We start from the raw sequence: 57,671 nt of genomic DNA, 5'->3' as shown, positions 1-57,671 counted from the left end.
ACCGGAGAGCTGTTAGAAGGAAAAATCGCCATACTTGTTGATAATAGCCCTATTGCATTAATTGTTCCCATGACGTTCTGGACAGGACTTCAAGCGAGCGAAGATTATTATGTTCGCTGGCCCATCGCAACATTCGTGCGCTGGATCAGATTCTTGTTCCTCTTTATCGCTATTTTCGCGCCTTCCTTATACGTGGCGGTGACGACTTTCCATCAGGAGATGATTCCGACAAATCTGGTCCTGAGTATTGCGTCTTCCAGGGAAGCCGTTCCTTTCCCTGCTTTGTTCGAAGCGCTGTCGATGGAAATTGTCTTTGAAGCGCTTCGCGAGGCGGGAATACGACTGCCGAAGCAAATCGGTCAAGCGATCAGTATCGTAGGGGCTTTGGTCATCGGGCAGGCAGCCGTACAGGCTGGAATTATATCCGCCCCGGTCGTCATTATCGTGTCGATAACCGGTATTGCCACGTTTGCGATTCCGCGGTACAGCTTTGCAAGCGGCGTTAGGCTGCTGCGTTTTCCCATTTTATTTTTGGCGGGTACACTAGGTCTTTACGGCATCGTGCTTGGATTTCTGTGCATCGTGCTGCACGTTGCCTCTTTGCGGTCATTTGGGGTCCCCTATCTAACGCCGCTTGGCCCCGTTACGGTTACAAGTCTGAAGGATGTCCTGATACGCGTGCCCGTCTGGGCTAGAGGTAAACGTCCCGGGGCAGCGGGAACTTCCGATTCGGTCAGGGTACCGGCAGGGCAGAAACCGAGTCCTTTCCGGGAGGACAGAGAAAGGAACTGACATGAAACCATTCCTGCGCATCTGCTTAATCCTCTCCATCCTCTTGACCAGCGGTTGTTGGGACCGTACGGAAATCAACGATCTTGCGTTCATCACGGGTACGGCGTTTGATTTGACGGAGAAAGGCGAATATCTGTTGTCCCTGCAATTTGCCGTTCCAACCTCTTCGGATGGTGGAGGAACGGGAGAACCGCAGCAAAAGTTTTTCGTCTTGTCCGCTACGGGGAAGAATGCAAACGAAGCATTTGAAAAGATTCAGAAGAAGAACTCCCGCAAGCTGTTTACCGCCCATCGCAGCGTCATCCTTATCGGCGAATCGCTGGGCCGGCACGGGATAAACGATGTGCTGGACGTATTCTCGCATGATCCTCGTCAACGATTAAAGACATATATCATGGTTGTAAAAGGAGGAGAAGCCCAAGAGGTTTTGCAGACGCGCTATCCCTTTGACCAGGTACCGATGGAAGCCGTTAAAGAAATGGAAATTCAACGGGCCGAAATCGCTACTTCCTTGCGGGATTTTTTCCTCGCCGCTTCAAGCCCGGGCGTCTATCCGATGATGGGGGTGATTGAGGCAGTATCGGAAGGAAGCAATCCAAGCAACAAGACCAATATGTTCAAATTGTCGGGGGCTGCCGTATTTAAGGATTTAAAATTAGTTGGTCTATTGGATGGTTTTGAGGCGGATGGACTGAATTGGGCAAACAGTCACATGAAGGATGGAAGAATCAATGCCGAATTGCCGGAAGGCATAGGCAACGTCGGAATGGTTGTCGTTCGCGCTAGCCGCATGATCAAGTCAGATCTACGCGGGGATCGAATTCACTTTAAGATCATCTTGCATGGGAAAGGGACACTTATAGAAAACAATACCGACCTGGATGTAAGCGTGCCGAAGAATCTGACTCTGGTACAGCATGCCTTGGAGAAGTCTGCCGAGAAGCAAATACATAATGCTATACTCAAGCTTCAAAAGCAATTCAAAGCGGATGCGATCGGTTTAGGGCGAGAGCTATACAGAAATAAGCCGACTGAATGGAAGGCCGTACAAAAAGAGTGGGACCAGAAATTTGCCGAGGCGGAGGTTACCGTAGACGTGAAGCTGACAATCGGAGGCGCGGGGATGGCAGGCCCTCCATTACAGTTAAATGCAGAGGAGATTTTGAAATGATCGCGTACATCATGGGCTATGTGCTCATTGTGGTCCTTTGGATTACTTTTCGAATACGATCCTTGCTAGGTAATCAAAAAAATAAAGAAGCGATGGTGATCAGCGGGATTTTGGTTATCTCCTTGCTGATCGGTTCTTTGTTGATTGGGCGGGTTCGACTGCCTAGCTTTGTTCTTGTCATGCAAATCCTTCTCGAACCCGTTGGGAAATATTTGTTAAAGCAATGAGCGTTTGGTTTTTCTCTTTATCGAATCTATCACCAAAAGCAAAAAGGGGATAAAAGTGTGATTAAAAAATGCCAATAGCGGAAACGTAAAGGCAAGATAATGGAGCAGCTCCGCGCTATTCTTGAAAATCCATACCGATCCAACAAGGGATAGCAGAGTGAGCGGCGGTACAAGATCCCGATAGTTCCGAATTCCGAAAAGCTGGCTTACGCACAGACTCAGAATAAACACGGACACCGCAACTTTTACGAAGCAGCCGATTACCCACGTAGAAACGGCTATGGCCTCCAATCGCTCTAAAGACCCCTCGATCCCGATATATTGGACAACGCTTAAGAAGGAGTAGGTTAATTTGCTCGTCAACGGTCCAAAAATCATTATCGTAAGCATCACAATGCTGACCGTTAGAAAAGTGATGCCAATAAGCGCAATCATCGAAGCTTTGCGGGCTTTGCCAGGCTGGTTCAGGTAGGGCAAGAGCCAGCCCAAAATAAAGAGCTGATTCATAAATCCGCCCGCTGGGCTGAGAGCTCCTTGCAAAACCGGATATATTCCATCATCTAGAATGGGCTTGATTTGATTGGCATTAGCTTCCATAATCGACAGAATTAATAGAGGAACAAAACAAACGAGCAGGAGGAGCGTAAGAAACTCGCTGCTTCTGGCAATGACCTCAATTCCGAGACTGGCAGCTATTCCGCATAGGATCAAGAAGGTCAGACTCGTCACGATGGTAGGGCTTTTGGGCAGCAGAAGCGTATTAATAAACCCCGTATGCTGCATCGTAATCGTCGATATCGAAATAAGCCAATAATAAATGTAATTGACCGCAACTAAACTCCCTAACCATTTCCCGAGAATTGCTGAGCTGTACTCAATAATCGTCTGCCCGGGATAACGATTCGCAAGCGTAATCATGGTCCAGATACTAACAAGTCCCGTGACAGCGGCAAGCAGGGCGGATATCCATGCATCTTGCTTAGCGAACATGACCATAAAGGAGGGAACCGTCAATAAGTTCGTTGAAATAATAAAAGTAAATAATAACAAGCTCAATTGCTTACCGGTGATCTTTTCAATTGCTGCCTGCATTCCGAGTTCTCCATTTCCTAGCAAAGGTGTTCCAAGTATTGACGTCACGTTATCTATTTATACGATTCTCGGCTAGAACGAATAGCATTTACGGAGGGAGGAGTTCAGAATGGATCTGTCAGCTTGACTTTTTGTTTATAACGCAGTATTGTTAATTCGCAAACAGTTAATCAGTTAATCATTAAGGAGGTTATACGTATAGAGAAATGGGATCCGTTCAAACAAGCGATTCTTCCGATTGATGTGTTTCTCACGATTTACAAAACCAGTCACCATTTGGTTCAGAAGCTGGAGGAGAAGCTGGGGGGATTCGATTTAACGCTTGGCCGTTGGTGCTTATTGGTGGCCCTTAAGCAAGGCGGCAGGCCCATGCTCCCGTCCGAGCTCAGCGATGACCTCTCCGTGACAAGGGCAAACATAAGCAATTTATTAAATGCCTTGGAGAAGGCGGGAAGGATCCAAAGAGATTTCGACCCCGCTAACAGAAGAAGAATTCTTGTTCGTTTAACCGCGGAAGGCGATGAGCTGATTACCGCAGTATGGCCTGTATACGAACAAACCATTGCCGAGCATATCGGCGGTAAGCTTACACCTGAGAATCAAACGTTATTGAAACAATTGCTGAATCAATTATTCTAAATACTTCTTGGCCGCCTGGAAACAGGGCGGTTTCTGCCTAATAGTTAATCAATTAATTATTAGTAATTAAACAAACGAGACGGGAGACTAAACTCATGTTAAACAATAAGGTTGTCATTATTACAGGCGGGGGTTCCGGTATCGGACTCGCCGCCGCAAGGATGTTTGCGGCAAAAGGGGCTAACGTGCTCATTACGGGACGTCGGATGGAGGTTCTGGAAGAAATAACGGCAAATCATCCGTCCATTAAGGGCTTTGTCGCTGATGCAGGTAATCCGGAATCGGCAGCTCTTACCGTTGAAGCCGCAATGAAGCAATGGGGTCGAATCGATATCATCGTTAACAATGCGGGTGCCGGCGCCATCATGCCTCTCGAAGATGTGAATGCCCAGTCCATCTTGGATATCTTCACAGTAAATGTCACTGGCCCAACGCTGCTTGCCGCTGCTGCAATCCCTCATCTTGAGAAGACGAAGGGACTTATCATCAATATGTCGAGCACCTATGGCAGCAAGGCGGGGGCCAACCTCTCGCTCTATGGGTCGAGTAAAGCGGCAATCGAGTATATGACGCGCAGCTGGGCATTGGAGCTCGCTCCAAAAGGGATCCGCGTGAACGCCATTGCTTCCGGACCGGTTGAGACTGCCTTCCTTCGCGATCGCATGGGTCTAACTCCCGAGCAAATCGATGCCGTCAAGGAACATGAACGTCAAAGCATTCCGCTTGGCCGCCGCGGCGAACCAAACGATGTGGCGGCTTGGATGGTGAGCCTTGCTAACCCGGAGATGAGCTGGGTTACCGGCCAAGTGATTGGGGTCGATGGCGGGTTAATGGTTACCTAAAAATTTTTTCTGTAATCTATGTCACAAATAAAGATCGTCGATTGTCTTTATAGTGTCAAACAAAAACGAGGAGGAATTACAAATGACACAACGTTTAAATTATATGCAGCAATCGCCAGAGCTTTTCAAGAAAATGATGGAATTCAGCAACGCCGAGAAAGGCAGCTCCATTGAAGAGAAGATCCTTGATCTTGTTCATATCAGAGCTTCGCAAATGAATGGCTGCGGCTTCTGTCTGGATATGCATGTGAAGCAGGCAAAGATCAATGGAGAAACCGAGCTTCGTCTCTATCATACTTCGATTTGGAGAGAATCCACCCTGTTTGAACCGCGTGAACGCGCTGCGCTGGCTTGGACGGAGATTCTGACCAACCTGCCCGCGCATGGTGTGCCGGACGACGTTTATAACCGCGTTCGCGAATACTTCACGGAGAAAGAAATTTCCGACCTGACTTTCTCGGTTATGGCGATTAATGCTTGGAACCGAATCAATGTAGCCTTCAAACAGGTACCGGGCTCCGCTGATGCTGCTTTTGGATTGTCCAAAGCCGGTTTGAACTAATTCATACACCTTAGAAAATTCATTGAATCCTCCACCCGCAATCTCCTTGCTGCCGAAGAAGCGCGGGAGTGAAGCATCACGTTGCATTGTCGGTTGTCGGGACAGACGGTATGCTGGAGAGCGGATACTTTCGCGGATATTGCGGGGCCAGATAAATTGGGTCTCGATGAATTTGTTCGTCAATACCTTAGAGCAACTCAAGATACCCGTCAGGTAGTAACGGACGAGGCAGCTCCTTACTTCGGTGTTCATGTGAAGGAATCGTCCCTTGTCCCAATTGACGGCTCGGCACGCATCAGCGCGGCACGTTATGAGGACTGGCTCAAAAAAGTCGCCGTTCGAGTATAAGAATATCAAGGAGTCCCGATTTCTGTCGGGCTCCTTTTTTTATGCCAGAATATTAGTCATGGCGCTAGGGAATCCTCTGGAAAAAAGGGGGGAGTTCCGGATGGAGCAGCAAAACCAAAATATATCGCCACTCATTCGAAATAGACTGCACGATTCGCCTGATCTTGTCGTAAAGTCCTATATCGTTCAAGACCATGTCGAGCTAACCTGCATTTATTTGTGCACGATTACGGATCAGAAGCTCGTGGATGAATTGATCATATCCGGCATCATAACGCCACATACCCCTCTGGTGGACGGCATGAATCCCCTTCATTGGTTGATGTCGGCTTTTAAACAAGCGGAAGTCAAAGAAGTGATAGGGGTAGATTCATGCATTAAGGAGATATTAGAAGGGCAATGCCTTATTGTCCCTCCCGGTCAAAGCGCCGTATCCATTAATGTCCGCAAACAAGAGCAGCGCAACATAGCGGAGCCTGAAACAGAATCCGTCGTCCGAGGTCCGCGCGAAGGCTTTGTGGAGGACTGCCAACGTAATATTTCGCTTATCCGCAAACGCTTAAAGAGTGAGAAATTGGTCATTGAAGAAATGATTATCGGAACGGAGAGCAATACGTCCGTTAGCTTGTTGTTCATGAAGGGAATCGCGGATCCGGATTTGATAAACGAATTCCGCAATAGATTAAAAGCCATTGACACCGACAGCATTCTCGAGAGCGCGTATATTGAAGAATTTATCCAAGACAAGACTTTAACGCCTTTTCCCCAGTTCATGTCTTCGGAAAGACCGGATGCTATCGTTGCCAAATTGCTTGAAGGTCAAGCAGCTGTCATTACGGACGGTACGCCTAACGTATTGGCGGGTCCAATTACGTTTTTTCAATCGTTTTCTACGTCCGAGGACTATTACCAACGATCTGATATTGCTACGTTATTGCGCTGGCTTCGCATGCTGGCATTCTTGATTTCCGTATTTACTCCTTCCTTATACATATCCATTGCCAGCTATCATCAGGAGATGCTGCCGTCTTCCATGCTTGCAAACCTCGCTTCGCAGCGAGAAGGAGTACCCTTCCCGGGGGTAGTAGAAGCTTTCGGCATGATGGTTATTTTTGAGGTCCTTCGGGAAGCCGGACTGCGAATGCCGCGGATATCCGGTCAAGCCATATCCATTGTTGGAGCCTTGGTGCTGGGCCAAGCAGCGGTAGAAGCAGGGATTGTGTCGGCGGCCATGGTTATCGTCGTATCGTTGACCGCGATCGCTAATTTTGTCGCTCCGAATTACGGATTTGGCATTGCGCAACGTCTCATTCAATTTGTATTTATGTTATTAGCGGGCATATTAGGTTTTTTTGGCGTCATGTGCGGTGTGTTCGTGTTATTGATTCATTTGGTTTCGCTTCGCTCCATGGGTGTTCCTTTCTTCGCTCCGCTTGCGCCGCTAAGGCTTGCGAATTGGAGGGACACCTTTATCCGCATTAACCGGCCATTGATGAACCGGCAGCGAAATAAGGGTTAGGAGATTCGATATGATAAAGAAACTAACTTTTATTTTACTCATGTTGACGCTTTGCTCCGGGTGCTGGGACATGAAGGAAATTAACCAGCTGGCTATCGTCGACATGATCGCTGTAGATCGGGACGATAACGGGATGTTCCATGCCTATTATCAGGTTCTTAATCCGCCCAGCATTGAAGCCCGAAGGTCTGGCCCAACCAAAGCCGCGGTATATACGTTTGAGGTTAAATCGCCTTCCATGGGGCGCATGTTCGAACATACGGGCGCTGTTATGTCCAGAAATTTGTATACATCCCATCTGCAATGTTATGTCATATCGGAGCGCACGGCCAAAGCTGGCTTATTAAAAATGATCAATTATCTGGAAAATTATAAAGAGCGCCGAACGAATGTATATGCCGTTGTATCGGAGGATCCCGTTTCCCAGATCATCAATACTTTCACCTTAATAGACAGGGTTCCCGGCAGAAACATCCGCTTGTTGATGGATTGGCACGCTAGAAGATTCGGCATAAACAAACTGCCGACAAGAATTAAGGACATTGTAGAAGGAGTTCCATTCAGCAGACCAACCATTATACCCATGGTTCAATATATTGGCGAGGGTTCCGCATCCGTTTCGGATCGATTGGAAGATATAAATGCGACGAAGCAAAACCTGAAATTAACTGGGGGAGCCGTATTTATTCAAGCTAAGATGGTTGGGAAAGTAAACGATGAGATTAAAAACGGTTATTACGTCTTGAATGGATATGCCACGCGCAAGCAAGAATCGTTCAAGGTAAACGGCGAAACGGTTGATGTGGGAGTAAACGATATTAAAATCAAGCGGACTTGGGAAACAAAAGATACGCTGCGAATTCGAATGGACTCGAAATTGGGCATAATAAACAATGAGCAAAGCCGAAAATTAACGGTACAGAATATTGGAGAAATGGAACAAGCCTTCAACAGCACCTACAAAGAGAAGTGCGATGAATTGGTTAAATTCTCTTTGGAGAAGAACTGGGATTTGCTTGGAATCGGAGACATGAAGCAAGGCCGGAACAGATGGAAAGACATTAAGGTGAAATTTGAGATTCATTCAACGCTTAACCATATTGGAAACACGATTACGCCGTACGAATAGGAGAATTACGTTGGAACAAACTTCATTAAGCCCCTTCCAAATGTTTTGTGTCGTTACTTGTTTTATCGTGGGGACTACTTTTATCATGCTGCCAAATGCCACGATCTCAGATGCGAAGCAATATGGGTGGATTGTTCATCTTTGGAGTGCGTTTTTTGGAGTTCTCATTGGGTTGGTATGGATTTACATATCGAGGAAGCATCCGGGTCTGTCGCTTGTACAAATATTGGGCAAAGTATTTGGCAAATACGTAGGCGGAATCATTTCTGTCTGCTATATCGTCTTTTTTCTCCAAATAGCTGCTTGGGTGACGAGAAATATAAGCGATTATATGCACATTACGATGATGCCGAGAACGCCTCCGACTATTTTTCACCTTATGGCCCTTATGGTCTGCTCCTATGCGGCGGTGAAGGGGATCCGGTCGATAGCACTGGTCAGCATATTTATCGTACCTTATATCTTCATGTCCTTCTGGATTCCGTATACGGTCATGCTAAACGAATGGGATTGGAGAAACTTCCGTATTCCCGGCGATTTTCATGTTTGGCAGGCGATTGCGGATACCAAATACGCGCTTGGCTTTCCTTTCTTGGAGACGGTAGCCTGCATGATGATATTCCCATTAGTGCAAGCAAGGCTGAAGACAGCCGTTCTTAGCGGAACGGCGTTCGCGGGCATTCAAATTGCGCTGTCGGTTTTTTTTGCGATTGGAATTCTGGGGGTGTACAGATCGTCCCATCTCCTATATCCGGAGTATACGATTTTCCGTGAAATGGAGTTTTCAAGCTTTATAGAACATCTGGAATCCATTATTTCCATCAACATGCTGCTTGTTGTATTTGTCAAATTAAGCGCCATCTATTATTTTGCGGTAACGGCTATTTGCCAAGTATTCTCCATTCGAAGCCGTGCCGTTGTGGCTATCCCCCTGATATGGGTGATCTCCGCTTATTCCTTGCTGTTCTCCAATATCACGGAGAACGCGGAGTGGATCCATGATTATTTGTTTATTTATTACGTCCCCTTCGGGGTTGGTTTCCCTGTTCTACTACTTCTGTTCACTTGGTTTCGTAAAGAGAGGAGCGAAAGCGCCGCATGATTGCGCTCGTGGGCTTATTCATTGTCTTCCTGGCTGTTGGCTTCATAGTCATGCGACGTTTGCAAATGCACCGCAGAGAGGTATGGGCCTTTGCCGTTATCTCTTGTATGGGCTTCGTGTTATGGGCAAGTATCGTGATCGATCATCCGCTTGATCTAAACACTGCAATCAGCTGGATGATCGACAGCTTATTTTAGCTGGGTGATCTCACCGCTTGCAATTAAGGGCATATAAGACTAAAATGATTTTATTAACTTTGAGTATACATCCCAGTGGTATAAGTATGGAGGTAAAATAATGGCTATAGATATAAATATCCCTGCCGTATGCAATTGTACGAAGCTGAGACGCGCTCAACGCCATATTACTCGTCTGTATGATACCTGCCTGGCTGAATCAGGAGCGGGGCTGCGGGCAACTCAATTCTCCATCTTGGGGTATCTAAAAACCGAAGGTCCCAAAACGATGATGGAGCTTGCCGAATTAATGACCATGGACCGTGCTACAATTGGTCATAATCTGCGGCCGTTAGAGCGCGATAGTCTGGTTCGCATTGCGGTTAGCGAGACTGATCGGCGCGCCCGCATTGTTTCGATAACGGATGAAGGTCTTAGCAGGCTCGAGATCGGAAAACCCGGCTGGGCTAAGGCGCAGGCAGAGTTCGAAAGGCAATTCGGCGCCGAGAATGCGAAGTTAATGAGAGATATGATGGACGACGTGGCTGGTATATCTTTTTCTTTCCATTAACCCGGTTGGTAGGTTGAATGATCGATGGATGAAGATATGACATCATCGATTGTTTTGGTCAATACGGGCATATAAGACTATTTAGTCTGTTTGTTCTTTTAGCGGGGGATATACTAAGACAAAATAATGGTTAAAGGAGACAAATATGCGAAGAATGCTTCTGGTTGTGCTCATCATGTCTTGCGGTGCTACTTACGTTTCTTCCTTGTTCCCTATTTATGGGGAGCATTATAAACTCAGCAATCTGGAAATTACGATTTTATTTGCCGTGTATGCCGTATTTCTGCTGCCAACCTTATTAGTCGTGGGGGCGAGAGGGAGCAGCTGGGGATTAAAGAAAGTCCTTCGTTACAGTATTTGGATCTCTATCGCGTCAACGCTGTTATTCATCGTCAGCAGCAACGTTTGGATGCTTTATGCATCAAGGATATTGGAAGGTATTGCGTATGGCGCGTTCACAGGGACAGCAAGCGCCTTTCTGCTGAAACAAACGGCGAAAGATAAAGCGGGGAAGGCGCTTAAGTTATCCAGGGTAACCGTGAACATGGGTTTTGGCTTGGGACCGGCCATTTCCGGATTGATTGTACAGTACCTGCATGTGCAGCCGCTTCGCTTGCCGTTCTGGATGCTGCTTATCATGTTATTGATTTCCTTGATATTCTTGGAATGGCTGCCCAAGCAAGAAGAGCGGAATACCCCGAAGCATAAGATATCGCTTGGCATTCCAGAGCATATGAAGTCTCCTTTCTGGTCATTTATCGGCCTGCCGATCTTCACCGTGTTTACGTTAGGCGGAGTTGTGTTCTCGCTTATTCCATCCTTCGTTAAAAATGTCCTTCATTCCGGTAATCTGTCGATATCCGGACTATTGATTCTGCTGCTTCTGGGCGGCGGGGCGGTGCTGCAGTTTTTCCCATGGCCGCGTCATCCCGTTACCCGAATGCGTATTAGCATCCTAGCGCTTACCGCAGGATCCTGGTTCATCGTTATTTCCGGGGAAACATCGAGCTTGCTTCTGCTTTGGGCAGGCATATTCATTCAAGGCCTCGGAGCAGGATGGACGTTTCAAGCGGCTCTGACATTTGCAAGCCAGCTGCCGAAGCCGGAAGAAAGACCTCGTGTCATCTCCGCTTTTTATTTGTGCGCGTATTCCGGATTTATCGTACCTCCGGTTGCCGTAGGCTTGCTGACACAGTTTTTTGACTTGAATGTGTCGTTGGTCATTATCAATTTGTTTGCGGCATTAATAGTCATTTACATGTTGATCTATTCCGTTTCGTTCCAGCGCTTTTATGCGAAAAGAAATCAAAGGGGCTAATCAAACTATTTAATAGCATTAAACGACAAAAGGACATCTCAATAGGTGTCCTTTTGTCTTGCTTTCTTCCATCTTCTTCCGGATAATTTAAGTAGTAGGTTAGCCGGCAACGCGATCAGATCGTCATCCAGTTAAGGAGTAAGGGGGCATTATGATGGCAGAAACCATGAAGAGCTTGAGCAAATTGCTTCTAATCCTTACGATGGTCCTTATTTTCACTTTAGCCTGCAAGAAGGATAACCAGAACGTACACACAATTGCATATTCCGCATCAGGGGACATGTGGGAAGTATCATTAGCCAATAACTTAACCGAAAAAAATGGAGCTAGCTTTTATCATCTTACATTTATCTATAAGGGAGCCGTTAATGATCTCCATGAGATCGCTCATATTACCTTTGCACAAGGCAATGCCTTGGATACGCAAGTCGTGAATGTGTTCGATATATCCTATAAAGAAAAAAGGATCAGAGAGGGCAAATACAACGAAGAAGAGGCCACGCGTCTTGGTACTCTTTATTTGGATTTAAAGAAGAAAAACGATAAGGAGTTTAATATTGAATATAGAGCCAGCGTGGTAAACAATGAGGAACAAAATATCCTCAAAGCAATAGATACCGACCGGCTCTTTATCATTGTGCAGTGGAAGAATCCGCAAGGTGAACACAAGGAGATTTTAACGATAATCGATCGGAAAAAAGTTTAATACCGGCTTGTATAATATGGTTCCAGTTGGAGAAATTAATCCCAGCAACACATTTCACAACACATCAGGAGGGTTTACTAATGGCAAAGAATAGTACTTTACTGGTCCCACAGGCATCCCAGGCTTTAGATCAAATGAAATTCGAAGTTGCCTCACAACTGGGTATTCAGTTATCTCATGATGGATACAACGGTGATATCACAACTTATAATGCAGGCAAGATTGGTGGTTCCATCACTCGTCGTTTAGTTGAAATCGCTGAGCAAAGCCTCGGTGGCGGCAGCCAAAATTTCCGCCGTTAATTGAACATAAATACTTAACGAGTAAGCTGCCGTTCTTGAACGGCAGCTTTTTTATTTTTTACGGTCCTTCTTGCTATAAACAAAAAAGTCGTGGAGTCCACGACTTTTTTGTTTTGTTATGCAGTTGTGAATGGAGGTCATTGGAAAGACATTGACTTGGCAAGATCGGCTATGGTCTGACTTCTCAGATGGTCTTCCATTTTTTGCTCTGCCGAAAGGACCACCTGTTGAATCGGACAATCTGATCCGTGATTCAAGCTGCAATGAAACAAAGAAGCGGTTCCTTCTATGGCATGTATGATGTCTAAGAACGAAATCTTTTCCCAATTTCTCATTAATCTATATCCGCCATTTGCGCCTGACGCAGACTCAATCATTCCCGCTTTGGCCAGCTTCGTTAATATTTTGGATAGATAAGTAGGGGAGACGTCTTGCTTCTCCGCCAATACTTGCACTCCTACAGGCTTGTCCGGCGCAGCTGCTGCAAGAAAGAGCATGGTATGAAGAGCATAATTAGTGGCTTTCGAATACTTCATACAAATACTCACCTCATCGATTTTATTTATCCATAATAACTATGATCATTTATCCTTGTCAATAATGCGCGGCGCTGCTGATTAATCAGCATATTCTCCTGCAGTTGTTTCAGACGACGTATCCACATCTCCGCAAATTCCGAGCTCGCCTCTCCCAAATCTTCAACGATCAAGCTCACGCAAGGATTCTCCATCCGGCGGGCATATGCGGTTCGGAATGAAGCCGCCAGCTTAGCCGCCGATGACTCCCAGTCCACGAATCTGTCCCGCACTTGCGGATCGGTAAATCGCAGCCAAAACATATCTTCTGCTAAAGATCGGAGCATTCGGTCTGATCCCATTTGTTTACGAAGAGAAATGAAAATCGTAAGGTGAAATTGTCTATTCCCTCTGGTTGCGGGAGCTTGTTAATCGGGACACAATGAGGGGGAGATCAAGCGATGTATTCGTGATTATTCTGAGGGGGAATGGACGGTAATGACAAGCAGGAAACGCGGGAAGATTTCATTATGGCTATTTGCAGTTTGTTTAACGGTGACCATGATCGGCGGCGGAATTGGAAATGCCTTTGTTGCAAGCGCTTACGCTGGAAACACTTCAACTGCTATTACAAACGTGAGACTAAACACCGACAAACCGGCGCAGTTTGCAAAGCTCGAGGCAACCTTCAACTTGGGAACAACGTACTCGAATCCTTTTGATCCGGAAGAAGTGGATGCCGTAGCGGAAATCACGACGCCTTCGGGAATCATCGAGACTGTTCCGGCCTTCTACGCATCGCCTTCGTCACCAAGCTGGACGGTCCGTTATTCTCCCCGCCAGCAGGGCAAGCATGAGCTTATCATCGCGGTGAAAGACAAGAACGGCATTTCAAGGTCGGGGACAATCAAATTTAATGCGAAGAAGCCGGATGCCGGCCGCGGATTCATGAACGTGTCGGGCGACCGCTTCGTCGACAGCTACGGGAAGCAAATTACGCTGCTTGGCACGAATTACGCTTGGGGCAATCCGCCGGAAACATTAGCTGCCATGCCTGAATATAGGAATGCCGGCATGAATCTCATGCGGGTGTGGCTAACCGCTTGGTGGGCGAATTATTCGCCAGAATACGGACCGGTTACAACAACACAAAACGGAATCACGATGACGTATGACGGAATCGGCAAATACAATTTGGATAATATGACTCGTATGGATACGTTGATCGAAACGGCGAAGGATAATGATCTGTACATAATGCTCACCTTAAACAGCTTCGGGGATTTCTGGTACGACTGGGCCTATCATGCCTACAATCGCGATAATGGAGGCACCTCGCAGTGGAAAGAGAATCAGACGGACTTTTGGTATAACCCCGAGGCCATCGACTATCAGAAAAAATTGCTTCGTTACGTGTTCGCGCGTTGGGGCTACAGCACATCTCTTGGCATGCTCGAATACTGGAACGAATCGGATAACCGGGTAGACACAACGGCGGAAATCCGTGACAGCTGGCATGCAACGCTCGACGAGTATTGGAAGAGCTGGGATTTCTACAAGCATCCAACGACAACCAGCTTTGCATGGAAGGATCATGTTGAACAGCATGCGACCCAAGATTCTTGGGACGGACTTGAGAGCCTGGATGCCGTCAACATGCACTTGTATGCCGCGGACTCGGACATTACAGGCTTATGGGAGGCGAGTCTCAATGCGCTTAGGACGTTTGGCAATCGTCCAGTGTTTATAGGCGAAGCTGGAAAAACGGGCAATGACATCAGTACCGACGACAGCTTGCTAAACTATGTTCATGACGGCGTTTGGGGGCCGGTATTCCGGTCGGGTGCAGCCGGGGCAAATGTCTGGTGGATTTTCGAGAATGGATTCAATATGCCACCGGCTTACAAGGAGCAATACGCGAATTTGGCGCGCTTCATTCAGCCGGAAGAAGAAAATTTGGTTAACATGGGCTTTAAGGATTATGGCACTCAAAGCAATGGCACCAAGGTTGGCGCTTTCCAAGACCAAACGGGAGCAATCGGCTGGATTAATGATCCGGCATATACTTACGATGCGGAGAACGGAAGAGCCGTTTCGGGGATGCTATTTAGCGTAACAGGGCTGCAGGCGGGCAAATATCAGGTGTCCTTTTACAACACATATACGGGAACAACAATATCTACGACCTCGATAACGTCTGGCAGTCAAGGATTAACCATGGCCATTCCGTCGTTTTCCCGGGATATCGCTTTCAAAGCAGTATTGACCGAAAAATCCAAAAAGGATAAAACGGATCCATCGGCGCCTTCTCAGCTGGCAAGCACTGTAATAACCGAACATACGATCAAATTGACCTGGAATGCTTCTTCAGATAATGTAGCCGTCACCGGATACGATATTTATCGGAACGGGAAGAGAATTAGCGTTGTCAGCGGGTTAGCGAACTCGTATCGGGACGTCGCGCTGCAGCCGGGTACCCCTTATCAATATATGATTAAGGCGCATGACGCGGGAGGCAACGAATCTGGCGGAAGCACGATTGTGGCAGCTACGAATCCATCGGATACGTTCCAGCCGACTTCACCGCTAGATCTTGCGGTAACCGATACCGGGATCAATACGATTGATTTAGGCTGGTCTTCATCCTACGATAACACAGGCGTAACCGGCTATCTAATCTATAGAGACTCCGTACTGATCGGCAGGAGCACAGAAACAACCTTCCAGGATCGGGACCTGCGTCCGGGCACTGCCTATACGTATACAATAAAGGCTACGGACAAGGCGTTAAACGCATCTGCGGCTAGCGATGCGGTCATAGTGACGACGGAGAGCCCTACGATGACCGACAACCTGGTGCTTAACCCGGGCTTCGAGACCATTGCAAACGGCATGCCAATGGGCTGGACCTGCGAACAATCGCAGTACTGCGCAAGCGATACAACGGAGAAAAAATCCGGTGAAGCCTCGCTTAGAATCAGCGGGACTACGGGCGCTTGGTTTGGTGTTGTATCCGCTGCCGTTCCGGCCAGTGCGGGCAATACGTACCTGATGGACAGCTTCGCCAATATCTCGGTTAATAACGGTTCGACCGTTAAAGTCAGAATGCAGTTTATGAACGCGGCAGACAGCATTCTGGATGACAAAACGGTGAAAGTCTACAATGGCACAACAAGCGGATACGATAATATCTATGGATCCTTCACAGCTCCGTCAGGCACGGCAAAAGTTAGAGTTTATCTGTACATCGAAGGGTTAAACACAGTCATTAACTTGGATGACTTCTCAATTAAGGGCTATGGGGACGGAGTGGTGACCCCGGAAGAGCCATCGGCCAATCTGCTTCTCAATCCCGGCTTTGACGATCACAACGATTCTTGGAAAACGGCGATCTGGACATGCGAGAAAGAATGGCTCTGCCAATGGACCGATCAGGTAAAACGATCGGGAATGGCAGCGATGAGAGTAAATCCTTCTAATCCGGATTGGTTCAGCGTCTATCAGGATGCGCTTGTAACGCCCGGCCAATCGTATACACTCGATGGATTCGTCCAACTGAGCAAGCAAGGGACCGGCGGCAAGCTGCAGGTGAAATTGATCTTTTACAATGCGGCGGGCGAACAGCTTACGGAAGAGTGGCTGAAGGATTATGACGGGACTACAAGCGGATTTGAGAACGTTCATGGAACTAAAGCGGCTCCAGCTAACGCAGCCAAAGCGAGGGTGCAGCTGTACGTGAACGGTTTGGCAGGCGAGATGTACTTCGATGATTTTTCGTTAAGCGAAAGCTAAGCCGGTCTTGAGTGCAGGAAAGGGATGTTCCCTACAAGGAACATCCCCTTTTTGCATGAAAACGATGAATTAGTCCACCCTAATGATGAGTGTAAAATGATCTGCGCAGGAGGGGATCTGCTTTGTCAAACTCATCGGGATTATTGACTCCACCAGCACGCGATACCAAAGTATTCGTTCCCGAGCTCGTCTATTTCGAACCGGACGCGTTGAACTATCCGAAAGGCCAAAGAATACACGAATGGGCGAAAGAGCAGGGGCTTCCGATTCGGATGACGACCTCTCATAACCGAATAACGAACCTGCCGGGAGAGAGTGACCTCGAGAAATACAGGATTGCCAAAAGGACGCTTGTTGTTGGGATCCGCAAAACGTTAAAATTCGACCAATCCAAGCCGTCAGCGGAATATGCCATTCCCATCGCTACCGGTTGCATGGGGCATTGCCATTATTGTTATCTCCAGACGACGCTTGGAGCCAAGCCCTATATCCGCGTCTACGTGAACACCGGGGATATTTTGGAACAAGCCGAGAAGTATATCCAGGAACGCGCCCCGGAGATTACCCGCTTCGAAGCGGCCTGTACCTCTGATCCGGTAGGTCTTGAGCATATCTCCGGCTCGCTGAAGGAATATATTGAATTTATGGGGCGGCAGCCTCTGGGGCGGCTTCGGTTTGTGACGAAATACCATCATGTTGAACCGCTGCTGGATGCAAAGCATAACAAGCATACTCGGTTTCGCTTCAGCATTAACGCTGAGTACGTTATTAAGAACTTTGAACCGGGCACTTCGAGCTTCTACGAACGAATTACGGCTGCCGGCAAGGTTGCTCATGCAGGATATCCGCTTGGATTTATTATTGCTCCTATTATTTGGCATGAAGGCTGGGAAGACGGTTATTCCGAACTCATAAGTCAGTTGAAAAAAGCGTTGCCGCCAGAATCAAGATCCGATTTAACGTTCGAGTTGATTCAGCATCGATATACCAAGACGGCTAAAAACATTATCCAGCAGCGATATCCAAAGTCCAAGCTGGAAATGGATGAAGAGAAACGAAAATACAAATGGGGACGCTGGGGGCAAGGGAAATACGTCTATCCGGATGATCAGGCGAGCGCGCTTAAAGAATTTATTTACCAACAAATTCACGATCATTTCCCGGAAGCAAAGATTGAATATTTCACATGATAAAAACGCAACGGCAGTTGTACAACCAGTCAGCTGCCGTTTGTGTTGGGCAAATTCGCGACATCCGATTGCTAATAGGGAAACTTTAGGATAAATTGAAGCTAAAGCTTGCCTTATCGGATGCGGGAAGGAGTCGCTCATAGTGAAAGTAATTGATTTATCGTTACCTATTGCCGATGGAATGCCGGTATATCCCGGCGATCCGGTGGTCAAAGTCAAGATCGCGCATACATACGAGACCCATACCTGGGAATTACGGCAGCTTTCGATGGGCAGCCATACCGGAACCCATGTAGACGCGCCATCTCATATGCATTCCGGAGCCGCGACTTTGGATGATCTTCCATTGGAGCGTTTCTTCGGAAAATCGCGAGTCGTACGGATGAATGATTCTGCTTGGCCGGAAGGCCGCGGACTGTTCTTCGTCGAATCGGTTGGATTGGAAGCGTTAGACCGTCTCGCTTCGCTCCAGCCACCGTTCGTTGGCGGTGAGTTGTCAGATGATCTTGAGCGGGCGCTGCTCTCTATGGATATCGTGACGTATACGAAGCTGCAGGGATTGGAACGGCTTCCCGCCGGTACGGACTTTATGTTTTACGGATTTCCATTGCGGATCGCCTGCGGCGACGGATCACCGGTTCGGGCTGTAGCAGTGGTTGAGGCTGATTCGGCCGAATAAAGCTCCAAACATCGTGAAGGCATCCGGTCAATTGACCGGATGCCTCTTATTATATGTTCCATTTTATGGATTTGACTTGGAGTTTACTCCAACGGGTATGCTGATCGTGTAATAGAAAAACAAGCCAAGAATAAAGGAGGAAGCCGATTGTACGGTGTGGATAAAGACAGGACCTATAACATTGCCGACATTGCCGAGCAGACCGGTCTATCGCCGGATACCCTCCGGTATTATGAGAAAATCGGGCTCATAAAGCCGCCGGAACGCGGGTACAGCGGGCAGCGTAAGTACAGCAGCGCAGATTTGGGCAAGATCGTGTTTGTAACCCATTTGAGGAACACGCGCATGCCCCTGAAGAAGGTACAGGATTATATTGATGCTTACAACGAACAGGACGAAGAACAATGTTACTCCTTGCTGGACGAGCATCGGCAGTCGGTAGAAGCCGAAATCGCGGAATGGTCGGCCACACTGGATTTGATTAAATATAAGCTGGAGCATTTTCAAGAAGTGAAAGACGGCAAGTTATCGAAGGGAGAAGATCAATATGAACACGAATAATTACGTTATCACCCCGCAGGAGCTGCTCAACAGCGGCTTTGGTCCTCGGACTACCGCGGTTGAAGCACTCGGAGACGTCAATCTGGAAGGGAAAGTTGTAATCGTAACCGGCGGCTACTCCGGTCTTGGCCTTGAAACCACTCGGGTATTAGCCGGTGCCGGTGCACAGGTTATCGTACCCGCTCGCACGCCGGAGAAAGCAAAGGCCGCGCTAGCCTCCATCCCGGGGGTCGAGCTGGAAACGCTGGATTTGATGGATCCGGCATCGATTGACGCCTTTGCCGAGCGGTTTATCCGCTCCGGACGGCCGCTCCATATTCTTATCAACAGCGCAGGAGTCATGGCTTCGGGAGAAGCGTATGATCATAGAGGATACGAGCAGCAATTTGCCGTCAATCATCTGGGGCATTTCCAATTAATGGCCCGGCTGTGGCCGGCATTAAAAGCTGCCCAAGGCGCGCGGGTTGTATCTTTATCCTCCAAAGGCCATCGATTTAGCGGTATCGACTTTGACGATTTGTTCTTCAATAGCAAGCCTTACAGCAAGTGGCTGGCTTACGGGCAGGCCAAAACCGCAAACGCCTTGTTTGCCGTAGAATTGGACCGGAGAGGATATAGCGATGGCGTACGAGCTTTTTCCGTTCATCCCGGCAGTATCTTAACGGATTTGGCAAGGCATTTATCCGAGGAAGAACTTCAGGCGGCGGGTGCCATTGATGAGCAGGGTCAGCGCGGTTATACCACCTATAATGATGAGCAAAAGACCATTCCGGAGGGTGCTGCAACCATCGTCTGGTGCGCGGTAAGCCCCATGCTTAACGGCAAAGGCGGCGTTTATTGCGAAAATGTTGATATTGCCCGTCCGGTTGAGCCAGGCAATGAAGGCCAGCCGAATCAACCTGGAGTCTCGCCTTGGGCGTTTGATCCGGAAGCTGCCGCCAAGCTTTGGACCGTCAGCGAACAATTGACCGGAGTAGATTTTGATATCTAAGGAATTATCAATCGGATTTTGACTATTCATCCCACGGGAGCCGCGATATTCGCGGCTCTTATTCAATTAGAGTTGTACATAAATCTTCACGATTCATTCAAACAATATCCACATGGCAATCCCGGCTCAAGAGCGATTTGAGTGTATAATCAAAATTACCGTACAACGGGGATGGCGATGGAGGGGAAACGATGACAACTGTATTTAAGTCAAGCACAACATGGATGATTGCGGGAATTTTATTGATTTGCGGATTATTCTTTGCGTTCTTCTACAACCCGAATCATAATGAAGCGAAAGCGGAAAGCTCCGTAATCACGCAGCAAGACGGCTATCAAATCATTCATATAGAAATAACCAATGATGGCTTCCAGCCTTCCAATATTGAGCTTCGGGCAGGAGTTCCGACCAAGCTTAACTTTATTAAGCGAAATAGCTTTAACTGCATAACAAGCGTTGAATCTAAAGACCTGGACTTTAATCAATATTTGAACAAAGGGGATAACCTCATCACCTTAGAGGAATTAGCGCCCGGAACCTACAAATACAGCTGCGGCATGTTAATGTACCATGGGACGATTGCCGTGAAATAACTCGGCTGCAACGGCTTCGAATGAAAGTACGGCTAACCAATACCGAAAAACGCAAGTCTGCAGGGTGAACCTGCGGGCTTTTCGTTTTTGTACAGTCGTTTTGTATAGTCTATACAAAACGATTAATACAGTAATTAACGCGAATTACAGCCTCGTAGTGCTGCTATTCGAAAAATGAACAGTTTCTCCGGAACGCGGGATTGTGCACGATGTAAGAGCGGAGACGGGAAGGATCAATCCGCTCCCATTCCAAGCGCGAAGGAGAGATAACGGTGATGAAATCCAAACGGAAGGTGACCGGCTTATTCCTATCGCTCGTTTTGCTGTGCGCGGCATACCCAATGCCGGGAGCAGCGGCCGCGGCGCCGCCTGCCGGAGGAAATATGATCTCGGCGGCAGATTACGGCGCGAACGGTCAAGACGGGCTGGATGACAGAGCGGCGATTCAAGCGGCAGTTGATGCGGCTTCGGCAGGCGATACCGTTCTAATTCCAAAAGGCACGTATCAGTTGTCGGGCACGGTAACGGGCAAATCGGATGTTTCCATTAGAGGCGAGAAACGGGATAAGACGATCGTTCAGTTCACTTCCGCAGCGGATACATACATGTTTTACTTGCATAATGTAACGAACGCCTCGGTATCGGACTTAACCCTGGATGCAAGCGGAAGCCAGATCGCGATGTCGGCCGTGGTCTCCGAGGGCGGAAGCAAAAACAAAATGAGAAATCTCAGAGTGCAGAATTTTATAGCGACGGAAGGCTTCGGCCCGCATGCTTTGTACGTCGTAGGTTCAACTCACGTCAGCATTTCGGATAACATTGTCGCCAATATTGGAATCGCTTCCATTTGGGGTGCGGCCGTTCGGGCAGGCTGGGGATCGTCCGATGTGCTTGTCGAGAACAACGTAATCTCGAATACGGGCCGCGGCGGCATTCTTATCAACGACGACAGTCCAGGCGCCATCGTTCGCTCCAACAAAATTACAGGCTCGGGGCTGAAGGAGCATGGCTTGTCCATCGAGCTGCACACGAACGTGGATAATTCCATTATCGAAGACAACGTAGTGGATTTCTGGATCAGCGCGGTTCGCTCCGATACGGTAGCGGTTCGTAACAATATCGTGAAGCCGGCCGACGGCAGGGTTGGCAGCATCGGCCTTGAGGTGATGGCGGACAACGCGGTAACGACAGACAATATTGTGGACGGCGGACAACAGGTCGGCATCCAGCAATCGCCGGGCACGGGCTATCAGCTATGGGGTTACAACGTAGTCAAAAACATGGTCATGTGGGGAATGCAGCTGCAAGGAGAGGGCACGGGGCAAATCGAGCAGTTCCAATATTTCTACAGGAACAGCTTCATTAATACGCAGGAGGGCAATCCCGCCGCGGCTTATCCGGGTTATGACGGGAACGGCGTGCGCATTCACGGCAGCTCTCAAAACCTGACGTTCGACAGCAACTTAATCGCCGGCAACGGGCGTAAAGGCATCGAATTCACGGGAGCGGCGGGCGTCGACCGGCTGAGCTTCACAAATAACATCATTACGGGCAACAAAGGCGTCGCCGTCGATCCTTACCCTGCTTCGGCCGGACACCTGGAGTGGAAAGGGAATACCGTGCTCCGAAACGGCAGCAACGCGCAGCCGTCATCGCGCGGCTTCTCCAATCCGAAGCCAACGGCGGATTTCGAAGCGCCTGCCATTGTGCGCGTTGGAGAGCCGGTCACATTCGTGAACAAATCTAAGGACAACGGCTCGATCTCGCATCAGCTATGGGACTTTGGCGCCGGATTGCCGAGCGCAAGCGTAAAACCAACCTACGTGTACGACAGGCTAGGCGCTTATCGGGTGACGCTGGTCGTCTGGGATAACGAGGGACGATCCAGCCTCAAGGAACGACTTGTACTCGTGCGCCCAGGGAAACCGGATACGCAAGCACCATCGGCTCCAAGCGGTCTCGTCTCGCCACTGCAAACCGATGAATCAATCGCGCTGAGCTGGAATCCAGCAGAGGATAACGTAGGGGTGGTCAGCTACGATGTGTTCGTGGACGGAACGCTTGCCGGCTCTACCGCTCCGGGTGAAACGTCGTACCTCGTGACAGGACTGTCGCCGCTGACGACTTACGGCATTACGCTTCGCGCGAAAGATGCCGCGGGCAACGTTTCTGCACCAAGCGCGTCTCTTCGTGTTGCGACCGAAGCACCGGATGCTGAGCCTCCAGGCAAGCCAGCCGGTATGACCGCTGCAGTAAGCGGCGCTACTACTGCCAGCCTGACCTGGTCGGCATCGACGGACAATAAAGGAGTTACGGGCTATGAAGTATTTCGCGGCGGCATTCTGATCGGCACAACATCCGGAACGGCATATGAAGCAACGGGCTTGCTGCCGGGAACGCCGAATACGTTCACGGTGAAGGCAAAGGATGCCGCCGGCAACCGTTCAGAAGCCAGTGATCCGGCAACGGCCGTTCAATCCGCGCCTGAAGCCGACGTCTATTTGAGCGATTATGCATGGGACAGCGGATCGGCGGGCTGGGGCAGCATCATGCGCGACAAATCCTCCGATGGCAGGCCGATCACGCTTAACGGCGTTGAGTACGCCAAAGGACTGGGGACGCACGCAGCCTCGGAAATCGTCTATACGGTTGGCGGAGCTTACAGCCGTTTCCTCGCCGTGGTTGGGGTAGATGACGAAACATACGGCAATGGCGCGGTCAGCTTCGAGGTATGGCTGGACGGCGTGCTTGCTTACGACAGCGGCGTCATGACCGCGGATTCCGAGACAGCATCGATTGATCTGGATATCGGCGGCGCGCAGGTGCTGAAGCTGGTCGTGACTAACGGCGGCAACGGCACCGATTGGGATCATGCGGATTGGGGAAATGCCCGCATCGTATACGGAAGCGGAGAATAAAGACGTGTCGAACTAAAGACTCTTCGAACGATTTCAACGATATGGCTGGTCAAGGCGGCCGTGTCCTACCGGGGCGGCCCTTGATTCCTTGTTCATTTTTGAAAGGAGGTGAGGCATGGTCCATACCGGCAAGTGCCATGGAAAGGAACTTCTATGCGGGTAAGCCAGAATAGCAAGTCATCCATTATTCCAAGGAAGAAAGCGAGAGTGAACTCATGAAACTAGTGAAGTCATTAAGGACTTCCAAGACTAACAAAAAAATCGTAAGCATCTTATGCGCTACAGCCCTGCTGCTGCCCGTCATTCCTGCGATGCCTGCTTATGCGGCATCCTTGAACGTAACCTCGTACGGCGCGAACGGCACCGACACGGGCGATGACAGCGCAGCTTTCCAAGCGGCGGTTAATGCGGCGGCCAGCGGCGACACGGTATTTATTCCAAACGGTACGTATTATCTGGGAAGCGCGGTTAGCGGTAAGTCCGGCGTCAAAATTACGGGCCAAAGCCGGGACAACACGATTATCGAATACAATTCTTCAACAGCCAATACATTCTTCTCGCTCTATAACTTATCCGGCGCGGAAGTTTCCTCGATGACCCTTGACGCAAATAACAGCACGGTTCCGCAATCCGCGGTTGTCTCGGAGAACGGCAGCGGCAACAAAATGCTGAATCTCAAGGTCAAAGATTTCGGCATGTCCTCCGGCTTCGGCCCGTTCGCGTTATACGGGATTAACACGGATAATCTGACGATCAAAGACAACGTGGTTACGAACATTGGCGTCAATTCGGATTGGGGCGGCGGCGTGCGCGTAGGCTGGGGTTCGGATCATTCCCTGATCGAAAATAACTACGTCGCGGACACGGGACGCGGCGGCATCTTCGTCAATGACGACAGCCCTTACGCAATCGTCCGGGGCAACACGGTAACCGGCACCGGCCAGCAGATGGAGGGACTTGGCATCGAGCTACATACCAACGTGGACTATTCCCTGGTCGAGAACAATACGGTTGACCACTGGATCAGCACGGTGCGTTCCGCTTATATCGCAGTCCGCAACAACTATGTAGGTTCGAGCACAACCGTAGGCAATATGGGCCTCGAAGTGATGGTCGACCACGGCGTCACATCCGGAAATATGGTCGACGGCGGCCAGCAGGTCGGCATGCAGCAATCGCCGGGTACCGGATACCAGCTCTGGAACTATAACACCGTCCAGAACATGGTCATGTGGGGCATGCAGCTGCAAGGCGAGGGTACGGGACAGACGGAGCAGTTCCAATATTTCTACAAAAACACCATCAAAAACGGAGCCTCCGGCCATCCGGCTGCAGCCTATCCGGGCTATGACGGCAACGCGATCCGCATTCACGGCAATACGCAAAATATTACGTTCGACAGCAACACGATTACAAACAACGGACGCAAAGCGATCGAAATTACGACTGCCGGCGGAACCGATCGCCTCAGCTTCATCAATAACACGATCACAAATAACGGCGGTCCGTCAATCGACCAGTATCCGTCCTCCGCATCGCATCTGGAGTGGAGCAACAATACGGTCAGCGGCAACGGTACAAACACGCAGCTTACAAGCAGAGGCTTCAGCGATCCGAAGCCGGTCGCGAACTTCACGGCTCCGCTGACTGTACAACTGGGCCAATCCGTGACGTTTACGAACACATCGACGGATAACGGTACGATTGTCGAGAATCTGTGGGATCTCGGCGAAGGCTTGCCGGTTACGACAGCCAGCCCGACGTATACGTACCAGAAGCCGGGTACGTACCAGGTCATTCTCGGCGTATGGGATAACGGCGGCCGTGCCAGCGTGAAGGAGCAGACGATTACGGTTATCGCTGGCCCGCCGGATACGACGGCTCCGACGACACCAACGAATTTGACATCCCCATCGAAGACCGATACAAGCGTTACGCTGACTTGGTCTGCTTCTACGGACAATATCGGCATTGCCGGTTATGACGTCTACAAAGACGGCGTGCTTGCCGGTTCGACAGTAGGTTCGACGACAACTTCGTTTACGGTGAGCGGCTTGACCTCGAATACAGCTTACAGCTTCACCGTGAGAGCAAAGGACGCATCCGGCAACACATCGGCTCAGAGCAGCGCAATCAGCGTCACGACAAGCTCGATCCCAACGCCTGTATGGGTCCCTTGCGCTGGCGAGAACAACCAGTGCAGCTTCACGGGCACAAAGGAAGTTCGTTACGGCGCAGCTGGCCTTTACAATTATGGCACGTACACGAACGGAGTTATGTGCAGCAACAACACTTTTGGCGATCCGGCGCCGGGTCAATATAAAACTTGCGACGTGAACATGGCGGTTGGCGGCGGTGGTGGAGATACGCAAGCACCGACTGCTCCGGCAGGACTTACTTCGCCATCGAAAACGTCGACCAGCGTCAACCTGTCCTGGAGCCCTTCGACGGATAACGTCGGCGTGACGGGTTACGAGATTTACAATGGCGGTACGCTTGCCGGTTCGACTACAGGAGCGACTTCGTTCAACGTAACGGGGCTTTCCCCAAGCACGGCGTACAGCTTTACGGTGAAGGCGAAGGACGCGGCGGGCAACGCTTCGGCGGCCAGCTCCGCGCTGAGCGTAACGACTAATGCGGCAGCAGGGGATACACAGGCACCTACGGCTCCTACCGGACTTTCTTCGCCATCGAAGACATCGACCAGCGTTAACCTGTCCTGGACAGCTTCGACCGACAATGTTGGCGTAACCGGATATGAGGTGTATAACGGTTCAACTCTTGCCGGCACGACTACAGGAGCAACTACGCTAAACGTAACGGGTCTGTCTCCGAGCACGGCATATAGCTTTACGGTGAAGGCGAAGGATGCGGCGGGCAATGTTTCGGCGGCTAGTTCCGCGCTAAGCGTAACGACTAACGCGTCGAGCGGTCCAACGCCTACAGGATCTATTACGCGCGAGTATTGGACGAATATAACGGGCAGTACAATTGCCAGCATTCCGACAGGCACAGCTCCGACGGGCACCAGCTCGCTGACGAGCTTCCAGGCACCTTCGAACTGGGGCGACAATTACGGCACGCGGATCCGCGGCTATATCGTGCCTACAGTGTCGGGCACGTACCAATTCTCAATAGCGGGAGATAACAACAGCGTGCTGTACCTCAGCACGAACGATAATCCGGCGAACAAAGCACAAATCGGAGAAGTCGTCGATTGGGTGAACGAACTGAGCTGGACGCAAAATTCGGGCCAACAGTCCGGTCAAATCACGCTGACAGCCGGCCAGCGTTACTACGTCGAGGTGCTTCATAAGGAAGAGGGCGGCGGCGACCATGTCGCGGTTGGCTGGAAAACGCCTGGCAGCTCCTCCTATTCCGTGATCGGCGGGGCTAATCTGGCGCCGATTCAGTAAATAGATGTTTGTTTGGACCGCAAGCGGCGAGAGCCGCTTGCGGTTTTCTTTTTGTGCCGGCCCCGCAAGAAACATCGTTTAAGAAGTACGAACGGACAAAGCCTTGAGCGTTTGTGGGTAACGCTTCCTCTATGCATACAATAATATCCATATAACAGAAGCCGCATATATACGGCGGCTTCTTTATTTTTCTTATAATTTACATTTTTATGAAAATAAACAAAGCGAATTCGGTAGTTCCAGAGACTTATTTCATATGTTCATGGCATTGACTATAATGAGCATGCGGGTAGCTGGATAACGTTACCAGCAAAGCTAATATCGAAAGGGGTAATTTATGTTACTGAGAGAGCCGACAGTCAGAAATCTCAATGTGCATTATGATCTGCGATTTCTGGGTGAAACGGGACAGGATGAGCCTCTAATTCTAAGAGCAGGCGGCACATCGTATCCACTGGTAAGACATAATTTCGATTCTTTGAGCGAGAGCGGCTTTTTGTCCGAGCCGAAAGACTCTCATCCCACGCATTATTGCGTCTCCGTACCACACGACAGTTCCAAGGTTCAGTTCATTCGAGTCTTTGGTCCACCTGACCATCAAGGCATCCCCACGCTTAAGGCAGCCGCCATCTCCACATCCACCAGCGGGAAGGTGTTTTCTGCGGCCGATACGGCAAAATCCATCTTGTTTCTCAACCCAAGCATTACCGTGCTAACGCCAGATCACTCGGATACCGTATTGAAGCATATGGATAATTCCGACGAGCTTAGCCAAATGGTGTTCATTATCGAGCAGCTGAAGGACGGCTGGAATACGCCAACGGTCATAACGGATGACAATGGTCAGCCGGTTCTGGATAAGGAAGGAAAGCCATTCTACGCCTATGAGCTTCACCCCTTCTTGTTGAATCTTACCGCAGGTGCTTCGGCTAGCATCAAAAGCAAGATTTACAGCGATGCTACCTTGCGCGGCGTCCGTTGGAATGTGCAGCCGGGAATCAGCCACATTGCAACGAATCAGGGGAATACGGCTGTCTCGGCAGTTAGTCAGAGCGGATATCATTATAATCTGAAGGATGGCGGTCCTCAATACGGCGTTTCAGTAGCGGTTGAGAAGCTGACCGATTCATTCGAGCTTGATCTGAAGGTTACCAATTCATTCATCCGGCACATGTCTGTCTACGCGACTTTCTATAAGGGGGATGGCGTCACTCCCATTGAGATGAATGACGATGCTTTACTTGCGTTGCTGCGCGGAGAAAACCTTCTCGAAGTGAAGGAATGGATGGATGCATTAGGCGAGGCGGAGCAGCTTCTGCTTGGAACCAAGTCGCTCAAGTTCATAGGCAATGTCAGCGCAGAGGGGACTTTTCTCGGCATTCCTGTCACGGAAGCTTCTTCTTTGTTCTCATTCCAGCTGCCAACCGCTGATCCGATCGGCAAACTCCGTCTATCCATCGGAAGTCTCGGCAACGGCAACTCGCATTCCGATGCGGATCCGAACGCGGCTTGGATCGGTATTGGGGCGACTTCGCTGATGGAATTGGTCATCCCGACCGTGTCCTTGATTTTGACGGTTGGCACCGAGAGCAGCAAGATGTTCGACACGCTCTTCAAGAAAGTCAAATTTATCGCTCCTACGGTTTATTCCATCTATACAATCGTCAAGGATATCATCAACGACTCTAGCAATACCGGCAACGATGTAAAAAACATGATCGCCTCGCTTGCGGACAGGATTGTCTCCACGCTTCTCACAGGGTCCGAATTTGCAGCAGAGCTCGCTGCGATTTTGTCGGCAGAGGAAGTCGAAGAAGCTATTCCCGTCGTAGGCTGGGGACTGAAAGCTTTGGCGCTTGAAGGAACTGTCGCTCAATTAGCTCAAACCGTTGGCGAAGTTATAGCTTCTCCGCGAGTGGTTGATTTTGAATTGACCGTGACGATGGATGCAACAATCTCTCTGCTAGCGGCAGCAGACGACGGAGCGCAGCCCGAATTCGCGGCTACCGCGGCCTATTATATCGTAACGGCGCAATATAGCGACAATACAACTCGTACATACAGAGGCGATATTCAAGACTCGAAGGTAGCCAGTATCTCGTTCGAGCTTAAGGATGTTCCCGTCGGAGGAAAAGTTACTTTTCTGGCTGCCGTATACTCCAAGGAAGGATGGCTTGTCGGCGGGGGGAAAACGGAACAATTGGATAATTTGCTTACGCCAGGCAAAGGACAATTGCTTGCTTCCGTGAACGTAAAACAGATGCTGTATCCGCTTAATGAACAGATGACCTACCAGCATAGCCAGCTGCTGGTCCAGCAGAATGGCCAATATTCGTGGCAGCATACAGCCGAACCTCCATCAGAAACCGCCGAAAACCTCGGAACAGGAGGGAGCGGACATGTGCTTGAGAATCTTGCCGGGTTGACGCTAAATTCTAATATGGGGCTGCTAGGCTATGCTTGGCAAGCTTCCGGCATGAATATCCCGCCGGTCGACGGTGACAACGGAGACAATCTGCAGCTGTACGCTTTCAAGAATATCTCCTATGGCCCGAATCCGAACGCAGGCGTGATGAATACGCCCAAAGGCTATAATAAAGCCCCGCTGCTCGCTTATCCGCAGTTGGGAACGGAAAGCGGATCTGCCGAATATTTTTACTTGGACCCAACCGGAGATTCCGAGAATGGGTACCATCTCCGGCGAATTAAGCCGGTCAATGACCCTTCGGTTCCGCAGAATAGTCCGAGTCGGGAATTCAACTTAACCGAGAAAGAGAGCTGGGGACGTTTCAATCTGAACCCGGCATCGATGGCCTACCATTCGAATGGATACGTTATTGCTGTCAATCCCGCATATCCCGTCATGCAGATTTTGCAGATCCCTTCGAGCAGCCAATCGGAAGACCAAGCGCCATGGGCAATGATTACGCTAGGACCAGGCACGCGGGAGGGACTTCTTCTGCAGCCGGAACTCGTTGCCATCGCTCCGAATCAGACGGTATATGTCTTAGAGAAGGGCAACCAGCGTATCCAGGCATTCAGCCGCGGGGGCCATCCGGTAGCCGCTTTTGTCGATCCCGCGTATCCGTATTGGATCAATCTGGTGAATCACGACGCAACGCAGGATGTGAATTATCTCGCCATGAGCGTAGAAATTCAAGGACACATCTATGTATTAAGCCAGTATGGAAACGGTTATGAAGCAGATCAGTACTACCTGGATATTTACACGCCTGCCGGAAGCCATTTAGTTACACAGAAGGGATTGGTCGCTGCGTCGATGGCCGTTGATCTCTGGCGCAATCTGTATACCTTGAATTTCCAACAAATCAGCTCTCCAGAAGGGCGCACGGAGCCTTCGGTCAGCGAATGGACCCCGAGCACGCCAAGAAAGGACGGAATCCAATGAATCCTATTACAAAGTGGACCTTCAACACAGACACGCTCGGGTATGTAGGGTGCTATTATCATGAATTAGGTTATGCGGGCGGATTAGCCATCGTTGGCATCGGTGGTGGAAGTAGTCATGAATTTAATATTTATAACTTGGGCGGCAGCTTGATCGCTCTTCAGGATCCGGAAACGAACTGGTATTGGAACAGTCATTATAATGACGCGATGATGTTGTGGAATAATATCGACCATAATTTTACGTCCGACCATATAGGGGATGAACAAAAGTTTCGGCTTATTAATCGAGGCCATGGACAGGTATCTTTCCAATGTGCAGCAGGGCCTTTCGCCGGGAAATATATTCAATCCGTCCAGGGAGGCTGGTATCCCGTCAATTGGGGATATGGGAATGGCACTTTAGAGATGAAGGAAGAGTCGTTATTCAAGGTAGGCGGCAATCTGTTGCCTATCTTGATTATTACGAACTCCGCGCGGGACTTGGATCTGTCCGGCGCAGATTTATCCGGTCTGAACCTAGATAATGCAGATCTTACGAATGCTATCTTTAGAGGAGCAACCTTCACCAAGGTGCAATCCTTTCATAACGCACAGTTCGTCAATGCCGATCTACAGCAAGCCAATTTTGACGGTCTATCCCTGAACGGTGCCAATTTCGCGTATGCCGATTTCAGCGGAACCGATCTAACAAAGATCCTGCCTTCACCGTCTCAGCTATCCCATGCCAAGCTGATTAAAGCCAATCTGAGGGGTGTCGATTTGTCCAAGTCTAATCTGACGAACGCGAACCTGAGCGGCGCGATATTGGACGGAGCAAACCTAAGCGGAGCGGACTTGTCTGGAGCGGACTTCACCGGCGCATCCCTTGTGAACACGAAGCTTGACGGTGCGATTATGCACAATACCCGGTTTGACCATTGTAACCTGACGCAAGTATCCTTCCAGTATCCGCCGGACTTCACCAGAGCCGAGAAGGATCGTACTTCCTTTATCCAGGCGGTCGTACCCTTTAAGCTGCTTGGCAGCGACTGGTCATATCTCGATCTGTCCGAAGCAGCGATTACGGATATTCCGGAAGCCTTTGCCGCCTTGAATGCGAATTATGCATTGCTGCCGGATGGATTGGATCTTAGCAAAAAAGATCTTCGAGGCGCTTCCTTTATCGGAAGCCGAATGTATGAGATTCAGCTCCAGGAGGCCAACCTGGAGAAAGCGAAGCTTGCGCATGCCCGGCTGAAAGGGGCCAAATTGACCGGTGCCAATCTCTCAATGGCTAACCTTGACAGCGCCTATCTGATATCCGAGAATGCCCCGTCTCCAAGTGATCCGGTCAAGCATGAAGCGGCGGTCGTAGATGATGCGTTCCTCTTCAACACGAATCTTACAGGTTCATTTTGCGATGGGGTGGACTTCTCAGGCTCATTGTTCATGACCTATGCCGGTCTTGATCCGGACGGTATCGCCAGCGCAAAAGGCGCCACGATGAATCTGGCCAAATTCAATAAAGCCATATTGATTCAAGCCGACTTCGACGACGCTCAACTGGCAGGCAGCGATTTCAGCGACGCCGTATTGGTCGGCGCAAGCTTTAAGCAAGCGCAGCTGACTCCGGCTACGCAGCCGCCTAACCCTGACGCCAGCTTCTATGAAGCGGATTTGCGCGGCGCGGACTGTACCGGCGCCAATATGGATGGGCTTGATATGCGATCCGCGCAAGTATCGACCGAGCAGGGTGAGTTTACTCAGATCTACAAGGATTACTACGGGAATCAAATTCCCGTAATGCTGTCATATCCCGCTACAGCATTAGGGAACACAACTGCCGGAACGACTTGCCCGGATGGCTCCAAGGGACCTTGCCATCTGAAGCTGCTTACTGCCTCCTGGTCCGGCGATGAGAATTAATTAACTATACGAAGATTGAATAATATCTAGGGTAAAGCGCCTATCATTTCGCAGAGTAATCCGGAGAGACTGGAGTTATTGGGTTCTCTCCGGATTACTCTGCTTTGATCAGTCTTCTTTTCGCGGAAGTGATGATCCACAAAGCTGCCGGAATAGCTAATGCGCAGACGGGAATTACGATAAATTCCCACAATCTCTGCAGCGTCATGATTGCGGATTCATTAGGGATAATCATGCCAATGATATAGATGACCGGAGCGCTGAACCAGATCAGGGGTTTCCATCTCTTGGTCCGAAGCACCTGAGACAATTCATAACTCGTTATGAACAGATACAGCGATATTTTCGCAAACACGCCAAATATCCAAATAAAGATGACGAGAATATCCAGATTCTGAATGAAATTCAAAATGTTAATGGACCGAACAAGCATGAAATAGGGGAATCTGAGCTCCTGAGCTAACGTAGGACCAAACACCAGCAGCACCATAACCGTTGAAACGGCAAGCAAGATTCCGGTTAACCAGACGCTTGCCAGCGACTTCTTCATAATATTCTTGGGATTGGACACAAACGACAGCAGGACCAGCACCATAAACGATTCTGCCAGAAATGAGGTTGGTGCAAACGAGGCTTTCACGATCTCCGTCACGCTTGCGTCGCCAAAAACCGGCACCAGGTCAATCCATCTCGCGTTGGTTGCATTAAGCAGAAAGCTGACCAGCAGGGTAATGATGGTAAGAGGTCCGACGATTTCGCAAAAACGGCCGATCCCCGTAATTCCGCATGTACCCGATAAATAAATCGCGGCTCCCAATATCATGGCCATTAGCACCCAAACCGGTGTTTTGTCCAGCAGGACTAGATGAATAAAGTCTGCAAAGGAACGGAGAACATCCCCGGATAAAATAAACCAGGCGGTAAAATAGGGGATAGGGACTATTTTGCCAAGCCATGACCCAAGAAGCTCTTGGCTGAATTGGGCCAGACTCTGACCGGGATGCTGCATCCCGACTTTGACGACCAGATAAGTGATGGCTCCGCCAAGCAGGCATGCGATAAGCATGGACAGCCATGCATCTTGCTTGGCTATCTCCACGGCAGGCGAGATACGAAGCCAGACAGCCATAACCACTTCCGCAGTTGTAACGATCCAGAATAATTGCCACCCCGTTATTTTCATGTCCTCCGTCCTTTCCTGCATGCCTACTGACCGTCATATTGAAGAATTGGTTTGCCCCGGATCCTGGTACCGAAGATGTACCTCGACCGTAATGGGAAGCTTGCTGAACGTCTCGTTCCAGTCCTTCTGCAAAGATTTCCATTCCCGAGGATATTTGTTGTGAACATGCCTCGCGATTCCGAAAAATTCGGCTTTGTATTGCTTCTGTGCTTTTTGGATCAGCTTAACGACAGCCTGTTCGGCTTCCTTGCTCATGTTCTTTTCAATAGTTCGAAGATCCTTCGCAAGGGAAGGATCAAGCGAGGAATTGTTCTCTACGATGTCTCCGGTTCCGCTTAATTGGATATGCAAGCGCATGCCGTTCGAGTCCTTGACCACTTTGATATGACTCTTGAGACCTTGCGCTCTTAGGCTGATGCTGCCATTGTTTTGTTTTCCCGAGGTTGATACGATAAGCGCTCTTTGTCTTCCCTTAATCCAATTCGCATAATAGGATTCCTCGGGCTTTAAAAATCCGACAAGCTTAAGGGCATTCTCCTTGTTCAATACGGCTGCCCCAGCATAATTGAACCTTTTGGCAGATGCTTGGATGCTGATGGCAGGCAGGAGGACGGATCCGCCTTTTGGACGCGATTCGCAAAGAAATTCCCTATAGTAAAAGGGCTTCATGCCTAAGGCCATCTGAACGCTGCCCAAAGCCGTGCTTATTAAGGGATCAAAGACGGGCTCCGTTTCAAGGATATCCTTCGCGGTACCGTCCTTAACCACAAAAATGACGGATCTCATTTCCGATTTCGGATTGCGCACGACCATATCCAAATATTTATTCATGCCTTGCTCCGCCATGCGCTGGCCGATCAAGATCGTTTGGCGATGCGCATAGAACAAGGTACGTGAGAGCTGCGTCTGAATGTTTTGACCCGCATCCATGAAATCCTTGCCGGTTGCGCTGACGACCACAAAGCTTCGTTTCTTGTTCGGACCGGTATCCGGACCTCCCAAGCCTGCAGGAATCGCAATCTGGGAGCTTACTTCCAGCCGTCCATCCTGGTTAATGTCAAGTCCGCCGCCAATTACAATCGCAAGCTGGTTGGTCTCCTTCAGGTTCCAGCAGCCGCTAGTCACGGCAGACAGGAGCAACAAACAAACGGTTATTAGTGATTTATTCATCAACAATTAATCCCGCCTTACTATTCAGGTGTAATTGTCAGCTTGTACGTCTTCTGGGCCTTCTCAGAAAAACATTCTTCAGCTTGTTTTGTTTCGTCGGTGCGATAGGCTCCAGATATGGCGTTCCAAGCGGATTTAATTGAATCAGGTGAGTCAGGATCATAATCAACCCAAGAGCCACGCCAAACAGACCAAACAATCCGGACAAAACCAGCAATGGGAAACGCAGCATTCTTAAGGGGTAACCGAACCGGTAACGCGGAATAACGAAAGACGAAATACCTGCTGCCGACACGACGATTACGATAGGCGCCGAAATAATTCCCGCTTGTACGGCGGCTTGTCCGATTACCAAGGCTCCCACAATACTGACGAGCGGACCGATTTGCTGAGGAAGGCGAATCCCGGCTTCCCTTAAGCCTTCGAACATGAATTCCATCAGAAACACCTCGATTACCGTCGGAAAAGGGGATTGTTCCCTAAGGCCCGTGATGCTCATCATGAGTTTCGGGGGCATCATTTCGGGATGATACGTGGTCAGCGCAATATAAACGGAAGGAAAGAGAATGGAAAAAAGAGCGAACAAATAACGGATCCACCGGTTCATGGTTACGTATAAGAAACGTTCATAGTAATCATCCGGTGCTTGAAGACCGTCCCAGAACGTCATGGGCACGACAAGTACGATTGGAGTTCCGTTAACAAAAACGGCTATTCTCCCTTCCAGCAGTCCCGCGGCCACAACATCTGCCCGCTCGGTACTCTGCATTTGCGGAAACGGCGAATAACTGCTGTCTTCGATATATTCCTCGATATAGCCGGATTCCAGAACGCTTTGTATATCGATTCCCGCGATTCTTGTCCTTACTTCATTAATCAGATCAGGAGTTGCAATCCCTTTGATATAAGCGAGAACAACCTCGGTTTTCGTAAATTTGCCGATTTCAAAGGGTTCCATCTTAAGATCCGTCGTCACGATAATCCGCCGTAGCAGTGTCGTATTCGTCCGCAGCAGCTCGGTAAAGCTTTCGCGGGTTCCGCGAAGGGCTGCTTCGGTTGAAGGCTCTTCAATGGACCTTGTTTCGTACTGAGAGACATCAGCCAGAAGGACGGAAGCTTCACCATCCGCCAGGAACGCAACATTTCCTTTTAGAATAAGGTCTGCGGCTTCTTCGAATGTGGATACCTTCTGGGTCTGCAATGCTGCAACAAGTTCCATTTCGCACATTTGGGCCAGGCTGCTAAGTACCCCGAGTCCTTGGGGTACTCCTTCATATAGCAAAGGTTTAAGGATTGTGTTCTGGACAAGATCTTTATCGATCATGCCGTCGACATACAGCAATAGAAGCTTGGCGTCATCGCGCAGGGTTACACGGCGGAAGACGATATCAGAGCAGTGCTCAAATATGGATATCAGCGTTTGTTCGTTGTCTTTCAGGGAAGAACTGACCGTCCGAGCAGGATTCACTTGCGAAGTGACGCCTTCATTCGATGGCTTTGGCAATCTTGTCACCTACCACTGGAAATGTTTTGGGTTTCTTGATACTATACCCAAACGCCGAAGAAGCATACTTTGGAAGGAAAGTATGCTTCAAGTCGCTTCGCATTCTAATTCATGTGGCAGGAACCTTACGATTGTTGTCTAATTGAATTTAAGGGGACTGAATGCACGATATAGAAACAGGGGGGATTCCGTTGAATGAGCTTCATATCACGAAGGCTGCGCCTCTAATCGTTGAGAATTTAAAGCGTCTGGTGGATGAAAGTACGGGCGAAGGATTTCGTCACGTGCTACGGCTGGCGAACGATTACGAAGCCGGTACCAATAGATTCGACAAAGAAGGAGAAGCACTCTTCATCGCAATCCAACACGGCGAAATTGTAGGGATTTGCGGATTGAATCAAGACCCTTACTCAAGTGATAGCAGAGTTGGTCGCGTTCGTCGGCTTTACGTTCTGCCCAGTGTTCGGCGATTCGGAATAGGACGCATGCTGATGGAATCCGTTATTGCGGAAGCCAAAGATAGCTTTCAGATTCTAGTATTAAGAACGGATAATCCGGATGCGGATTTATTTTATCAATCTATCGGATTTTCCGTTTCGGTTGGTGCAAAGCAGGATACGCACTTTGTGAAGTTATCTCATGGAGACATGGCTGCAGAAGGGAGGGAATGAATTGCCTTCGTTTTTCACCCGGCATGCGGAAGAAAGTTTCATGCCATACTCTGCTTCACATCTAGCGATGATTGCCGGCTTGGTCTTATTGGCGCTCCTGCTGTATTTCTTTCGATCTGGAATTCGCAGCCATACTCCCGTAAAAGCAATTATCCGGTACAGTCTACTCTTAGGACTACTCATACCTCAGATTGTCCTGTATTACTGGTATGCGGTCCAAGAATTATGGGATGTTCAATACACGCTTCCGCTTGAGCTCTGCAGTATATCGCAGCTGCTTGCCATCATCATGCTGCTTACGCGAAGCCGCCTGCTGTATCAGATCGTGTTTTTCGCGGGTATCGGCGGCGCGATGCAAGCGATGTTAACGCCGGATTTAGATTATCCGTTTCCGCATTTCCGGTTTTTTCACTTCTTCATCGTTCATATCGCGATTATTCTTGCCCCTCTCTACATGACATGGATCGAACGTTTCCGTCCGACTTGGAAGTCCGTCTGGATGACGATGATATTTCTGAACATACTTCTAGTCGTTGTAGGTGGCACGAATTATTGGCTGGATGCCAACTACATGTTCCTTAGGTTTAAGCCGGAAGGCGCGTCCCTATTAGATTGGTTGGGGCCGTACCCGTATTATTTGGCAGTGGAAGAAATCATTGCTCTTATCCTATTTACGTTGATGTACATGCCTTTTATCCAGTGGAGGAAACGATCCACTTAACACCGAAAGCCGATAATTAACGATTATGAAGTCATAAATATAAGTTCAAACAACCGTGCCGGGGCACGGTTGTTTTCATTAATAAGCTAATCGTAAGCTTATGGGAGGATAAAGCCATTACCGCATAGAACATGGTAATGAGGACAACGAAGAATAACTACGTATAAGCTCGCTTCCGGAAGGTACATAATACTCTCATGTTTGCCTAAATCCCGTGACACAATCCATTACTATGATAGGAGGTTAATATGAGATTCCTTCAACTCTATATCGCATGCACAACGGCACTTTTACTCTTCGTACTTGGCGGCTGCAGCATTAAGCAGTCAGAGCCGGCTGCTCCAACAACAACAAAAAGCCCTTCATCAAGCGCTCCGCAGCAGATTGACCACGAGTCGCCTGCAGAAGATCCGACAGCCGACCTCGTTGCATCCATGAGCTTGACCGAGAAGATTGGCCAAATGGTGTTGGTAGGAATGGACGGCACAGAAGTACAGCCGGACATCAGCTCGCTTATCAAGGAAAGCCGGGTAGGCGGAATTATTTTGTACGGCGATAATATCAAGACCGCGTCCCAGACAAGCAAGCTTGTTAATAGTCTTAAGCGGATCAATCGCGACGCGGGCGGAAAGCTGCCGCTTCTCTTAAGCACGGACCAGGAGGGAGGACGGGTTTCTCGTCTGCCGAAGGAAATAACGGCGTTTCCGGCCAGTAAGTCCGTCGGTCATACAAACGATCCCAAATATGCTTACAATGTAGGCGCTGCATTAGGCGAAGCGATAAAAGCAATTGGACTAAATACCGATTTCGCGCCGGTGCTTGATATCAATACGAACCCCAAAAATCCGGTCATAGGAGACCGGTCCTTCGGTACCACAGCCAAATTAGTAAGCAGCATGGGCGTGCAGGAGATGCTTGGGATCAAGTCGCAGGGGATTATACCCGTCGTAAAACATTTTCCCGGACATGGCGATACATCCGTTGATTCTCATCTCGGGCTGCCCATAGTAAACCATGATCTCAAACGGCTTCGAGCCATTGAATTTGTGCCGTTTCAATCGGCGATAAAAGAAGGCGCGCCCGTGGTAATGGTCGCTCACATCCTAATGACTAAGCTTGATCCGAATACGCCGGCTTCGATGTCCCGCACTGTCATCCAGAAGCTTCTTAGAGGGGAGCTGAAATTCAACGGGGTTGTCATCACGGACGACATGACGATGGGAGCCGTAGGAAAGGTTAAAGCAATAGGTCCCGCATCGGTACAATCGGTATTGGCCGGTGCGGATATCATTCTTGTCGGGCATGATTTGAAGCAGCAGCAATCCGTGGTTCAAGCTCTAACAACCGCGGCGAAAAGCGGCAAAATTCCGCAGTCCGTTATAGATGCCAGCGTATATCGCATAGCGAAGCTGAAACAAAGCTTCAGCTTGTCGGACCAACCCGCATCACTTGCCGATGTGTCAACGCTGAATCAACATATTAAAGCCGCTCTCAAATAAGAGGGCGGAAAATGAATCGCTAGTCGCCAGCCTTATGAAACTGCGATTACCGTTATTTTTAGGGGGAAAAGTCGAAGATAGGAGTTTGGGAGATGCCGAGTGGAGCGAAGAGATTTTTTAAGTTGTTTGCCAAAAACCTGAAAGAAGCAAAAGGACCGGGTCAGTACAGCACCAATGGAATTGCTATTACCTGCGTTCATTGTTATCACAATCAATTCAAGCACGGTTACGCACTATTAAATACATCGCTGATGAGCTTCCTTAACCTTGATTTTGCTAATCGTTCCGCGAATACATTGACTTGTGACCGTTGCGGCTATATTCATTGGTTTAATAAAGAAATTGATCGCATATAGTTCCAATCATGAAGATTAGGAAAGGGAGCAGACCGCCGCGCGGTTTTTGCTCTCTTTTATTTTTATAAGCATGGCTTGACGGGGTGCTACAATTGTTAGGACTGCAATTTCCAAAGGGGAAGGCGTAAGCTCAGATGTTATCCGATTTGCTGTGCAGCCTTATTCGCCTTGCCCACAATGTTCATCATAAGTTCAGCTGGAGACGGCAGCCTTTTCTCTCCCGAAGCTCAGCTATTCAACTCGTTTTTTGTTTCTTCGGGGTTCTTATACGGTGTTGGCTATGGACTAATCTCACACAAATTTGATAAAAAGAGGTAGCTTGTTCATGGGGAATTGCCTGTCCAGACTTCTGCCTTTACCGGATTAATCGTCAAATTTATGGATGTATATCCAAATACGAATATCTATTTCCAATGTTATGATATTCACAAGAAAAGCGAGCTTGGAGCAATAGAAAGACGATAAGCGACTGGGGGAATCCATCCTTCGGTTGCTTTTCCTTTGTCCGTTATACGAAATAAAGTGCGGAGAAAGGGATTTTATACGATAATAGAAACAGAGAGATTGAAAGCGTTGCCATCATTAAAGAGAGGGGAGGGAGCGAATGAAAAAGTATTCCAGCGTATTCAGAAGCTTCCTGGTGTCGTACATCATTATTTTAATCATTCCCAGCATAGCCGGATTCATCTCTTATCGTACCTCCATTTCGGTCACGCAGAAGCTGTCCATCGAGAATAGCGTGATGCAGCTGCAGAAGAGCAAGGAGCTGCTTGAGAGACGGATGGCGGAGGTCGAGGGCTTCACGAGGCAGCTGGCAATTAATCCGGATTTGAACGTTCTGATGAACGAGAAGAATAACGGGGAACAAACGAATGTGTACGGCATATGGAAAATGCTGCGAAGCGTATTGACGTTCGGACAGACCAACGATTTTCTTCAGCAGTTTTATATTTATCTGGGCAATTACAACGTTATCCTTACGCCGGGCTCCGCTTATGTCAGGCCCGAGCATTTCTACGACAATTTCCGTTACGAGGATCAATCCCTAGCTGAATGGAAGCAGTCTATTCTCGGCAAGACGCATCGCAGCGAAATCATGCCTTTGCGTAAATTCTACAACAAGGGAACAACGACCTCGGTCGTGACGTATATGCAATCCTTCCCTTTGGACAGCTTCAGCGGTTCGTCTCCGGCTGTCGCCGTTGTTATGATTGACGAGAATACGATTACGAATCTCTTAACGGGGATCACGGACAAATACGGCGGCTGGACGCAGATCAGCGACGCAAGCGGCAGGCCGATCGCATCGCTTGGCAGCGGCGTACCTGACATGAAGGCGCTGGCCAAGGATACAAGCTTCGACGAGAGCAAAACAAGCCAGTTCTACAATGACGATCTCGTCATTACCATTCACTCGGATACGAACGGCTGGGTGTACCGTTCCGGGATTCCGAGGCATGCCTTGCTCGAATATGCGAACCAGATCAAGTTCATGACCTGGACGTTCACCGGCATTGCCATTGCCGTTGGTCTGCTCGTCGGGTTGCTGCTTGCTTACCGCAACAGCGTTCCGATTCATAAGCTCGTGTCCGTCGTCAAGGAACAATTCGGCAAGGACGAGACGACGGGAAGGAATGAGTATGACTTCCTGCACGGTAATATTGCGGAGATGATCCGAAGCAGCAATCAGCTGGAATCCGAGCTGCGCCGGCAGCTTCCGCTCATCCGTGACGCTTTCCTTAAACGGCTTCTCTCCGGAGAACTGCAATCCCGCGAAGAGATTTTTGCGGCAGCATCTCAGGCGAACACGGGGATTTACGGTCACTCCGGCTACGTATGCATTTTGCATATCCAGGGCTATACGGGTATGGACAGCGTAGAGGTGTTAAACGAGCTGCATGCCGCAAGGCTGCTTCTGAAGCAAGCGCTGCTCGACATTGCCGGCTTTACGTTAACCACCGATTGGGGCTCTGATCGGATTGTCATCGTGTTTGCGGCCAAGGAAGCGGAGACCGGCAACGCGCTGGAACGCGAAGATATCGCAAGCCTGCTCGATCAGCTGCTGCGGCATGCGTTTGACGAATACCGCATATCCTTCACAGCCGCTCTCGGCGGTTCGTTTGAATCGGAAACAGAGGTCAACGTCTCCTACGAACAGGCGAAGCAGACAATGGATCACGCCTTGCACGCCGACCGCAAAGGGGTCGTCTGGTTTGATGAAATCCGGCTCGAGACCGCTACCTATTATTATCCGCTCGACATGGAGCTGCGCTTGATCGGCACGATCCGCGCGGGCGAATCGGAAGAGGCCAGACGCTTGGTCCGTTCCGTGCTGTCGCTTAATACCGAGCAGCGCGAGCTGTCGGTAGAGATGTGGCAGCAGCTCGTCGGCGAGCTGAAGGGAACGCTGCTGAAGCTGCTGGATCAGAAGCTATTTATGGAATCCGGCATGTTCGAGCAGCTCAAGGACCAGATCATTGCGATTCAAGCCGCCGACAAGCGGTCGTTCCAGAATGAGATTGAGGAAATCGCACAATCGATGTGCTCCGTCGTCGTGAGCCGCAAGAATGACGGCCATACGCGGATTATCGAGGCAATTAAAGCTTATATCTCCCAGCATTTCTCGGACTCCGATCTAACGCTGTACCGGGTAGCGGAAGAGGTGGAGCGGCCGGAAAAATACATCTCTCAGCTATTCAAGGAAGTGACAGGCTCGAATTTGTCCGATTACTTGGAGCAGGTACGGATGGAGCACGCCATTGCGCTGCTGCGCGAGAACCGTTACACAGTTGATGAAATTTCATCCCGCGCCGGCTATAACAGCTCGCACTCGTTCCGCAGAGCATTCAAACGCGTAACGGGAGTATCGCCGAGCTCCTATAGGCAGATCGCGGAGTAGTGAAGGAGGAATTACGTTGAACAAGCTTACTCGGCTTGGCTGGGTTGCCTTATTGCTTTGCTTTGTCCTTCTGGCTCTGCCTGCTTGTGATACGTTGGACCGCAAAGGCGATGAAGCGGACAAACCGCTTCGCATCAGCATCTTCGCGCAGCAAGACGTTGGCCAGAACTTGAAAACCAACGAGTTCTCGCGTCTGCTGGAGCAGAAGTTTAACGTCTCCTTTGACTGGAAGACGATTCCGTACGAAGGGGCCAAGGAGAAGCGGCAAATCTCTCTTGCGAACGGCCATTATCCCAATGCTTATATATTAACAAGCTATATTGATCAATTCTCGCAGGCGGACGTCATTCGTTACGGCAAGGAAGGCATATTTTATCCGCTTAATGATCTGATTGACCAGTATGCACCGCATATTAAGGAGGCCTTCGAGCGTGAGCCCGAGCTGCGCGCGCTCAATACCGCGCCGGATGGCAATATATACGGACTTGGAGCCTACAGCGACTGCTTTCACTGTTCGTATCCGTATAAGCTCTGGATGAACGACAAATGGGTGAAGAAGCTTGGACTTGATCTACCGCAAACAACCGAGCAATTGCGCGAGGTGCTTCGGGCGTTCAAGAACGGCGACCCGAATGGCAACGGGCTGCAGGATGAGGTTCCGCTAAGCGGCTCAACCGAGGAATTTGGCGTGCGCGTCCTGCCGTACTTAATGAACGGGTTTGTCTACGACGACGACCGGACGTATTTGAACGTGGCGGAGGGCAATATCAGCCTGGCGGCAGCCAAACCCGAATGGCGGGAGGGGCTGAAGTACGTCAAATCCTTATATGACGAGGGACTTATCGATATAGGCGCCTTTACCCAGAACGCAGATGCTTTCTTGAAACTTGGAGAGAATGAAGAGGCGCAAATTTTAGGCGCTGGAACGGCCATGCATCCCGCGATATTCGTGAATACCGGATCTGGCAATAAGCGGGGAAGTGATTACGTGCCGGTCCCGCCTCTTCAGGGGCCGCATGCATCGTACGCGGTATTCTATCCATCCGGCATCATGCCGGGCGCCAAATTTGTCATTACGGACAAAGCAAGTCCGGAAGCGCGCATTGCGCTCATCCGCATCGCGGATTATCTCTACACCCCGGAAGGTCAAGCAAATGCGGAGGTCGGCAAGGAAGGCATCGATTGGAGAAAGCCGGAGCAGGGGGAGAAGGCTCTGGATCCCCATATTCCTGCCCAATTCGCCAGCATCCCGCAGAAAGAAGGGGAAGCGCCGCGTAATACGAGATGGAGCGGCATGGGCCATTTCTACATGCCGAAGTCCTATCGGAACAGCTGGGTGCAGGATCTGGACATTTATTCGACGAACGGATACGAACGAAGACTATTCCAAGCAACCAAACTGTATGAAGGGAAAGAACCGAAGGAATATTTTCCGATGTGGTCGGTCTGGATTGATGCCGACAATGCGGATGAAGCAAGTATCCTGCAGTCCAACATCAAAAACGAGATCGATCAGAGCGCGATGCAGTTCATCACGGGTCAGCTTGACCTGGACAAGGACTGGACGTCCTATGTAGAAAGATTAAAGACGCTTGGATCGGACCGTTATGTCGGCATTATGCAGCAGGCGTACGATAGTTGGATAGAGGAAAAAATACAGAAATAGAATGGGAGCCGGCCGCGGCGAACGCGGCCGGCTTTTTTTTTGTCTTCATTGTACGGCGCTGCTAGGAACAAATGGCCGTACCATGCGGAAATGTCCCTCTATTTTCGGGAGATTTGTACGCAAAAAGACGCAATTGTACCTACCGGGGTACCTATAAAATCCCCTATGATCGTCCTGTAGAAAGCGCTCTCATTCAACATGGCAGGGTTTACTCGATTCAATAGGAGGGGATTGTTTTGGAAGCCGCTGGAAAACGTCTCAGCGCACGAAAAAGTTTCGCCAGACACTGGCAGTTGTATCTCGTAGTTGCACCACCGCTTTTGTTCTTTATCATTTTCAAATACTATCCGATGCTGAACGCGGTGCTTGCCTTCAAAGACTATTACGTCACGAAAGGCATATGGGGAAGCCCGTGGGTCGGATTTAAAAACTTCACAATGTTCTTTGAGAATCCGATGTTCGGATCACTTGTGAAGAATACGCTTAAGCTCAGCTTCTATCTGCTGCTTGCCGGATTCCCTATTCCGATCCTTCTAGCATTGATGCTAAACGAAGTGCGGGCACAGAAGTTCAAACGCTTCGTGCAGCTCGTCACTTTCGCGCCGTACTTTATCTCTACGGTCGTTATGGTGTCGATCATCATGCTTTTTCTGGCGCCAAGGCTTGGATTCGCAAACGTGTTTCTTAATCATTTGGGATTCGAGTCCATTAATTTCCTCGGCAATCCGGGCATGTTCTCGTCGATTTACGTCTGGTCCGATATTTGGCAGACGGCCGGCTATTCCGCCGTTATCTATTTGGCGGCTCTGTCGGGCATCGACCCAACCTTGTATGAAGCTGCTAAGGTAGACGGCGCCTCGCGCTTCCAGAAGATCTGGAATGTCGACCTCCCGGGTATTCTGCCGACGATCTCCATTATTCTGATTCTGAATGTGGGGAACGTGATGGCGATCGGCTTCGAGAAGGTGTACCTGCTCCAAAATCAACTGAATATCGCAAACTCCGAAATCATTGCGACATACGTGTACAAGATCGGCTTGCTGAATGCAAATTACAGCTTCGCAACAGCTGTTGGTTTGTTCAATTCGGTCATCAACCTTGTTCTGCTGTTCACGGTCAACGCAATGGCAAGACGGTTTTTGAAATCCAGCATCTGGTAATGAAGAGGTGTTCTCATGGCTAATATGGCGAAGACAAGAAATAAAATCAGAGAATCTGCAGGCGATAAAGTATTTTTGACCGTCATTTACATCATTCTTGCGCTCTTGCTGATCGCAGTGCTTTACCCGCTGATCTACATCTTCAGCAGCTCGTTTAGCAGTCCGACAGCCGTCTCGGCGGGGCGGGTCTGGCTGTGGCCGGTCGATATCTCGCTGAAGGGCTACGAATCGTTGTTCAAAAATCCGCAAGTGCTGACGGGATATGGCAATTCGCTGCTCTACACGGCGGCAGGCACGCTGATCAGCGTCTCCTTGACGATTATGCTGGCTTATCCGCTGTCGCGGTCGACCTTCTACGGACGAAACGTAATCATGATGATCATTACGTTCACGATGCTGTTCAGCGGCGGGTTAATCCCGACTTACATGGTCGTGAAGAGCATGGGCTTGATCGACACGAGATGGGCGCTGATCATCCCAAACGCGGTTTGGGTCTGGCAGGTCATTATCGCGCGGTCATTCTTCCAGCAATCCATACCGTCTGAGCTCGTGGAAGCAAGCGAAATCGACGGCTGCACCGATCTGCGCTTTATCCGCAGCGTTGTGCTGTCGTTATCCAAGCCGATCATCGCGGTTCTCGTCATTATGTATGCGGTAGGGCAATGGAATGCCTATTTCGATGCGTTGATTTACTTGAAGTCGGCCGATAAATTCCCGCTGCAGCTCATTCTCCGAAGTATCATCATTCAAAATAACAGCGGCAGCTCCAACATGGACGCGTTAAAACAGGTGGAACGACAACAGCTGGCGGAGCTCTTGAAGTACTCGCTGATCGTTGTGGCAACGCTGCCCGTGCTCATCATCTATCCGTTTGTACAGCGTTATTTCGTCCAGGGGATGCTGGTCGGCTCCGTCAAGGGCTGATCGATCCGCCGCATGGAAAGGGGTGATGCCGCTCGAAGCGCATCAGGAAAGTCCAATGCACCAACACATTGAATTGATAAAAGGGAGCGATTGCACGTGTTAAAACAGAGAATGGTCATTCTGCTCGTGACAGTCATGATGGTCAGCTTAGTCATGTCGGCTTGCTCGAAGAATAACGCAGGCAACAATACGGCGGCTACGAACAAGCCAGCCAATTCGGCTGCAACCAATGACGCCAAGCCAGCTGCGCCGCTAGACATCAAGCTGTTCGCGGTCCAAGAACCAAATATCGACCTGGCTACGAACAAATTCACGAAGCTCGTAGAAGAGAAATTCAACATCAAGTTCAATTTCGAAGCGATTCCGTCGGACGGCGCGAAAGAGAAACGCCAAATTTCCTTGGCGAGCGGCGACTTCCCGGATGCTTACATGCTGACAGCGTACATCGATCAATTCTCGCAAGCGGACCTGATCAAGTACGGCAAGCAAGGGGTACTTATTCCGCTGAATGAACTGATCGATCAATATGCGCCAAACATCAAGCAAGCGCTTGACAGCAACGCGGATTTGAAAGCGTTCAGCGTGGCGCCGGACGGCAACATTTACGGTCTGCCGGCGTACTCGCAATGCTTCCATTGTTCCTATCCGAACAAATTGTGGCTCAACACGAGCTGGCTGGAAAAGCTGAACTTGGAAATGCCGAAAACAACGGATGAATTCAAAAAGGTACTGGAAGCATTCAAAAACCAGGATCCAAACGGCAACGGCAAAAAAGACGAAGTGCCGCTCAGCGGCTCGACAGAGGACTTCGGCGTACGCGTCGTTCCTTACCTCATGAATGCGTTTGTGTATGACGACGACCGCAACCACTTGATGATGCAAGACGGCAAGGTTAGCTCCTCCGCCGTTACAGAGGAATGGAAACAAGGCTTAACGTACATTAAATCGTTGTTTGACGAAGGCTTGATCGATCCGGGCGCGTTCACCCAGAATGCCGAGGCTTTCAAAAAAATCGGCGAGAACGGCGATGCGCAAATTCTCGGCGCAGGGGCAGGCATGCATCCGGCGATCTTCCTGAACATTGACCAAGGCAACAAAAACTCGAAGGATTACAACCCGCTTCCGCCGCTTACCGGTCCGAGCAACGTCTCGCTCGCTACGCATGACGGCGGCGGCGTATCTCCAGGCGCGAAGTTTGCAATCACGAGCAAAGCCAGCAAAGAGAAGCAAATCGCACTGATTAAGCTGGTCGACTACATGTTTACGCCGGAAGGTCAAACAAACGGCGCATCCGGCATGAAAGACATCGACTGGAGAGATCCAAAAGAAGGCGAGCTTGCGCTCGGCGAAGGCGTCAAGCCGATGGTAGCTCCAATCCCGATGACGGAAGGCGAAGCGCCGCGTAACGCAGGCTGGAGCGGCATGGCCCACTTCTACATGCCGAAAGAATACCGCGACAGCTGGGTACAAGGCACTGATATTTACGATTCCGCAAATTACGAGCGTCGTCTGTATCAAGCTACGCTGCTTTACCAAGGCCATGAACCAAAAGAATTGTTCCCGCTGTGGGCGATTTGGCTGGACTCGGCAGATGTCGATGAAGCAACCATGCTCCAAACTAACATCAAAACGTACATTGACGAGAACGCGCTGCAGTTCATCACGGGCAACAAGAGCCTCGATAAGGATTGGGACAGCTATTTGAAAGGTCTTCAGGATCTGAAGCTGGACCGTTACCTGGAGATCCTGCAAAAAGCGTACGATGCCTCCACATTCAAGAAATAAGGCACTTGGCATAATTCCTTATTAATCCATCAAGGACACCTTTCTTTAAAGAAAGGTGTCCTTTTTACGTTGCAAATCTATGAAAATTTTCAAGTCAGCTGGTGTAATGCCCCAATCGTTCTTCCTATTAACTGTATACGCTAGTAAGTATGGAGATTAGAAGTTTCCAGATGGAATAGGAGGATAGAGAAGCAATGAAGATTGTTGGAAACGAGAGAGAGCTGAAGGAATATTTTGATGGACTTGCTCGTCTGCTTCAGCCAAGCGCAGCACGGCAGGCGGCATCGGACACGCTGGATGTATCGGCGCTTATAGCGGAGCTGCGTCAAACCATTCGAGAGGAATTGGCTTTGATTGGCGCTGAGGGACAGCGCAATATCGGCAGTTACAGCTTAAATAAGCTCAAGCAAGTCTTTGAGCCTTACGCAGGCAAGCCGGCTGAGCTATTAACCCCGGCCGGCACGGTAGAAGGGACGATTTTGAAGGTAGGCAGCGATTACTTGATTGTTCGCGAGCATGGTGGGACGAGCGTAATGGTGCCGCTGGAGCAGCTGGTCTCCTTCCAGCTGACAGGAAAGCAGGTGGAACGATGATTGAAGAGCTGCAATCGCTCGTGAACAAGGAAGTTCAGATCGCGAGCGCTCTGGAAACGATATGCGGGACGCTTGTGTCGGTGGACGGCACGGCGGTGACGCTTCGCACTTCAGAGGTTTTTGGCTATGAGAGCGGAAGCTACGCCATTATACAGCTGCGTTTTATATCATATATTCGGATGCTGTAATCATGATGGAAATGAAGGGAGGAGAGGCAATTGTCATTTCAACGCGTGCCGGGGCTAGTTAGTATCGTCATCACGGTCTATAACAAGCTCCCGTATTTGAACGATTGCTTGACAAGCCTGCTCAATCAGACCTATCCGAGCTGGGAGCTCATCCTCATTGACGATGCATCCACGGACGGGTCATACGAGTATATGTTGAATTGGGTTAACAACAATGAGCTTTTCTTCAGGGAAGGCAAAGGGATATATATGCTTCGGCTCCCTCGCAATGCCGGCTACGCCGGCGCAATAACGGCCGGAATGTATTTGGCCAAAGGCGAGTATATCGCCATCCAGGATGCCGATGACCTATCCCATCCGGAGCGGCTGGAGAAGCAGGTCCGCTATCTGAACCATAATCCGCAGATCGACCTGCTCGGCACGAACTACGAGGTGTTTGAAGAGGAGCATCTGGACCGCCGGACGCCCGTGTACTGGCTTAAATACGGCGAGCAAATCGGAAAGGTCTATGCAAAAGGCGGACATTGCATCTGCCACGGCACAGCGATGTTCCGAGGATCGGTGTTCGATCATATCGGCGGACATACAAGACGCATTGAAGGCGCGGAGGATTATGAATTTATATCGAAAGTGATTAAGCCGGGAGCAAGGAATGTGGAAAATTTGCGGGAGGTGCTGTATTACTACCGCAAGCATCCAAAGCAGCGCTCGCGCTATTATTTCGGGAAGTCGAAGAAGGAGCAGGATTATGACACGTAATCGGATTCGGCTGCTGATGGTGATGGACAGCTTGGCTGTCGGCGGTACGGAAACCTACGTGCTTAGTCTTGTTAAAGCCTTCCCGTCATTAGGCGTCATGCCCGTCTATGCGGGCGGAACCGGCGTGATGTATGAAGCTTACGCCCGCGCAGGCTGTCCGATTCATCGCGTGGGGTTGACGGCGGAGCAGCTGATGGATCCCGCTTGGCAGAAGCAGGCGGAGAGCGCGCTTATGCAGATTATGCGGAGCCGGAGAATTGACTTGGTGCATATTCACCAAACGCCATCGGGTCTATACGCAGCGGAAGCGGCGAGAAAGCTGGGAATTCCGGTCGTCTTTACCGTTCACGGCGCTTACTACCCGCAAGACCAGCTTCAGTTGATGAAGACGGCCGGATGCACCTTTGTTAGCGTAAGTCCTCCCGTGCAAGCGTACTTGGACCAGCAGGGCATTCCCTCTCATCTTATTGCGAACGGCATAGACTTCGAGCAGTATCGTTCCGAACCTTCTTCCTATTTGCGCACCAAACTTCGAATTCCGGAAGGGGAAAAGGTGGTGGTCTACGCCTCCCGTCTGGCATGGGATAAGGCGGCTGTCTGCGCGATGCTCATTCGGGCGGCACGAGCGATTCGCTTGAACGAAGGCATTCCGCTCCATGTGGTTATCGCGGGCTCCGGCAACCAGGCTGCCGCAATTGCCGAGCTGGCAGAGGCGGCGAACCTCGAATGCCGTACCTCCTTCGTGCATCTGGTAGGCAATCAAATGCAGCTTCGGGATTATTACAATCTGGGCGATCTTGTCGTCGGGACGGGACGAGTTGCCCTTGAGGCCATGGCTTGCGGAAAGCCTGTGCTGGCCATCGGCAATCACGGCTATTTTGGCTTTGTGAACCAGCCCGTATATGACGAGGCCTGGCAGTATTATTTCGGCGACCACGACTCCAAGGAGCGACCTTCGGAGCAGCGGATCGGGGAAGCGATCAGCGAGGCGCTCGCATTCCCGGGCAAGCTGGAGGAGATGGGCAGGCAGGGACAAGCGTGGGCTCGGGAGCATTTTCTTATCCGTGACAAAGCGCTTCAGATGAGGCAGCTATATGACTCTTTATTGTAAGAAGAATGGTAAGAAATGGAGTGATAGCTACAAATGCGAAAGGTGTTGTATTTAGGTTGGATTGGCTTTAACAACCTGGGCGATGAATGGATGTGGGAGATGTTCGAGGCTATGGCGAATGCTCATTTGAAGGCGGATCAGCATCAAGTCATCCCTTCGCTTCCGCAGGTGGAATGGAAGAAAGTAAGCCAGTACGATACGATTGTTCTGGGCGGAGGTTCCTTAATTGTGCCGGGGTACGTCGATCTGGTGCATGAGGCATTGGAACTTGGGAAGAACATCGTAATCTGGGGAAGCGGCCATGATCGTCTCCATCACTGGGCGCCGTCATTGGACGGACAGCTTAAGCCGGAATCAGCCGTTGAAAGCGCATCTTATCGGCTTAAGCTGAAGGAGATCATGGAAAATAGCGCCTATAACGGAATCAGAGGGCCGTGGACGAAGGGCTATCTGGAGACGCTAGGAGCTTTACCCAAGACTATCGAAATCAGCGGAGATTCCGCGATGCTGATGAATGCCTTGAAGCCAATGCCGGCACCGCGGCAAACGGCAAGCGTTCAAGGACGGCATCGAACCATTGGCATCAATTGGGGCACCTCCTATAACCGGATTTACGGGGGCAGCGAGGAACGGGTAGAGGACGCATTGGCAACAACGAGCCGCTCCTTGCTGGCCCTTGGGTACAGGCTTCATCTGTATTCGGTCTGGGGGCCAGACAAAGAGGCGCTGGCAAGGCTATATCGCAAGCTTGGCCAGGACGAACGCATTACGTTTGATCCTAAAGTGTATCCGGCAGAGGATTATGTACAACTGCTGGCTGGGTTTGATGCGACAATCAACTTCAAGCTGCATGCCAATCTGTTGTCCGCGGCGGCGAACGTTCCGTTTGTCTGTGTCGGTTACCGGTTCAAGAGCTTCGATCTGATGCACGGCCTAGACTTAGCCGATTGGATTGTACCCTCGGATGATTCGCAATTGGCCGAGAAACTGACGGAGAAAGCGCAAGCTGCCGAAGCCTGGAGGGATGGATATATCGGCAAGCTGGAAGAGGGGCGCCAGGCAACTTATCAATCGCTCATTAAGCCGTTTCGCGAGGGATTATTTTAGAGCTGTTCAGAAGAGATTGTCCGGAGCAAAAGAGACAATCTCTTTTTTCATGCTTGCGGGTTTAGAGATTTGTTGGTTTAATAAATGTCATTGATCTAATGATGATCGAAATGGTAAAATATGGATGGTCAAGAAATGGAGGGGATCTTGTGTCTGTTCCGATTATTTTTATCATCATAGCGGCTTTCTTCGTAATTGCTGTTCTTGTTTCGAGTTTATCCAAACCATCGAATGGCGCGAATAGAGATACCTCTTCAGAATCGAGCATGCATTCGGATATGCTGCACGGCAATACGGCTGAAGATATCCATCGCCAGCATCATCGACATGACGCTCAAGAGCATCATGATCATCATGATCATGGGGGCCACCATTCTCACGGAACCGATTCCTCCTCGGGGTCGGATTCGGGCAGCGGAAGCTCTGACAGCGGAGGTTCGAGCAGCGATTAGGCGGCGGTATCAGCGGTCAATAGACGGTTTTAAGATGGATGGAGGTTATCTAATTTATGTTATTGGAAGTCATTGCAACCTGCATGGACGATGCTTTGACGGCGGAGGCAAATGGAGCGGACCGTCTTGAGCTGATTACGGCCATCACGGAAGGCGGTTTAACGCCCGGAATTGGTCTAGTTGAACAGGTGGTCCGTGCCGTCCGCATTCCGGTTTTTGTGATGGTGCGTCCACATAGCCGTTCCTTCGTATACGCAGAACATGATATTGATACTATGGCTTTGGAGATTAAAGCGATTGTAAAAGCCGGAGCCGCCGGCATTGTGATGGGCGCTTTAACGCCTGAGGGTAAAATTGACGAGAGGCTGCTGGAGAGGCTGCTTCCGCTGACCGGCGGGCTGCAAGTGACATTCCACCGTGCCTTCGACGAGCTGAAAGACCAATATGAAGGAATGCGGACGCTGCTCAAGCATCCTCAAATTACGCGCGTGCTTACTTCTGCCGGGCCTCGGCCGGCGATCGAGTCGGTTAAGGAGATGGCGGGGCTAGTTGCCGCAGCGGGCGAAAGCCGCCTGACGATTCTAGCGGGCAGCGGCCTTAGAGCGGAAGGAATAACCGATTTTATTCAGGAGACGGGAGTAGAGGAGGTTCATTTCGGATCAGCTGTTCGTTATGACAAATCCAATCTGTCTCCGATTGATCCGTCAGCGCTTCGGATGCTTGCCGACAACGTGCACCGGATGAGGTAAGAGAAGCGAAAGGGTGAGGGCTCTGGATAGTTCAGCTATCGTTATCAATCTGCTATTAAGGAAATACAAGTCGGATCAAAATGGGATTCGCATAGCCCTGGCGCAGCTATCCGAGGAAGATATCGTGTGGTCTCCCACGCCTGAGAGCAACAGCATTGCCAATCTAATCGCGCACATTTCCGGAGCTGTTCGCCAATGGTTTGAAACCGTTTATTTTGATGCTTCCTATGAAGATATAGACAGGAGCAAAGAATTCGAGCGCGGCCTACATATGACGAAAGAGCAAGCAGGGGAGCTTTTTCAAATTGCCTACGACCGCATCATTGAAGTTCTGGAGATGATGAAGGCAAATCCCGAAAGGCTGCTAGAACAGCCGTATCTGGATTTCCCGCCGTTCGAAGGCGCCTTGGACAATCAAGCCACGATCTTGGAAATGCTTCTGCATCAGTTCAGACATTTGCCCGGTCATGTTGCACAAATCGTCTACATTGCGAAAATGAGGAAGGGCCAGCTTCAGTGGCCGTAAGCACGCGATTCGGCAGGCGGAGCTGGCGACCTGTCGGAAAACGAATCAGAAAGAAGCTGCCGATCTGTCGGCAGCTTCTTTCATTAACTGGATAGCAGCTTATTTACCATTAAACGCGCTCAGCATCCAGATATGTTTTTCGAGCGATGTATGAATGGTAAGCAGCATGTCCGCGGTTGTTTCGTCGCCGGCTTTTTCCGCGGCTTCCATGCCTTCTTTCAACTCTTCGGTAATAGAGGAGAAGTCCTTTATTAGTTGATCAACCATTTGTTCGGCCGTTTCCTTACCGCTTGCTTCCTTAATCGTGGATTCCTTCAGGTAGTCGCTCATGCTCGCAATTGGCTGGCCTTTCACCGCGAGCAGACGCTCCGCGATTTCATCAACGTGCATCGCGGCTTCCTCGTATAACTCTTGGAATTTGACGTGAAGCGTGAAGAATTGCGAACCTTTCACATACCAGTGATAGTTGTGCAGCTTAATATAAAGGACGCTCCAGTTGGCGACCTGTCTGTTCAGATGTTGTTGGATGGTACTAGTTGTTTTGGTAGTCATTGTTCATGCATCCCTTTCCATGCGAAAATTTGAATTCATAGCTACTATTAAACCTGATAGCGTCAGTCGAAACAGGAATGTTAAACCAATTCGTATTAGACGAAGGCCGGAAGCCTTTACTCCCGAACATCCGTTTGGTATAGTCGAGAGGATACGGATAGATGAACGGTTAGGGGCGAGGAAAACGGGATGACGAATACGGTGCATTTATCCGTGCGGGCGCTGGTCGAATACGCCTATCGAAGCGGGGATATCGAAGCAGGCTTCAGATCGGCTGTTTCACTGGTGGAAGGGACGCGGACGCATCAGCAGATCCAGAAGCAATATGGCGATCAGGATGCCAAAGAAGTCTACGTATCGGCGGAGATTCCTTATGAGGATCTGCTGTTTGTCATTGACGGTCGCTGCGACGGGCTGCTTCAATCGGATAACGGGCTTACCGTCGACGAAATCAAGTCCTTTTCCGGGCAGCCTCCGGTTCTTATGGAGGAGACGTACCCCGTGCATTGGGCGCAGGCGCAGTGCTATGCCTATGTGGTAGCGAAGGATCGGGAGCTCGAATCGATGCGGGTCCAGCTGACTTACGTGCAGATAGACAGCGGAGAGAGCCGCCAATTCGTTCGCACGATGACATTTACGGAGCTTGAACAATTCATACATGATATGGTAGCCCGCTATTATCCATACGCTTCGATGAAAAGCCGGCATGCCGCTAAGCGCGATGCCAGCATCAAGGAGCTAAGCTTCCCTTTCCCGTCGTACAGGGCAGGACAACGGCAGCTTGCGGCTTCCGTTTACCAGACGATAACGGATGGGCGCAAGCTGTTTGCGAAGGCGCCGACGGGAATAGGCAAGACAATATCGACTTTATTCCCGGCCGTGAAAGCGATCGGGGAGGGGCTGCTGCAACGGCTCTTTTATTTGACGGCACGAACGACGACTCGTACGGCTGCGGAAGAGGCGATGGTGATGCTGCGCGAAGGCGGTCTGCATCTGCATACCCTCACGCTCACGGCAAAAGATAAGGTTTGCTTCAAAGACGAGGTGCGCTGCACGGCGGAATATTGCGAATATGCACAAGGGTATTACGACCGCGTTGGCGGTGCACTCCTTGACATCCTGGATAACGAGACGGGAATGACGCGGGAAGTCATTGAACGTTATGCCCGCAAGCACCGGGTCTGTCCGTTTGAATTCTCGCTGGATGCCGCCTATGCGGCGGATGCGGTTATCTGCGACTACAATTATATTTTTGATCCCCGCGTCAACCTGAAGCGGCTGTTCGAGGAGCAGAAGCGGCATACGGCATTATTGGTTGACGAAGCCCACAACCTTGTCGACAGGGCGCGCGAGATGTATTCCGCGGAGCTCCGCAAGGCTGATTTCCTCGAGCTGCAACGCGCTAGCAAAAACGTCCGTCCACTCGTGTACCAATCGGCGAAGGCGGTGAACAATTACTTCATCGCGCTGCGCAAATCGATGGAAGAGAGTGGCGGTGAAGACGTGAGGCGCGATCTTCCGGAGCAGCTGCTTGATCTGCTGGAGACATTAACAGATGCGGCGGAACAACGGCTGGTAACCGGGGATTCCGATCCGCTGCTGGCGGATGTCTATTTCGGCTGCCAGCATTTTTTGCGCATTGGCAAGCTGTACGACGAGCGGTATGTCACCTTCGCCGAGAAGGAGAGAAGCGACGTGAGGCTCAAGCTGTTCTGCCTCGATCCGTCGCATCTTCTGAAGCAATATGCCAAAGGCTACCGGGCGCAGATCCTTTTCTCCGCAACGCTGTCGCCGCTCCATTATTTCCGAGACATGCTGGGCGGGGATGAGGAGAAGGATTATTCGGTCTCAATCCCTTCGCCATTCTCGGCGGAGCAGCTTGATGTCCGGATTGAACGGCTGTCGACGCGCTATCAGGACCGCGAGCGAACGATGGATCCGGTTGCCGGTCTGCTAAACGATATGGCCGGACGGCACCAGGGCAATATTCTCGTGTTTTTCCCGTCTTACGCATACATGAACGGCGTGTATGAACGGTTTATGGCTCTATGGCCTGAAGAAGTGGCTGAACAGACGGACAATGGGATGAAGATTCGCACGATCGTTCAAAGGCCGGGCATGTCGGAGGAGGATCGGGATTCGTTTCTGGCCGCTTTCGCAACGGGAAATAAAGGTACGCTTGTCGGGTTCGCCGTTATGGGCGGCATCTTCTCGGAGGGCATCGATTTGGTCGGAGACCGGCTGACCGGTGTCGCCATCGTTGGCGTAGGTCTGCCGCAGGTCGGGCCGGAACGGAATATTATCAAAAATTATTTCGACGATCAAGGAAAAAACGGTTTCGAATATGCCTACGTTTTCCCCGGCATGAACAAGGTGCTGCAAGCCGGAGGACGGCTCATCCGCTCGGAGCAGGACCGCGGAACGCTATTGCTCATTGACGATAGGTATACGCAGCCGCAGTACGCCAGGCTCCTGCCTCCCGACTGGAGGCAATCGCATTTCATGTGATGGGCAAGAAAACAAAACTCGTCTCTAATCAAAACCGAAAAACCCGATTCTCTTGGAGAATCGGGGATTTTTGTTTCCTCTGAATAAGGTTTTTGTTTTACTCAGCGGATGGAGCAGGAGCCGCATCGATATAGGCAAGTGCATTGTAGATGAGCACAGCTGCATCCGCGCGCGTAATTTCATCCGTAGGATTGAAGTTGCCGGCTTCATCAAGCTCAGCGATTTTCAGAACCAAAGCCCGTTGAACGGATCCTTGATAAGCGTCGGTAAGTTCTGCTTCGTCGTTAAACTCAACCGGAATGATCTTGATCAACGGCAGATTGCTGTGCTTCTCGATCGCAAGGATCAGCTGATGAGTGAACTCCTCTTTTGTCCAAACTTTGTTAGGGTCCAGATCGTTAGGCAAGCCAATGTCATTGTTCGCCGCGATGATCAGCGCATCTGCATACCAAGCATCATTGTCTGCTTTCGGGAAGTAATCCGTAGCATGCGGCTCTTTAATGAAGCGAAGCGTATCGATGTTCAGATCAAGCGCGTTTACGATCAGCTGGATGCCTTGAGCTGCAGTCAGCGTAGCGTCAGGCAAGTAGCGGTCTTGGCTAACCCCTTGCACCAAACCTTTATTCTGCAAAGAAATAATTTTATCCTTAGCACTTACATTCGCGATATCCGTGAATGTAGTTGATGTTGCCGCAAAGCTTTGACCGGCAATGGATAGGGTAAGTACTGCTGTAGCCGCTAGTGTAACGAGTTTGAATTTGCTTGTCATGGTATCACCTCATCATGTATTTGGAACGTTCCATTCTCATAGACGGGCTTTGCAAAAAAAGGTTGCAACAATACTTACATTTTTTTATAAACTTAACATTTCGTTAATATATTTAAGATTTCTTGTACCAATTGCTTGAGACATGCCGTGATTCAAATGCCATTCAGCTGTCTAAAAGAGGGTAGAAAAAGCAGAGGAGGAGTGAATATGCCCTGGAATAAAGAAAACTATCCCGATTCTCTCAAATACTTCATGGCGCCGGTCCGCAATAAGGCGATCGACATTGCCAATGAGCTGCTGAAGGACGGTTATTCCGAAAGCCGCGCTATCTCCATCGCAACCGCCAAGGCCA

52 protein-coding genes (2 of these 52 running past the window's edge) are annotated in these 57,671 nt (G+C 50.0%); 44 read left to right on the top strand and 8 right to left on the bottom strand.

The features are described from left to right. The 3 genes in view from M3194_RS13170 to M3194_RS13160 are tightly spaced (at most 1 nt apart) and all read left to right on the top strand, a layout consistent with a single transcriptional unit that may run on beyond the window. Positions 1-792 carry the 3' portion of a spore germination protein gene (locus tag M3194_RS13170; protein ID WP_251654537.1) on the top strand. Its footprint begins 717 nt before the window's first position, so the window shows 792 of its 1,509 coding nt (coding positions 718-1,509); its start codon lies beyond the left edge, outside the window; the stop codon is at positions 790-792. Between the two features lies 1 nt (position 793). Further along, positions 794-1,963: a Ger(x)C family spore germination protein gene (locus tag M3194_RS13165; RefSeq protein WP_251654536.1), complete on the top strand. Its 1,170-nt coding sequence runs from the start codon at positions 794-796 to the stop codon at positions 1,961-1,963. Beyond that, on the top strand, positions 1,960-2,190 hold the full coding sequence (locus M3194_RS13160) for a hypothetical protein (RefSeq protein ID WP_251654535.1): 231 nt from the start codon (positions 1,960-1,962) through the stop codon (positions 2,188-2,190). The genes M3194_RS13165 and M3194_RS13160 overlap by 4 nt, the downstream gene beginning before the upstream one ends. On the opposite strand, the gene M3194_RS13155 is transcribed toward M3194_RS13160, so the two are convergent. Continuing rightward, on the bottom strand, positions 2,179-3,282 hold the full coding sequence (locus M3194_RS13155) for a GerAB/ArcD/ProY family transporter (protein ID WP_251654534.1): 1,104 nt from the start codon (positions 3,280-3,282) through the stop codon (positions 2,179-2,181). The genes M3194_RS13160 and M3194_RS13155 overlap by 12 nt on opposite strands. 243 nt (positions 3,283-3,525) lie before the next feature. On the opposite strand from M3194_RS13155, the gene M3194_RS13150 reads away from it, so the two are divergent. The 12 genes from M3194_RS13150 (at position 3,526) to M3194_RS13095 (ending at position 12,496) form a co-directional block, all read left to right on the top strand. Then, on the top strand, positions 3,526-3,921 hold the full coding sequence (locus tag M3194_RS13150) for a MarR family winged helix-turn-helix transcriptional regulator (protein ID WP_251654533.1): 396 nt from the start codon (positions 3,526-3,528) through the stop codon (positions 3,919-3,921). Between the two features lie 95 nt (positions 3,922-4,016). After that, positions 4,017-4,763: an SDR family NAD(P)-dependent oxidoreductase gene (locus tag M3194_RS13145; protein ID WP_251654531.1), complete on the top strand. Its 747-nt coding sequence runs from the start codon at positions 4,017-4,019 to the stop codon at positions 4,761-4,763. An 82-nt stretch (positions 4,764-4,845) separates the two neighbouring features. Beyond that, on the top strand, positions 4,846-5,325 hold the full coding sequence (locus M3194_RS13140) for a carboxymuconolactone decarboxylase family protein (protein WP_251654529.1): 480 nt from the start codon (positions 4,846-4,848) through the stop codon (positions 5,323-5,325). An 81-nt stretch (positions 5,326-5,406) separates the two neighbouring features. Then, complete coding sequence (locus tag M3194_RS13135) at positions 5,407-5,673, top strand: hypothetical protein (protein ID WP_251654527.1); 267 nt, start codon at positions 5,407-5,409, stop codon at positions 5,671-5,673. Positions 5,674-5,773: 100 nt separating this feature from the next. Continuing rightward, complete coding sequence (locus M3194_RS13130) at positions 5,774-7,192, top strand: spore germination protein (RefSeq protein WP_251654525.1); 1,419 nt, start codon at positions 5,774-5,776, stop codon at positions 7,190-7,192. 10 nt (positions 7,193-7,202) lie between these two features. Continuing rightward, positions 7,203-8,321: a Ger(x)C family spore germination protein gene (locus tag M3194_RS13125; protein WP_251654523.1), complete on the top strand. Its 1,119-nt coding sequence runs from the start codon at positions 7,203-7,205 to the stop codon at positions 8,319-8,321. Continuing rightward, a complete protein-coding gene (locus tag M3194_RS13120; RefSeq protein WP_311290695.1) occupies positions 8,266-9,423 on the top strand; it encodes a GerAB/ArcD/ProY family transporter in 1,158 nt (385 codons plus the stop codon). Before M3194_RS13125 ends, M3194_RS13120 begins: the two co-directional genes overlap by 56 nt. Beyond that, complete coding sequence (locus M3194_RS13115; protein WP_251654519.1) at positions 9,420-9,620, top strand: hypothetical protein; 201 nt, start codon at positions 9,420-9,422, stop codon at positions 9,618-9,620. The genes M3194_RS13120 and M3194_RS13115 overlap by 4 nt, the downstream gene beginning before the upstream one ends. Before the next feature lie 100 nt (positions 9,621-9,720). Continuing rightward, positions 9,721-10,170 carry a MarR family winged helix-turn-helix transcriptional regulator gene (locus M3194_RS13110; RefSeq protein ID WP_251654518.1) on the top strand — a complete coding sequence of 150 codons (450 nt, stop codon included), beginning with the start codon at positions 9,721-9,723 and terminating at the stop codon, positions 10,168-10,170. A gap of 145 nt (positions 10,171-10,315) precedes the next feature. Further along, complete coding sequence (locus M3194_RS13105; RefSeq protein ID WP_251654516.1) at positions 10,316-11,488, top strand: MFS transporter; 1,173 nt, start codon at positions 10,316-10,318, stop codon at positions 11,486-11,488. A 151-nt stretch (positions 11,489-11,639) separates the two neighbouring features. Beyond that, positions 11,640-12,194 carry a hypothetical protein gene (locus M3194_RS13100; RefSeq protein ID WP_251654515.1) on the top strand — a complete coding sequence of 185 codons (555 nt, stop codon included), beginning with the start codon at positions 11,640-11,642 and terminating at the stop codon, positions 12,192-12,194. Between the two features lie 80 nt (positions 12,195-12,274). Further along, complete coding sequence (locus M3194_RS13095) at positions 12,275-12,496, top strand: alpha/beta-type small acid-soluble spore protein (RefSeq protein WP_251654513.1); 222 nt, start codon at positions 12,275-12,277, stop codon at positions 12,494-12,496. Positions 12,497-12,633: 137 nt separating this feature from the next. Here M3194_RS13095 and M3194_RS13090 read toward each other — a convergent pair whose 3' ends face one another. Together M3194_RS13090 and M3194_RS13085 are read right to left on the bottom strand one after the other, a co-directional pair. Next, on the bottom strand, positions 12,634-13,032 hold the full coding sequence (locus M3194_RS13090) for an Rrf2 family transcriptional regulator (RefSeq protein ID WP_251654511.1): 399 nt from the start codon (positions 13,030-13,032) through the stop codon (positions 12,634-12,636). A gap of 26 nt (positions 13,033-13,058) precedes the next feature. After that, entirely contained in the window at positions 13,059-13,358 is a 300-nt protein-coding gene (locus M3194_RS13085) for an MmyB family transcriptional regulator (RefSeq protein ID WP_251654509.1), read from the bottom strand. A 151-nt stretch (positions 13,359-13,509) separates the two neighbouring features. Between M3194_RS13085 and M3194_RS13080 the strand changes: the two genes are divergently transcribed. From M3194_RS13080 to M3194_RS13035, 10 genes are all read left to right on the top strand, one after another. After that, complete coding sequence (locus tag M3194_RS13080) at positions 13,510-16,803, top strand: fibronectin type III domain-containing protein (protein ID WP_251654507.1); 3,294 nt, start codon at positions 13,510-13,512, stop codon at positions 16,801-16,803. Between the two features lie 122 nt (positions 16,804-16,925). Next, positions 16,926-17,993, top strand: a complete 1,068-nt coding sequence (gene splB / locus M3194_RS13075) for a spore photoproduct lyase (RefSeq protein ID WP_251654505.1) — start codon at positions 16,926-16,928, stop codon at positions 17,991-17,993. Positions 17,994-18,135: 142 nt separating this feature from the next. After that, complete coding sequence (locus M3194_RS13070; RefSeq protein ID WP_251654503.1) at positions 18,136-18,672, top strand: cyclase family protein; 537 nt, start codon at positions 18,136-18,138, stop codon at positions 18,670-18,672. A gap of 156 nt (positions 18,673-18,828) precedes the next feature. Then, positions 18,829-19,233: a MerR family transcriptional regulator gene (locus tag M3194_RS13065; RefSeq protein WP_251654898.1), complete on the top strand. Its 405-nt coding sequence runs from the start codon at positions 18,829-18,831 to the stop codon at positions 19,231-19,233. Further along, positions 19,220-20,224 carry an oxidoreductase gene (locus M3194_RS13060; RefSeq protein ID WP_251654501.1) on the top strand — a complete coding sequence of 335 codons (1,005 nt, stop codon included), beginning with the start codon at positions 19,220-19,222 and terminating at the stop codon, positions 20,222-20,224. Before M3194_RS13065 ends, M3194_RS13060 begins: the two co-directional genes overlap by 14 nt. 191 nt (positions 20,225-20,415) lie before the next feature. After that, complete coding sequence (locus M3194_RS13055; protein ID WP_251654499.1) at positions 20,416-20,817, top strand: cupredoxin domain-containing protein; 402 nt, start codon at positions 20,416-20,418, stop codon at positions 20,815-20,817. 275 nt (positions 20,818-21,092) lie between these two features. Further along, positions 21,093-23,735, top strand: coding sequence for an NPCBM/NEW2 domain-containing protein (locus M3194_RS13050; RefSeq protein WP_251654897.1), 2,643 nt, complete (start codon positions 21,093-21,095; stop codon positions 23,733-23,735). A gap of 215 nt (positions 23,736-23,950) precedes the next feature. Further along, a complete protein-coding gene (locus tag M3194_RS13045) occupies positions 23,951-27,151 on the top strand; it encodes a fibronectin type III domain-containing protein (RefSeq protein WP_251654497.1) in 3,201 nt (1,066 codons plus the stop codon). A gap of 337 nt (positions 27,152-27,488) precedes the next feature. Beyond that, positions 27,489-30,560 carry an NHL repeat-containing protein gene (locus M3194_RS13040; RefSeq protein ID WP_251654496.1) on the top strand — a complete coding sequence of 1,024 codons (3,072 nt, stop codon included), beginning with the start codon at positions 27,489-27,491 and terminating at the stop codon, positions 30,558-30,560. Next, complete coding sequence (locus M3194_RS13035; protein WP_251654494.1) at positions 30,557-32,467, top strand: pentapeptide repeat-containing protein; 1,911 nt, start codon at positions 30,557-30,559, stop codon at positions 32,465-32,467. Before M3194_RS13040 ends, M3194_RS13035 begins: the two co-directional genes overlap by 4 nt. Before the next feature lie 94 nt (positions 32,468-32,561). Here the strand turns inward: M3194_RS13035 and M3194_RS13030 are convergent, their stop codons facing one another. From M3194_RS13030 to M3194_RS13020, 3 genes are read right to left on the bottom strand one after another with little or no spacing between them, the layout of a single operon-like run. Then, the gene (locus M3194_RS13030) at positions 32,562-33,650 is read right to left on the bottom strand and encodes a GerAB/ArcD/ProY family transporter (RefSeq protein WP_251654492.1); all 1,089 of its coding nucleotides are present in this window, start codon (positions 33,648-33,650) and stop codon (positions 32,562-32,564) included. Between the two features lie 33 nt (positions 33,651-33,683). Continuing rightward, a complete protein-coding gene (locus M3194_RS13025; RefSeq protein ID WP_251654490.1) occupies positions 33,684-34,820 on the bottom strand; it encodes a Ger(x)C family spore germination protein in 1,137 nt (378 codons plus the stop codon). 37 nt (positions 34,821-34,857) lie between these two features. Continuing rightward, complete coding sequence (locus M3194_RS13020) at positions 34,858-36,324, bottom strand: spore germination protein (protein ID WP_251654488.1); 1,467 nt, start codon at positions 36,322-36,324, stop codon at positions 34,858-34,860. Positions 36,325-36,515: 191 nt separating this feature from the next. Between M3194_RS13020 and M3194_RS13015 the strand changes: the two genes are divergently transcribed. From M3194_RS13015 to M3194_RS12935, 17 genes are all read left to right on the top strand, one after another. Next, complete coding sequence (locus tag M3194_RS13015) at positions 36,516-36,995, top strand: GNAT family N-acetyltransferase (RefSeq protein WP_251654486.1); 480 nt, start codon at positions 36,516-36,518, stop codon at positions 36,993-36,995. Beyond that, positions 36,964-37,716 carry a YwaF family protein gene (locus tag M3194_RS13010; protein WP_251654484.1) on the top strand — a complete coding sequence of 251 codons (753 nt, stop codon included), beginning with the start codon at positions 36,964-36,966 and terminating at the stop codon, positions 37,714-37,716. The genes M3194_RS13015 and M3194_RS13010 overlap by 32 nt, the downstream gene beginning before the upstream one ends. A gap of 248 nt (positions 37,717-37,964) precedes the next feature. Further along, positions 37,965-39,215 (top strand): beta-N-acetylhexosaminidase, encoded by a 1,251-nt coding sequence (nagZ, locus tag M3194_RS13005; protein ID WP_251654482.1) that lies wholly within the window; start codon positions 37,965-37,967, stop codon positions 39,213-39,215. Between the two features lie 92 nt (positions 39,216-39,307). Next, the gene (locus M3194_RS13000; protein ID WP_251654480.1) at positions 39,308-39,571 is read left to right on the top strand and encodes a hypothetical protein; all 264 of its coding nucleotides are present in this window, start codon (positions 39,308-39,310) and stop codon (positions 39,569-39,571) included. Positions 39,572-40,175: 604 nt separating this feature from the next. After that, entirely contained in the window at positions 40,176-42,470 is a 2,295-nt protein-coding gene (locus M3194_RS12995; protein WP_251654478.1) for a helix-turn-helix domain-containing protein, read from the top strand. Positions 42,471-42,486: 16 nt separating this feature from the next. Then, complete coding sequence (locus M3194_RS12990; RefSeq protein ID WP_251654476.1) at positions 42,487-44,136, top strand: type 2 periplasmic-binding domain-containing protein; 1,650 nt, start codon at positions 42,487-42,489, stop codon at positions 44,134-44,136. A 236-nt stretch (positions 44,137-44,372) separates the two neighbouring features. Then, positions 44,373-45,296 carry an ABC transporter permease gene (locus M3194_RS12985; RefSeq protein ID WP_251654475.1) on the top strand — a complete coding sequence of 308 codons (924 nt, stop codon included), beginning with the start codon at positions 44,373-44,375 and terminating at the stop codon, positions 45,294-45,296. Positions 45,297-45,311: 15 nt separating this feature from the next. Then, positions 45,312-46,220 carry a carbohydrate ABC transporter permease gene (locus M3194_RS12980; RefSeq protein ID WP_251654473.1) on the top strand — a complete coding sequence of 303 codons (909 nt, stop codon included), beginning with the start codon at positions 45,312-45,314 and terminating at the stop codon, positions 46,218-46,220. Positions 46,221-46,331: 111 nt separating this feature from the next. Then, positions 46,332-48,005: an extracellular solute-binding protein gene (locus M3194_RS12975; protein WP_251654896.1), complete on the top strand. Its 1,674-nt coding sequence runs from the start codon at positions 46,332-46,334 to the stop codon at positions 48,003-48,005. A gap of 194 nt (positions 48,006-48,199) precedes the next feature. Continuing rightward, positions 48,200-48,598, top strand: coding sequence for a hypothetical protein (locus tag M3194_RS12970; RefSeq protein WP_251654471.1), 399 nt, complete (start codon positions 48,200-48,202; stop codon positions 48,596-48,598). Beyond that, positions 48,595-48,786, top strand: coding sequence for a hypothetical protein (locus tag M3194_RS12965; protein ID WP_251654469.1), 192 nt, complete (start codon positions 48,595-48,597; stop codon positions 48,784-48,786). The genes M3194_RS12970 and M3194_RS12965 overlap by 4 nt, the downstream gene beginning before the upstream one ends. A gap of 30 nt (positions 48,787-48,816) precedes the next feature. After that, positions 48,817-49,545: a glycosyltransferase family 2 protein gene (locus M3194_RS12960; protein ID WP_251654467.1), complete on the top strand. Its 729-nt coding sequence runs from the start codon at positions 48,817-48,819 to the stop codon at positions 49,543-49,545. Continuing rightward, the gene (locus M3194_RS12955; protein WP_251654465.1) at positions 49,535-50,656 is read left to right on the top strand and encodes a glycosyltransferase; all 1,122 of its coding nucleotides are present in this window, start codon (positions 49,535-49,537) and stop codon (positions 50,654-50,656) included. The genes M3194_RS12960 and M3194_RS12955 overlap by 11 nt, the downstream gene beginning before the upstream one ends. A 33-nt stretch (positions 50,657-50,689) precedes the next feature. Beyond that, positions 50,690-51,763: a polysaccharide pyruvyl transferase family protein gene (locus M3194_RS12950; protein ID WP_251654463.1), complete on the top strand. Its 1,074-nt coding sequence runs from the start codon at positions 50,690-50,692 to the stop codon at positions 51,761-51,763. A 149-nt stretch (positions 51,764-51,912) separates the two neighbouring features. Beyond that, entirely contained in the window at positions 51,913-52,215 is a 303-nt protein-coding gene (locus M3194_RS12945; protein WP_251654461.1) for a hypothetical protein, read from the top strand. A gap of 56 nt (positions 52,216-52,271) precedes the next feature. Beyond that, positions 52,272-52,964 (top strand): copper homeostasis protein CutC, encoded by a 693-nt coding sequence (locus M3194_RS12940; RefSeq protein ID WP_251654459.1) that lies wholly within the window; start codon positions 52,272-52,274, stop codon positions 52,962-52,964. 13 nt (positions 52,965-52,977) lie between these two features. Continuing rightward, entirely contained in the window at positions 52,978-53,490 is a 513-nt protein-coding gene (locus M3194_RS12935; RefSeq protein WP_251654458.1) for a DUF1572 family protein, read from the top strand. 99 nt (positions 53,491-53,589) lie between these two features. Here the strand turns inward: M3194_RS12935 and M3194_RS12930 are convergent, their stop codons facing one another. After that, on the bottom strand, positions 53,590-54,042 hold the full coding sequence (locus tag M3194_RS12930) for a Dps family protein (protein WP_251654456.1): 453 nt from the start codon (positions 54,040-54,042) through the stop codon (positions 53,590-53,592). 189 nt (positions 54,043-54,231) lie between these two features. Between M3194_RS12930 and M3194_RS12925 the strand changes: the two genes are divergently transcribed. Continuing rightward, positions 54,232-56,550: an ATP-dependent DNA helicase gene (locus M3194_RS12925; protein WP_251654455.1), complete on the top strand. Its 2,319-nt coding sequence runs from the start codon at positions 54,232-54,234 to the stop codon at positions 56,548-56,550. 97 nt (positions 56,551-56,647) lie between these two features. Here the strand turns inward: M3194_RS12925 and M3194_RS12920 are convergent, their stop codons facing one another. After that, positions 56,648-57,319 (bottom strand): S-layer homology domain-containing protein, encoded by a 672-nt coding sequence (locus tag M3194_RS12920; protein ID WP_251654453.1) that lies wholly within the window; start codon positions 57,317-57,319, stop codon positions 56,648-56,650. A 207-nt stretch (positions 57,320-57,526) separates the two neighbouring features. On the opposite strand from M3194_RS12920, the gene M3194_RS12915 reads away from it, so the two are divergent. Next, positions 57,527-57,671, top strand: the 5' portion of a protein-coding gene (locus M3194_RS12915) for a DUF2188 domain-containing protein (protein WP_251654451.1). It continues 50 nt past the right edge of the window; the window shows 145 of its 195 coding nt (coding positions 1-145); it begins with the start codon at positions 57,527-57,529; its stop codon lies off the right edge, out of view.

The organism is Paenibacillus glycanilyticus (assembly GCF_023715145.1).
Classification (GTDB): Bacteria; Bacillota; Bacilli; order Paenibacillales; family Paenibacillaceae; genus Pristimantibacillus; species Pristimantibacillus glycanilyticus_A.
The sequence above is the reverse complement of the archived record's forward strand: the minus strand, read 5'-3'. Positions and strand labels throughout refer to the sequence as shown.

Excerpts from the sequence above, each read along its gene's own strand:
- M3194_RS13165 (WP_251654536.1), top strand. The coding sequence starts at position 794 with ATGAAACCATTCCTGCGCATCTGCTTAATCCTCTCCATCCTCTTGACC.
- M3194_RS13160 (WP_251654535.1), top strand. The coding sequence starts at position 1,960 with ATGATCGCGTACATCATGGGCTATGTGCTCATTGTGGTCCTTTGGATT.
- M3194_RS13155 (WP_251654534.1), bottom strand. The coding sequence starts at position 3,282 with ATGCAGGCAGCAATTGAAAAGATCACCGGTAAGCAATTGAGCTTGTTA.
- M3194_RS13145 (WP_251654531.1), top strand. The coding sequence starts at position 4,017 with ATGTTAAACAATAAGGTTGTCATTATTACAGGCGGGGGTTCCGGTATC.
- M3194_RS13140 (WP_251654529.1), top strand. The coding sequence starts at position 4,846 with ATGACACAACGTTTAAATTATATGCAGCAATCGCCAGAGCTTTTCAAG.
- M3194_RS13130 (WP_251654525.1), top strand. The coding sequence starts at position 5,774 with ATGGAGCAGCAAAACCAAAATATATCGCCACTCATTCGAAATAGACTG.
- M3194_RS13125 (WP_251654523.1), top strand. The coding sequence starts at position 7,203 with ATGATAAAGAAACTAACTTTTATTTTACTCATGTTGACGCTTTGCTCC.
- M3194_RS13115 (WP_251654519.1), top strand. The coding sequence starts at position 9,420 with ATGATTGCGCTCGTGGGCTTATTCATTGTCTTCCTGGCTGTTGGCTTC.
- M3194_RS13110 (WP_251654518.1), top strand. The coding sequence starts at position 9,721 with ATGGCTATAGATATAAATATCCCTGCCGTATGCAATTGTACGAAGCTG.
- M3194_RS13105 (WP_251654516.1), top strand. The coding sequence starts at position 10,316 with ATGCGAAGAATGCTTCTGGTTGTGCTCATCATGTCTTGCGGTGCTACT.
- M3194_RS13100 (WP_251654515.1), top strand. The coding sequence starts at position 11,640 with ATGATGGCAGAAACCATGAAGAGCTTGAGCAAATTGCTTCTAATCCTT.
- M3194_RS13095 (WP_251654513.1), top strand. The coding sequence starts at position 12,275 with ATGGCAAAGAATAGTACTTTACTGGTCCCACAGGCATCCCAGGCTTTA.
- M3194_RS13090 (WP_251654511.1), bottom strand. The coding sequence starts at position 13,032 with ATGAAGTATTCGAAAGCCACTAATTATGCTCTTCATACCATGCTCTTT.
- M3194_RS13085 (WP_251654509.1), bottom strand. The coding sequence starts at position 13,358 with ATGCTCCGATCTTTAGCAGAAGATATGTTTTGGCTGCGATTTACCGAT.
- M3194_RS13080 (WP_251654507.1), top strand. The coding sequence starts at position 13,510 with ATGACAAGCAGGAAACGCGGGAAGATTTCATTATGGCTATTTGCAGTT.
- M3194_RS13060 (WP_251654501.1), top strand. The coding sequence starts at position 19,220 with ATGAACACGAATAATTACGTTATCACCCCGCAGGAGCTGCTCAACAGC.
- M3194_RS13055 (WP_251654499.1), top strand. The coding sequence starts at position 20,416 with ATGACAACTGTATTTAAGTCAAGCACAACATGGATGATTGCGGGAATT.
- M3194_RS13050 (WP_251654897.1), top strand. The coding sequence starts at position 21,093 with ATGAAATCCAAACGGAAGGTGACCGGCTTATTCCTATCGCTCGTTTTG.
- M3194_RS13045 (WP_251654497.1), top strand. The coding sequence starts at position 23,951 with ATGAAACTAGTGAAGTCATTAAGGACTTCCAAGACTAACAAAAAAATC.
- M3194_RS13040 (WP_251654496.1), top strand. The coding sequence starts at position 27,489 with ATGTTACTGAGAGAGCCGACAGTCAGAAATCTCAATGTGCATTATGAT.
- M3194_RS13035 (WP_251654494.1), top strand. The coding sequence starts at position 30,557 with ATGAATCCTATTACAAAGTGGACCTTCAACACAGACACGCTCGGGTAT.
- M3194_RS13030 (WP_251654492.1), bottom strand. The coding sequence starts at position 33,650 with ATGAAAATAACGGGGTGGCAATTATTCTGGATCGTTACAACTGCGGAA.
- M3194_RS13025 (WP_251654490.1), bottom strand. The coding sequence starts at position 34,820 with ATGAATAAATCACTAATAACCGTTTGTTTGTTGCTCCTGTCTGCCGTG.
- M3194_RS13010 (WP_251654484.1), top strand. The coding sequence starts at position 36,964 with ATGGAGACATGGCTGCAGAAGGGAGGGAATGAATTGCCTTCGTTTTTC.
- nagZ (WP_251654482.1), top strand. The coding sequence starts at position 37,965 with ATGAGATTCCTTCAACTCTATATCGCATGCACAACGGCACTTTTACTC.
- M3194_RS13000 (WP_251654480.1), top strand. The coding sequence starts at position 39,308 with ATGCCGAGTGGAGCGAAGAGATTTTTTAAGTTGTTTGCCAAAAACCTG.
- M3194_RS12995 (WP_251654478.1), top strand. The coding sequence starts at position 40,176 with ATGAAAAAGTATTCCAGCGTATTCAGAAGCTTCCTGGTGTCGTACATC.
- M3194_RS12980 (WP_251654473.1), top strand. The coding sequence starts at position 45,312 with ATGGCTAATATGGCGAAGACAAGAAATAAAATCAGAGAATCTGCAGGC.
- M3194_RS12975 (WP_251654896.1), top strand. The coding sequence starts at position 46,332 with ATGGTCATTCTGCTCGTGACAGTCATGATGGTCAGCTTAGTCATGTCG.
- M3194_RS12970 (WP_251654471.1), top strand. The coding sequence starts at position 48,200 with ATGAAGATTGTTGGAAACGAGAGAGAGCTGAAGGAATATTTTGATGGA.
- M3194_RS12965 (WP_251654469.1), top strand. The coding sequence starts at position 48,595 with ATGATTGAAGAGCTGCAATCGCTCGTGAACAAGGAAGTTCAGATCGCG.
- M3194_RS12955 (WP_251654465.1), top strand. The coding sequence starts at position 49,535 with ATGACACGTAATCGGATTCGGCTGCTGATGGTGATGGACAGCTTGGCT.
- M3194_RS12950 (WP_251654463.1), top strand. The coding sequence starts at position 50,690 with ATGCGAAAGGTGTTGTATTTAGGTTGGATTGGCTTTAACAACCTGGGC.
- M3194_RS12940 (WP_251654459.1), top strand. The coding sequence starts at position 52,272 with ATGTTATTGGAAGTCATTGCAACCTGCATGGACGATGCTTTGACGGCG.
- M3194_RS12930 (WP_251654456.1), bottom strand. The coding sequence starts at position 54,042 with ATGACTACCAAAACAACTAGTACCATCCAACAACATCTGAACAGACAG.
- M3194_RS12925 (WP_251654455.1), top strand. The coding sequence starts at position 54,232 with ATGACGAATACGGTGCATTTATCCGTGCGGGCGCTGGTCGAATACGCC.
- M3194_RS12920 (WP_251654453.1), bottom strand. The coding sequence starts at position 57,319 with ATGACAAGCAAATTCAAACTCGTTACACTAGCGGCTACAGCAGTACTT.